This window comes from Geobacillus sp. DSP4a (assembly GCF_013096875.1).
Classification (GTDB): Bacteria; Bacillota; Bacilli; order Bacillales; family Anoxybacillaceae; genus Geobacillus; species Geobacillus thermophilus.
The window spans coordinates 1-54,999 of the sequence record NZ_SDLD01000011.1; the positions used below are offsets into that span (position 1 = coordinate 1).

52 protein-coding genes, 21 tRNA genes, 2 rRNA genes, 3 pseudogenes and 2 riboswitches (1 of these 80 only partly in view) are annotated in these 54,999 nt (G+C 51.9%); of the genes and pseudogenes, 63 read left to right on the top strand and 15 right to left on the bottom strand.

The features are described from left to right. The 23 genes from ETC02_RS05570 to ETC02_RS05680 all read left to right on the top strand — a co-directional run. Positions 1–133 (top strand): 23S ribosomal RNA (locus ETC02_RS05570); the annotation flags it as partial. A 232-nt stretch (positions 134–365) separates the two neighbouring features. After that, a 5S ribosomal RNA gene (gene rrf, locus ETC02_RS05575) occupies positions 366–482 on the top strand. A gap of 9 nt (positions 483–491) precedes the next feature. Continuing rightward, a tRNA-Val gene (locus tag ETC02_RS05580) sits at positions 492–567 on the top strand. 172 nt (positions 568–739) lie between these two features. Beyond that, positions 740–816, top strand: a tRNA-Met gene (locus ETC02_RS05585). A 5-nt stretch (positions 817–821) separates the two neighbouring features. After that, positions 822–897, top strand: a tRNA-Asp gene (locus ETC02_RS05590). A gap of 174 nt (positions 898–1,071) precedes the next feature. Further along, positions 1,072–1,147 (top strand) — tRNA-Phe (locus ETC02_RS05595). A 207-nt stretch (positions 1,148–1,354) separates the two neighbouring features. Continuing rightward, a tRNA-Thr gene (locus ETC02_RS05600) sits at positions 1,355–1,427 on the top strand. 302 nt (positions 1,428–1,729) lie between these two features. Beyond that, positions 1,730–1,802, top strand: a tRNA-Lys gene (locus tag ETC02_RS05605). 7 nt (positions 1,803–1,809) lie between these two features. Then, a tRNA-Gly gene (locus tag ETC02_RS05610) sits at positions 1,810–1,884 on the top strand. 5 nt (positions 1,885–1,889) lie between these two features. After that, a tRNA-Leu gene (locus ETC02_RS05615) sits at positions 1,890–1,975 on the top strand. Between the two features lie 3 nt (positions 1,976–1,978). Continuing rightward, positions 1,979–2,052, top strand: a tRNA-Arg gene (locus tag ETC02_RS05620). Between the two features lie 6 nt (positions 2,053–2,058). Next, positions 2,059–2,132: transfer RNA gene (locus ETC02_RS05625), tRNA-Pro, on the top strand. A gap of 8 nt (positions 2,133–2,140) precedes the next feature. After that, positions 2,141–2,213: transfer RNA gene (locus ETC02_RS05630), tRNA-Ala, on the top strand. Between the two features lie 17 nt (positions 2,214–2,230). After that, a tRNA-Met gene (locus tag ETC02_RS05635) sits at positions 2,231–2,307 on the top strand. A 5-nt stretch (positions 2,308–2,312) separates the two neighbouring features. Further along, positions 2,313–2,389 (top strand) — tRNA-Ile (locus ETC02_RS05640). Between the two features lie 19 nt (positions 2,390–2,408). Next, positions 2,409–2,499 (top strand) — tRNA-Ser (locus tag ETC02_RS05645). 16 nt (positions 2,500–2,515) lie between these two features. Next, positions 2,516–2,591: transfer RNA gene (locus ETC02_RS05650), tRNA-Thr, on the top strand. Positions 2,592–2,598: 7 nt separating this feature from the next. Next, a tRNA-His gene (locus tag ETC02_RS05655) sits at positions 2,599–2,671 on the top strand. Between the two features lie 469 nt (positions 2,672–3,140). Continuing rightward, positions 3,141–3,211, top strand: a tRNA-Gly gene (locus ETC02_RS05660). A 6-nt stretch (positions 3,212–3,217) separates the two neighbouring features. Beyond that, a tRNA-Ile gene (locus tag ETC02_RS05665) sits at positions 3,218–3,291 on the top strand. Between the two features lie 331 nt (positions 3,292–3,622). After that, positions 3,623–3,697: transfer RNA gene (locus tag ETC02_RS05670), tRNA-Asn, on the top strand. Between the two features lie 7 nt (positions 3,698–3,704). Continuing rightward, a tRNA-Ser gene (locus ETC02_RS05675) sits at positions 3,705–3,797 on the top strand. A 4-nt stretch (positions 3,798–3,801) separates the two neighbouring features. After that, positions 3,802–3,873, top strand: a tRNA-Glu gene (locus tag ETC02_RS05680). Positions 3,874–4,172: 299 nt separating this feature from the next. On the opposite strand, the gene ETC02_RS05685 is transcribed toward ETC02_RS05680, so the two are convergent. Further along, on the bottom strand, positions 4,173–4,838 hold the full coding sequence (locus ETC02_RS05685) for a B3/B4 domain-containing protein (protein ID WP_047817816.1): 666 nt from the start codon (positions 4,836–4,838) through the stop codon (positions 4,173–4,175). A 52-nt stretch (positions 4,839–4,890) separates the two neighbouring features. On the opposite strand from ETC02_RS05685, the gene queG reads away from it, so the two are divergent. The 5 genes from queG (at position 4,891) to yhbH (ending at position 11,056) form a co-directional block, all read left to right on the top strand. Next, positions 4,891–6,033 (top strand): tRNA epoxyqueuosine(34) reductase QueG, encoded by a 1,143-nt coding sequence (gene queG / locus ETC02_RS05690; RefSeq protein WP_050368241.1) that lies wholly within the window; start codon positions 4,891–4,893, stop codon positions 6,031–6,033. Positions 6,034–6,094: 61 nt separating this feature from the next. Then, positions 6,095–6,958, top strand: coding sequence for an amidase domain-containing protein (locus ETC02_RS05695; RefSeq protein ID WP_063210598.1), 864 nt, complete (start codon positions 6,095–6,097; stop codon positions 6,956–6,958). Positions 6,959–6,981: 23 nt separating this feature from the next. After that, the gene (gene trmL / locus ETC02_RS05700; RefSeq protein WP_044742560.1) at positions 6,982–7,455 is read left to right on the top strand and encodes a tRNA (uridine(34)/cytosine(34)/5-carboxymethylaminomethyluridine(34)-2'-O)-methyltransferase TrmL; all 474 of its coding nucleotides are present in this window, start codon (positions 6,982–6,984) and stop codon (positions 7,453–7,455) included. Between the two features lie 323 nt (positions 7,456–7,778). Continuing rightward, positions 7,779–9,674, top strand: coding sequence for a PrkA family serine protein kinase (locus tag ETC02_RS05705; protein ID WP_050368242.1), 1,896 nt, complete (start codon positions 7,779–7,781; stop codon positions 9,672–9,674). Between the two features lie 224 nt (positions 9,675–9,898). Next, positions 9,899–11,056, top strand: coding sequence for a sporulation protein YhbH (yhbH, locus tag ETC02_RS05710; RefSeq protein ID WP_050368243.1), 1,158 nt, complete (start codon positions 9,899–9,901; stop codon positions 11,054–11,056). A 70-nt stretch (positions 11,057–11,126) separates the two neighbouring features. On the opposite strand, the gene ETC02_RS05715 is transcribed toward yhbH, so the two are convergent. The 3 genes from ETC02_RS05715 to ETC02_RS05725 all read right to left on the bottom strand — a co-directional run bounded on the left by ETC02_RS05715 (position 11,127) and on the right by ETC02_RS05725 (position 14,445). After that, positions 11,127–11,819 (bottom strand): hypothetical protein, encoded by a 693-nt coding sequence (locus tag ETC02_RS05715; protein WP_050368244.1) that lies wholly within the window; start codon positions 11,817–11,819, stop codon positions 11,127–11,129. A gap of 284 nt (positions 11,820–12,103) precedes the next feature. Continuing rightward, positions 12,104–12,784, bottom strand: coding sequence for a response regulator (locus ETC02_RS05720; RefSeq protein WP_050368246.1), 681 nt, complete (start codon positions 12,782–12,784; stop codon positions 12,104–12,106). 83 nt (positions 12,785–12,867) lie between these two features. Then, positions 12,868–14,445, bottom strand: a complete 1,578-nt coding sequence (locus ETC02_RS05725; RefSeq protein WP_050368247.1) for an ATP-binding protein — start codon at positions 14,443–14,445, stop codon at positions 12,868–12,870. A 106-nt stretch (positions 14,446–14,551) separates the two neighbouring features. Between ETC02_RS05725 and ETC02_RS05730 the strand changes: the two genes are divergently transcribed. From ETC02_RS05730 to ETC02_RS05750, 5 genes are all read left to right on the top strand, one after another. Then, complete coding sequence (locus tag ETC02_RS05730; protein ID WP_171698118.1) at positions 14,552–15,598, top strand: TRAP transporter substrate-binding protein; 1,047 nt, start codon at positions 14,552–14,554, stop codon at positions 15,596–15,598. Between the two features lie 166 nt (positions 15,599–15,764). After that, positions 15,765–17,027 (top strand): dicarboxylate/amino acid:cation symporter, encoded by a 1,263-nt coding sequence (locus ETC02_RS05735; RefSeq protein ID WP_171698119.1) that lies wholly within the window; start codon positions 15,765–15,767, stop codon positions 17,025–17,027. A gap of 282 nt (positions 17,028–17,309) precedes the next feature. After that, entirely contained in the window at positions 17,310–18,137 is an 828-nt protein-coding gene (locus tag ETC02_RS05740) for an aldo/keto reductase (RefSeq protein WP_171698120.1), read from the top strand. Positions 18,138–18,294: 157 nt separating this feature from the next. Beyond that, complete coding sequence (locus tag ETC02_RS05745; RefSeq protein ID WP_011230067.1) at positions 18,295–18,987, top strand: zinc metallopeptidase; 693 nt, start codon at positions 18,295–18,297, stop codon at positions 18,985–18,987. Between the two features lie 111 nt (positions 18,988–19,098). Beyond that, a complete protein-coding gene (locus ETC02_RS05750; protein ID WP_171698121.1) occupies positions 19,099–20,445 on the top strand; it encodes a hemolysin family protein in 1,347 nt (448 codons plus the stop codon). Positions 20,446–20,515: 70 nt separating this feature from the next. Here ETC02_RS05750 and ETC02_RS05755 read toward each other — a convergent pair whose 3' ends face one another. Next, positions 20,516–21,427, bottom strand: a complete 912-nt coding sequence (locus ETC02_RS05755) for an RluA family pseudouridine synthase (RefSeq protein WP_171698122.1) — start codon at positions 21,425–21,427, stop codon at positions 20,516–20,518. Between the two features lie 137 nt (positions 21,428–21,564). Between ETC02_RS05755 and ETC02_RS05760 the strand changes: the two genes are divergently transcribed. Next, positions 21,565–21,963, top strand: coding sequence for a YhcU family protein (locus ETC02_RS05760; RefSeq protein ID WP_063210581.1), 399 nt, complete (start codon positions 21,565–21,567; stop codon positions 21,961–21,963). 35 nt (positions 21,964–21,998) lie between these two features. Here ETC02_RS05760 and ETC02_RS05765 read toward each other — a convergent pair. Next, positions 21,999–22,193 (bottom strand): annotated as a pseudogene (locus ETC02_RS05765) (YbbN family protein); the annotation flags it as partial. Beyond that, positions 22,193–22,363: pseudogene (locus tag ETC02_RS18350) on the bottom strand (disulfide oxidoreductase); the annotation flags it as partial. The pseudogenes ETC02_RS05765 and ETC02_RS18350, both read right to left, overlap by 1 nt. A 94-nt stretch (positions 22,364–22,457) precedes the next feature. Here ETC02_RS18350 and ETC02_RS05770 point away from each other — a divergent pair. Then, complete coding sequence (locus ETC02_RS05770) at positions 22,458–22,904, top strand: CBS domain-containing protein (protein ID WP_011230073.1); 447 nt, start codon at positions 22,458–22,460, stop codon at positions 22,902–22,904. Between the two features lie 112 nt (positions 22,905–23,016). Continuing rightward, positions 23,017–24,774: a phospho-sugar mutase gene (locus ETC02_RS05775; RefSeq protein WP_050368249.1), complete on the top strand. Its 1,758-nt coding sequence runs from the start codon at positions 23,017–23,019 to the stop codon at positions 24,772–24,774. Between the two features lie 41 nt (positions 24,775–24,815). Here ETC02_RS05775 and ETC02_RS05780 read toward each other — a convergent pair whose 3' ends face one another. Then, a complete protein-coding gene (locus ETC02_RS05780) occupies positions 24,816–25,073 on the bottom strand; it encodes a YhdB family protein (RefSeq protein ID WP_050368250.1) in 258 nt (85 codons plus the stop codon). Between the two features lie 180 nt (positions 25,074–25,253). Between ETC02_RS05780 and ETC02_RS05785 the strand changes: the two genes are divergently transcribed. Further along, positions 25,254–25,502, top strand: a complete 249-nt coding sequence (locus ETC02_RS05785; RefSeq protein WP_050368251.1) for a hypothetical protein — start codon at positions 25,254–25,256, stop codon at positions 25,500–25,502. A 29-nt stretch (positions 25,503–25,531) separates the two neighbouring features. On the opposite strand, the gene ETC02_RS05790 is transcribed toward ETC02_RS05785, so the two are convergent. Then, positions 25,532–26,137, bottom strand: coding sequence for a DedA family protein (locus ETC02_RS05790; RefSeq protein WP_050368765.1), 606 nt, complete (start codon positions 26,135–26,137; stop codon positions 25,532–25,534). A 159-nt stretch (positions 26,138–26,296) separates the two neighbouring features. Here ETC02_RS05790 and ETC02_RS05795 point away from each other — a divergent pair, with 159 nt between their 5' ends. The 8 genes from ETC02_RS05795 (at position 26,297) to ETC02_RS05825 (ending at position 32,794) form a co-directional block, all read left to right on the top strand. Continuing rightward, the gene (locus ETC02_RS05795) at positions 26,297–27,718 is read left to right on the top strand and encodes a SpoVR family protein (protein ID WP_050368252.1); all 1,422 of its coding nucleotides are present in this window, start codon (positions 26,297–26,299) and stop codon (positions 27,716–27,718) included. Between the two features lie 285 nt (positions 27,719–28,003). After that, positions 28,004–29,350, top strand: a complete 1,347-nt coding sequence (locus ETC02_RS05800; RefSeq protein ID WP_171698123.1) for a cytochrome ubiquinol oxidase subunit I — start codon at positions 28,004–28,006, stop codon at positions 29,348–29,350. Continuing rightward, the gene (locus ETC02_RS05805; RefSeq protein WP_050368254.1) at positions 29,347–30,375 is read left to right on the top strand and encodes a cytochrome d ubiquinol oxidase subunit II; all 1,029 of its coding nucleotides are present in this window, start codon (positions 29,347–29,349) and stop codon (positions 30,373–30,375) included. Before ETC02_RS05800 ends, ETC02_RS05805 begins: the two co-directional genes overlap by 4 nt. Then, positions 30,375–30,476, top strand: a complete 102-nt coding sequence (gene cydS, locus ETC02_RS18355) for a cytochrome bd oxidase small subunit CydS family protein (protein WP_371810108.1) — start codon at positions 30,375–30,377, stop codon at positions 30,474–30,476. The genes ETC02_RS05805 and cydS overlap by 1 nt, the downstream gene beginning before the upstream one ends. Positions 30,477–30,559: 83 nt before the next feature. Further along, positions 30,560–30,850, top strand: coding sequence for a hypothetical protein (locus tag ETC02_RS05810; RefSeq protein WP_050368255.1), 291 nt, complete (start codon positions 30,560–30,562; stop codon positions 30,848–30,850). 107 nt (positions 30,851–30,957) lie between these two features. Beyond that, positions 30,958–31,060, top strand: a riboswitch (guanidine-I (ykkC/yxkD leader). Positions 31,061–31,116: 56 nt separating this feature from the next. Then, positions 31,117–31,437 carry a DMT family transporter gene (locus tag ETC02_RS05815; protein ID WP_050368256.1) on the top strand — a complete coding sequence of 107 codons (321 nt, stop codon included), beginning with the start codon at positions 31,117–31,119 and terminating at the stop codon, positions 31,435–31,437. A 377-nt stretch (positions 31,438–31,814) separates the two neighbouring features. Continuing rightward, positions 31,815–32,087: a YkvA family protein gene (locus ETC02_RS05820; protein ID WP_050368257.1), complete on the top strand. Its 273-nt coding sequence runs from the start codon at positions 31,815–31,817 to the stop codon at positions 32,085–32,087. A gap of 14 nt (positions 32,088–32,101) precedes the next feature. After that, entirely contained in the window at positions 32,102–32,794 is a 693-nt protein-coding gene (locus ETC02_RS05825; protein WP_050368258.1) for a TerC family protein, read from the top strand. Positions 32,795–32,833: 39 nt separating this feature from the next. On the opposite strand, the gene ETC02_RS05830 is transcribed toward ETC02_RS05825, so the two are convergent. Continuing rightward, positions 32,834–33,283: a hypothetical protein gene (locus ETC02_RS05830; RefSeq protein ID WP_014194961.1), complete on the bottom strand. Its 450-nt coding sequence runs from the start codon at positions 33,281–33,283 to the stop codon at positions 32,834–32,836. 306 nt (positions 33,284–33,589) lie between these two features. On the opposite strand from ETC02_RS05830, the gene ETC02_RS05835 reads away from it, so the two are divergent. The 6 genes and pseudogenes from ETC02_RS05835 (at position 33,590) to ETC02_RS05860 (ending at position 40,720) form a co-directional block, all read left to right on the top strand. Next, a complete protein-coding gene (locus ETC02_RS05835; RefSeq protein ID WP_050368259.1) occupies positions 33,590–35,665 on the top strand; it encodes a carbon starvation CstA family protein in 2,076 nt (691 codons plus the stop codon). Continuing rightward, positions 35,658–35,861, top strand: a complete 204-nt coding sequence (locus ETC02_RS05840; RefSeq protein WP_015374005.1) for a YbdD/YjiX family protein — start codon at positions 35,658–35,660, stop codon at positions 35,859–35,861. Before ETC02_RS05835 ends, ETC02_RS05840 begins: the two co-directional genes overlap by 8 nt. 518 nt (positions 35,862–36,379) lie before the next feature. Then, a pseudogene (locus tag ETC02_RS05845) lies at positions 36,380–36,811 on the top strand (2-dehydropantoate 2-reductase N-terminal domain-containing protein); the annotation flags it as partial. 236 nt (positions 36,812–37,047) lie between these two features. Further along, positions 37,048–38,715: a glycoside hydrolase family 13 protein gene (locus ETC02_RS05850; protein ID WP_050368260.1), complete on the top strand. Its 1,668-nt coding sequence runs from the start codon at positions 37,048–37,050 to the stop codon at positions 38,713–38,715. Between the two features lie 51 nt (positions 38,716–38,766). Further along, entirely contained in the window at positions 38,767–39,303 is a 537-nt protein-coding gene (locus ETC02_RS05855; RefSeq protein WP_050368261.1) for a YfiT family bacillithiol transferase, read from the top strand. A 211-nt stretch (positions 39,304–39,514) separates the two neighbouring features. Beyond that, positions 39,515–40,720 (top strand): MFS transporter, encoded by a 1,206-nt coding sequence (locus tag ETC02_RS05860; protein ID WP_050368262.1) that lies wholly within the window; start codon positions 39,515–39,517, stop codon positions 40,718–40,720. A 23-nt stretch (positions 40,721–40,743) separates the two neighbouring features. Here the strand turns inward: ETC02_RS05860 and ETC02_RS05865 are convergent, their stop codons facing one another. Continuing rightward, a complete protein-coding gene (locus ETC02_RS05865; RefSeq protein WP_050368263.1) occupies positions 40,744–41,928 on the bottom strand; it encodes a class I SAM-dependent rRNA methyltransferase in 1,185 nt (394 codons plus the stop codon). Between the two features lie 143 nt (positions 41,929–42,071). Further along, positions 42,072–42,179: riboswitch (TPP riboswitch) on the top strand. A gap of 102 nt (positions 42,180–42,281) precedes the next feature. Here ETC02_RS05865 and tenA point away from each other — a divergent pair. The 10 genes from tenA to ETC02_RS05915 all read left to right on the top strand — a co-directional run bounded on the left by tenA (position 42,282) and on the right by ETC02_RS05915 (position 51,325). Further along, positions 42,282–42,965 carry a thiaminase II gene (gene tenA, locus ETC02_RS05870; protein WP_033011043.1) on the top strand — a complete coding sequence of 228 codons (684 nt, stop codon included), beginning with the start codon at positions 42,282–42,284 and terminating at the stop codon, positions 42,963–42,965. A gap of 30 nt (positions 42,966–42,995) precedes the next feature. Beyond that, complete coding sequence (locus ETC02_RS05875) at positions 42,996–43,586, top strand: ECF transporter S component (RefSeq protein ID WP_050368264.1); 591 nt, start codon at positions 42,996–42,998, stop codon at positions 43,584–43,586. Between the two features lie 12 nt (positions 43,587–43,598). Beyond that, the gene (locus ETC02_RS05880) at positions 43,599–45,053 is read left to right on the top strand and encodes an ABC transporter ATP-binding protein (RefSeq protein ID WP_033011046.1); all 1,455 of its coding nucleotides are present in this window, start codon (positions 43,599–43,601) and stop codon (positions 45,051–45,053) included. Beyond that, on the top strand, positions 45,050–45,832 hold the full coding sequence (locus ETC02_RS05885) for an energy-coupling factor transporter transmembrane component T family protein (RefSeq protein WP_044745054.1): 783 nt from the start codon (positions 45,050–45,052) through the stop codon (positions 45,830–45,832). The genes ETC02_RS05880 and ETC02_RS05885 overlap by 4 nt, the downstream gene beginning before the upstream one ends. A 20-nt stretch (positions 45,833–45,852) precedes the next feature. Then, positions 45,853–46,476 (top strand): thiazole tautomerase TenI, encoded by a 624-nt coding sequence (gene tenI / locus ETC02_RS05890; protein WP_050368265.1) that lies wholly within the window; start codon positions 45,853–45,855, stop codon positions 46,474–46,476. Then, positions 46,460–47,596, top strand: a complete 1,137-nt coding sequence (thiO, locus tag ETC02_RS05895) for a glycine oxidase ThiO (protein WP_171698124.1) — start codon at positions 46,460–46,462, stop codon at positions 47,594–47,596. The genes tenI and thiO overlap by 17 nt, the downstream gene beginning before the upstream one ends. Then, a complete protein-coding gene (gene thiS, locus ETC02_RS05900) occupies positions 47,593–47,796 on the top strand; it encodes a sulfur carrier protein ThiS (protein WP_050368266.1) in 204 nt (67 codons plus the stop codon). Before thiO ends, thiS begins: the two co-directional genes overlap by 4 nt. A gap of 1 nt (position 47,797) precedes the next feature. After that, the gene (locus ETC02_RS05905) at positions 47,798–48,565 is read left to right on the top strand and encodes a thiazole synthase (RefSeq protein WP_050368267.1); all 768 of its coding nucleotides are present in this window, start codon (positions 47,798–47,800) and stop codon (positions 48,563–48,565) included. Continuing rightward, positions 48,562–49,587, top strand: a complete 1,026-nt coding sequence (locus ETC02_RS05910; protein ID WP_050368268.1) for a thiazole biosynthesis adenylyltransferase ThiF — start codon at positions 48,562–48,564, stop codon at positions 49,585–49,587. The genes ETC02_RS05905 and ETC02_RS05910 overlap by 4 nt, the downstream gene beginning before the upstream one ends. A gap of 463 nt (positions 49,588–50,050) precedes the next feature. Next, on the top strand, positions 50,051–51,325 hold the full coding sequence (locus ETC02_RS05915) for a hemolysin family protein (protein WP_050368269.1): 1,275 nt from the start codon (positions 50,051–50,053) through the stop codon (positions 51,323–51,325). 87 nt (positions 51,326–51,412) lie between these two features. Here the strand turns inward: ETC02_RS05915 and ETC02_RS05920 are convergent, their stop codons facing one another. Then, positions 51,413–51,625, bottom strand: a complete 213-nt coding sequence (locus ETC02_RS05920) for an alpha/beta-type small acid-soluble spore protein (RefSeq protein ID WP_011230133.1) — start codon at positions 51,623–51,625, stop codon at positions 51,413–51,415. A 288-nt stretch (positions 51,626–51,913) separates the two neighbouring features. Here ETC02_RS05920 and ETC02_RS05925 point away from each other — a divergent pair, with 288 nt between their 5' ends. Next, complete coding sequence (locus ETC02_RS05925) at positions 51,914–52,156, top strand: hypothetical protein (protein WP_033013856.1); 243 nt, start codon at positions 51,914–51,916, stop codon at positions 52,154–52,156. Positions 52,157–52,210: 54 nt separating this feature from the next. Here the strand turns inward: ETC02_RS05925 and ETC02_RS05930 are convergent, their stop codons facing one another. The 3 genes from ETC02_RS05930 to ETC02_RS05940 form a co-directional block, all read right to left on the bottom strand. Continuing rightward, a complete protein-coding gene (locus ETC02_RS05930; protein WP_050368270.1) occupies positions 52,211–53,323 on the bottom strand; it encodes an ABC transporter ATP-binding protein in 1,113 nt (370 codons plus the stop codon). A 132-nt stretch (positions 53,324–53,455) separates the two neighbouring features. Beyond that, positions 53,456–54,346 (bottom strand): PucR family transcriptional regulator, encoded by an 891-nt coding sequence (locus ETC02_RS05935; protein WP_033011061.1) that lies wholly within the window; start codon positions 54,344–54,346, stop codon positions 53,456–53,458. Between the two features lie 82 nt (positions 54,347–54,428). Beyond that, positions 54,429–54,617 (bottom strand): hypothetical protein, encoded by a 189-nt coding sequence (locus ETC02_RS05940; RefSeq protein WP_033011064.1) that lies wholly within the window; start codon positions 54,615–54,617, stop codon positions 54,429–54,431. A 108-nt stretch (positions 54,618–54,725) separates the two neighbouring features. On the opposite strand from ETC02_RS05940, the gene ETC02_RS05945 reads away from it, so the two are divergent. After that, positions 54,726–54,999: the 5' portion of a hypothetical protein gene (locus ETC02_RS05945; protein WP_033013854.1), read on the top strand. It continues 128 nt past the right edge of the window; 274 of the gene's 402 nt are visible here — the first part of the coding sequence; its start codon is at positions 54,726–54,728; its stop codon lies beyond the right edge, outside the window.

Here is a 54,999-nt window from a genome sequence, read left to right on the forward strand (position 1 = left end):
CCCCCTCAAGATGAGATTTCCCACCGCGTCAGGCGGGTAAGATCCCTCGAAGATGACGAGGTCGATAGGTCCGAGGTGGAAGCGTGGCGACACGTGGAGCTGACGGATACTAATCGATCGAGGGCTTAACCTAGAAAAGCGGAGGCGAGCGGTTCGCCGCGACGGGCAAATGTTCTTCACCCGCAGGGGTGCTAGCACCCCGAGGGGGAAGGTTATTTGACCCCGAGCGGCGGCGAGCCGGAGCTAGACAATGAAAAGTGAAAGCGCCCCGGCTTCTTCCCAAAACGGTTATCTAGTTTTGAAGGAATGAAAAGAAGTCCTTGACAATAAGCTCAATTCCCTTATAATAATACTTGTCGCCATTGCCTAGTGGTGATAGCGGAGGGGAAACACCCGTTCCCATCCCGAACACGGAAGTTAAGCCCTCCAGCGCCGATGGTAGTTGGGGCCAGCGCCCCTGCAAGAGTAGGTCGCTGCTAGGCAAAACATGTGGAGGATTAGCTCAGCTGGGAGAGCACTTGCCTTACAAGCAAGGGGTCGGCGGTTCGATCCCGTCATCCTCCACCACTTACACCAATTGTGTATTCTTATCGCCGCGGGGTGGAGCAACAAGCCTTTGCTTCCTCGAAACCGCTTCGAGTTGCCCCGACGCATCTGGCTTCCTCGAATCAGTTAGTAGAGGAAGGGGCAACGAAAAATTTACTTAGAGCATGATCGAAACTGAATCATTTCCTATCGCCGCGGGGTGGAGCAGTCCGGTAGCTCGTCGGGCTCATAACCCGAAGGTCGCAGGTTCAAATCCTGCCCCCGCAACCAAAATTGGTCCCGTAGTGTAGTGGTTAACATGCCTGCCTGTCACGCAGGAGATCGCGGGTTCGAGTCCCGTCGGGACCGCCATTCTTTCAAAATTGTGAAAGATGAAAAATACGGCTCAGCAGCTCATTCGGTAGAGACGAGCATCTGCTTCATCGAATTCGCTTCGAGTTGCCTCAATGCATCGAGCGTCTTTGAATCAGCTGGTAGAGGAAGAGGCACAGAGCAATTCAACGAGCGAGTTAAAAAATAATATATGGCTCGGTAGCTCAGTCGGTAGAGCAAAGGACTGAAAATCCTTGTGTCGGCGGTTCGATTCCGTCCCGAGCCACCATCAAACTATAATTATGCCGACTTAGCTCAATTGGTAGAGACGAGCATTCGCATCGTTGAATCTTCTGCGAGTTGTCCCGACGCATCCCACTTCTTTGAATAAGCTTGCAGAGGAAGGGACACCGAGCATTTGACTTCCTCGAATCAGCTTGTAGAGGAAGAGGCACAACCGAGCAGATCATATGAGCCAGTAACTCATGTTAAATGTGCCGGCTTAGCTCAATTGGTAGAGCAACTGACTTGTAATCAGTAGGTTGCGGGTTCAAGTCCTGCAGCCGGCATCTTCCATTTTGAAAAAATTCAACTAGCGAAACATGAGCTCAGAAACGAGCGATACATCTTCGAATAGGCTTCGAGTTGCCTCGATACACTTCGCTTTCTCGAATAAGCTGGGAGAGGAAGAGGTATGTAGAGCTAGGTAGTACCTAGAGTGTTATCCTAACCATGAGCCATTAGCTCAGTAACGAGCGTTGCATCTTCGAGTTCGCTGCGAGTTGCCCCGACGCACTTGACTTCTTCGAATAAGCTTGTAGAGGAAGGGGCAGGTAGAGTGAAATGAAGCTTAGAGTGTTATCCTAACCATGAGCCATTAGCTCAGTAGGTAGAGCATCTGACTTTTAATCAGAGGGTCGGAGGTTCGAGTCCTCCATGGCTCATCGTCTTGCGGAAGTAGTTCAGCGGTAGAACACCACCTTGCCAAGGTGGGGGTCGCGGGTTCGAGCCCCGTCTTCCGCTCCACTTCCGCCGGGGTGGCGGAATTGGCAGACGCACAGGACTTAAAATCCTGGGGTAGGTAACTACCGTGCCGGTTCGAGTCCGGCCCTCGGCACGTGCGCTCGTAGCTCAATTGGATAGAGCATCTGACTACGGATCAGAAGGTTAGGGGTTCGAATCCTCTCGAGCGCGTTTTGTCGGGAAGTAGCTCAGCTTGGTAGAGCACACGGTTCGGGTCCGTGAGGTCGCAGGTTCAAATCCTGTCTTCCCGATTTATCATGGGGCCTTAGCTCAGCTGGGAGAGCGCCTGCTTTGCAAGCAGGAGGTCATCGGTTCGATCCCGATAGGCTCCACCTTTTGACTTAAATTTGGCGGTGTAGCTCAGCTGGCTAGAGCGTACGGTTCATACCCGTGAGGTCGGGGGTTCGATCCCCTCCACCGCCACCATTATCGGACCTTTAGCTCAGCTGGTTAGAGCAGACGGCTCATAACCGTCCGGTCGTAGGTTCGAGTCCTACAAGGTCCACCATTATTATTGTTGCTTTTTTGGAGGAGTACCCAAGTGGTTGAAGGGGTCGGTCTTGAAAACCGAGAGGCGCCGCAAGGCGCGCGGGGGTTCGAATCCCTCCTCCTCCGCCATGCACTTTAAAATCGTGCCGGCTTAGCTCAATTGGTAGAGCAACTGACTTGTAATCAGTAGGTTGCGGGTTCAAGTCCTGCAGCCGGCACCAGAACGAGGCGACTATGGCGAAGTGGTTAACGCACCAGATTGTGGCTCTGGCATGCGTGGGTTCGATTCCCACTAGTCGCCCTTTTCATTATATTCTATATTTGCGGGTGTAGTTTAGTGGTAAAACCTCAGCCACGAGCATCTGCATCATCGAATTGGCTTCGAGTTGCCCCGACGCATCTGGCTTCTATGAATCAGCTGGTAGAGGAAGGGGCATGGAAATAGCGTGGCGGATGTTAAGCCAAATATTATGCGGGTGTAGTTTAGTGGTAAAACCTCAGCCACGAGCATCTGCATCATCGAATTGGCTTCGAGTTGCCCCGACGCATCTGGCTTCTATGAATCAGCTGGTAGAGGAAGGGGCATGGAAATAGCGTGGCGGATGTTAAGCCAAATATTATGCGGGTGTAGTTTAGTGGTAAAACCTCAGCCACGAGCATCTGCATCATCGAATTGGCTTCGAGTTGCCCCGACGCATCTGGCTTCTATGAATCAGCTGGTAGAGGAAGGGGCATGGAAATAGCGTGGCGGATGTTAAGCCAAATATTATGCGGGTGTAGTTTAGTGGTAAAACCTCAGCCTTCCAAGCTGATGTCGTGGGTTCGATTCCCATCACCCGCTTTTGATGGGCCTATAGCTCAGCTGGTCAGAGCGCACGCCTGATAAGCGTGAGGTCGGTGGTTCAAGTCCACTTAGGCCCATTATTTTCCGTTGAATATTTTTGGGTCATTCGCTATAATAATGGGCGAACAATGCCCCATCGTTCCACAGCAAAATCGGAGCGATGAGCTTCACATCTTCGAATTCGCTGCGAGTTGCCTCGACGCATCTCGCTTCCTTGAATTAGCTGGCAGAGGAAGGGACAGGGCAAGTATTGGGCTAGGTTTCTTACTCATCATTCCGCAATAGCTCAGCGACGAGCAGGTGCATCGTCGAATATGCTTCGAGTTGTCCCGACGCATCTCGCTTCCTTGAATTAGCTGGCAGAGGAAGGGACAGGGCAAGTATTGGGCTAGGTTTCTTACTCATCATTCCGCAATAGCTCAGCGGTAGAGCAACCGGCTGTTAACCGGTAGGTCGTAGGTTCGAATCCTACTTGCGGAGCCATTTCTTTGGAGAAGTACCCAAGTGGCTGAAGGGGACGGTTTGCTAAACCGTTAGGTCGCAGTTTTGCGGCGCGCGGGTTCAAATCCCGCCTTCTCCGCCATAATGGCCCGTTGGTCAAGTGGTTAAGACACCGCCCTTTCACGGCGGTAACACGGGTTCGAATCCCGTACGGGTCACTGGTTGCTGGCACCAGAGATTCTGGTGCCCTTTTGTACAATTTCTTTTGTCGATTTTTGCGTTTTTTTCTTGCGATGCGTGTGGAAGTCTGTTATAATATCTCTCGTTAGCTTTAAAATTACGTTATGATTGTTGGGGACAACGCAGTGTTTCGTTTCGTTAAAGAACGAGGCATTGCGTTTTTTTATTTACCACCCTAAACCGAGAAGACCCTCATTTCCACGCGTGAGCGTAGGGAGAGAGTTCAGGTAGGGAGGGAGTCCCCCGTTTCCAACGGCAGGAAAGTGGGGGGAGAAGATCAAACGAACAATTGGGCGTCGGCTTCGCCGCCATGAATTTGCACAAACATCGTTTGGATGGCTTGAAGCTGGCGCTTGGCGGTTTCTTCTGGCGTTGATGGGAGAAAGTAAACGATTTGCAAAGCGTTTTTCGTTTCTCTCGTCACGGCGGTCCGCTCCGAATCGACGATCGGACTGCCAAACGGCCCTCGTTCATCTTTGCTGACGAGTTTGTTGGCAAAGTTGACTGTGCGGCCGTTTAACGCGATGTATTCATCTTTTTCCGTGCCGATCGTGAGCGTCACTGTCCCGTTGATGCGGTCTAGATCATAGATGCCGAGCGGAATTTTATAATAGAGTGAAAAAAAGTTGTTTATGTCCGCCGCTGAATGGATAGGCGGAATGAAGCTTTTTTTCTGGATGCGTCGGTACAGGCTTTCACTTGACGGTCGATAGCGGCTTGGGTCCGTTCCGATTTGTTTGAAAGTACGGCGCCATTCGACCATTTCAGGAATGTCGGCAATCGACTTTTCCTGCAGCTCGATGTAAAGAGATTCTTGAAACAGCTCAAGCCGCCCCCTTAACATTTGCGGTGAATCGCTGACCTCGATATGATAATAGCGGATGACGCCGAATTTACCAGAAGGAAGGCGTTGCTTTAGTTGTTCTGATATCACGCATTTCATCTTGATCACCTCGGATTTCATTTTACCATATATGACGAAAGGAGGGAAAACGATGGATGTTATGGCATTAAAGCAGGAAGTCATTGAGTACAGTCGGTCAATCGGCATTGATAAAATCGGATTTGCGAGCGCTGATCCGTTTGTGGAATTAAAGGAACGGCTGCGCCGCCAGCAGGAGCTCGGCTATCAGTCCGGTTTTGAGGAACCAGATATTGAGAAACGGACGAATCCTTCATTGCTTCTTCCGGAAGCAAAATCGATTATTGCCATTGCTCTTGCCTATCCGTCTAAAATGAAAAATGCGCCGCGGGGGACAAAGACGGAACGGCGCGGCGTTTTTTGCCGCGCTTCATGGGGAAAGGACTACCACGATGTGTTGCGGGAACGTTTGCAGCAGCTCGAGGAGTTTTTGCTGGCCAAAGTGCCCCATGCCCGCGTTCGCTCGATGGTGGATACCGGAGAGCTCGCCGATCGGGCGGTGGCGGAACGGGCAGGGATCGGTTGGAGTGGCAAAAACTGCTCTATTATTACACCAGAGTTTGGATCGTATGTGTATTTGGGAGAAATGATTACGAATATTCCATTTCCCCCTGATGAACCGGTTGAAAACCGATGCGGCACGTGCACGAAATGCATTGATGCCTGCCCGACCGGGGCGCTTGTGCAAGGGGGACAACTGAACGCACAGCGGTGCCTTTCCTTTTTAACGCAAACGAAAGGATTTTTGGCCGACGAGTTTCGAGAGAAAATCGGGAATCGGCTGTATGGCTGCGATACATGCCAGCAAGTCTGCCCGGAAAATAAGGGAAAAGACTTTCATTTGCATCCGGAATTCGAGCCGGATCCGGAGGCGGCCAAACCGAAGCTGGTTCCGCTTCTTGACATGACGAACCGTGAGTTTCAAGAGAAGTTTGGTGCGATGGCCGGTTCATGGCGCGGGAAAAAACCGATTCAGCGCAATGCGATTATTGCCCTCGCTCACTACAAAGACCGGACGGCAGTGCCGCATTTACTCCGGTTGTTAAAAGAAGACAGTCGCCCGGTCATCCGCGGGACGGCGGCGTGGGCGCTCGGGAAAATCGGGGATCCAAGCGCTAAGCCTTATTTGGAGGCCGCGCGGCAAACGGAGGCGGATGCCGATGTGATCGCTGAGATTGAAAAAGGACTAAAACTGTTGGCTGAGGCAAAGGAATAGGGAAAAAAACGCAGCTTCCCCACATAAGGTAGTAACAAAAACGAAAGTGGTGGAAAGCAGCATGAAAAAACAGTTGCGCGCGTGGTTGGATGAGCGAGCCCGCTCGTTTGTGTCGGAAAGCAATATCCGAAGCGAAGAGGCGGCAAGAAAGCAACAGCTTTGCCAAAAGCGCGGTGCGGAGATCGTCCGTTGCACGATCCGGGGGCAAATTGTCGGCAGGCAGACCATCGAGCGGGAAGCGAAAGTGATGTATATTGCCCACCATCAATTTTTAATTAAGCAAAGGGGTTCACTATATATAGAAGAACAGGTTGAGGAGCGATGCGCCTGTTTTGTTGGCGGTGAGCTTGTTGCTGATGAACCGATCAACCGATTGGGGGGGGATATGGAGGCGCCGCGCGTCGAACGAGAGCAATGGACGGGAGATCGTCTTTCTTACCAGTATGACCGCGCCCGGGCGGTGCGGTATGCAGAAATGTGGTGGAACCGCCATAACCCGGCGTTTCCTTCCTTTGCCGTTGATTGCACGAATTTTGTTTCCCAATGTTTGTATGCGGGCGGAGCGCCGATGACGGGCTATCCGAACCGGGCGAGGGGATGGTGGTGTCAAAACGGAAGTTGGAGTTACAGCTGGGCGGTCGCCCATTCGCTGCGCTGGTATTTAAGCGGAGCGCGCATTGGCTTGCAGGCGGTCGAAGTAGCCGAGCCGGAACAATTGATGGCAGGGGATGTCATTTGTTATGATTTTCAAGGGGACGGACGCTTCGACCACTCAACGATTGTGGTGGCGAAAGATCAGAACGGGATGCCGCTTGTGAACGCCCATACGACAAACAGCCGAATGCGCTATTGGTCGTATGAAGATTCAAGCGCCTATACGCCAAACATTCGGTATAAATTTTTTCACATCATTGACCGCAAATAAACGATGTTGCTGAGGTGAACGAAATGCCGCTCCATGTAGTACTGTACCAACCAGAAATTCCGGCTAATACCGGGAATATCGCCCGCACATGCGCGGCTACGGATACGGCGCTTCACTTGATTCGTCCGCTTGGGTTTTCAACGGATGATAAAATGTTAAAGCGCGCCGGCCTTGACTATTGGCCGTACGTCAACATTTCGTATTACGATTCGCTCGATGAACTGTTTGCCCGGTTTCCGCACGGCGAATTTTACTTTATTACGAAATTCGGCCGCCAATACTACGATTCGTTTGATTTCAGCGATACGGAAAAAGACATTTTCTTTGTGTTTGGACGCGAAACGACCGGGCTGCCGAAAGAACTGCTTGAAGCCAATATGGACCGTTGCCTGCGCATTCCGATGAACGACAAAGTCCGTTCGCTGAACTTATCCAATACGGCGGCGATTTTAGTGTACGAGGCGCTGCGCCAGCAACGGTTTCATGGGCTTTCGTAAACAAAAAAACGACCTTCGTTGCGGAGGTCGTTTTTTTGTGCCTTATTGTTTAACGCCCGGTTTGTCCTCGTAGCCGGCGGTGAAAATGGCCGTCAAAAACGCAATGATAACCCCTAACATAAGCAATGTGCGCATCGCTTTTCCTCCCTTGCAATGAAAGTGGTATGCGTTTCCCCTTTATTATAGCGAATATGGCCAAGCATGTGAATGAGAACAGGTTAGGACGGAGAGACAAAATTTTTTTTGCGGCGAATGATACGGGACATCCTCGCATAAATTGTAATAATCTTGCTGTTAGACATCCAAGGGTGAGGAGGTCCTTTATGGATATTTTACAAAAGATCGCACGGTACCGGGAAGAAGAAGAAAAGCTGAAATGGGAAGGGACGTTCGCGGAGTATTTAAAGATTTTAAAAGAAAAGCCGTGGGTGGCCCAGTCGGCTCATTCGCGTGTTTATAATATGATCAAAGATGCTGGGGTCGAAGAGGTGAATGGGCGGAAACGATATAAGTTTTTTAGCCAGCACCTGTTCGGGCTTGAGGAGGCGCTTGAGCGGCTCGTTGAGGAATATTTCCACCCGGCGGCGAAGCGGCTTGATGTGCGGAAACGGATTTTGCTGCTGATGGGGCCGGTCGGCGGCGGGAAATCGACGTTGGTAACGCTCCTGAAGCGCGGGCTTGAGGAGTACTCCAAAACGGAGCGCGGAGCCGTTTATGCGATTAAAGGGTGCCCGATGCATGAAGACCCGCTTCACCTCATTCCTCACCATTTGCGCGACGATTTTTACCGCGAATACGGCATTCGCATCGAAGGCGAGCTGTCGCCGCTCAATATGATGCGGCTTGAGAAAGAGTACGGCGGACGCATTGAAGACGTGCTAGTGGAGCGCATTTTCTTCTCGGAAAACCGCCGCGTCGGCATCGGGACGTTCAGTCCGTCTGATCCAAAATCGCAAGACATCGCCGATTTAACGGGAAGCATCGATTTTTCAACGATCGCGGAATACGGCTCCGAGTCCGACCCGCGCGCGTACCGGTTTGACGGCGAGCTGAACAAAGCCAACCGCGGGATTATGGAATTTCAAGAGATGTTAAAGTGCGATGAAAAATTTCTTTGGCATTTGCTGTCGCTGACGCAAGAAGGCAATTTCAAGGCTGGGCGGTTTGCTTTAATCAGCGCCGACGAATTGATTATCGCTCATACGAACGAAACGGAATATCGGTCGTTCATCGCCAACAAAAAGAACGAGGCGCTCCATTCGCGCATCATCGTCATGCCGATTCCATACAACTTGCGCGTCTCGGAAGAAGAGCGCATTTACGAAAAAATGATCCGCGAAAGCGATGTCGCCGACGTGCATATCGCCCCGCATACGTTGCGGATTGCGGCCATGTTTACGATTTTGACTCGGCTGAAAGAGTCAAAGCGGCCGGATGTGGATTTATTGAAAAAAATGCGTCTATACGATGGGGAAATGATCGAAGGGTTCAACGAAGTGGACGTTGAAGAGTTGAAAAAAGAACATCCCGACGAAGGAATGAGCGGCATTGACCCTCGCTATGTCATCAACCGCATTTCGGCTTGCATCATTCGGAAAGAAGTGCCGTCGATCAATGCGCTTGATGTGCTTCGTTCGTTGAAAGAAGGGTTGGATCAGCATCCGTCGATCACGAAGGAAGACCGCGAGCGGTACTTGAACTTCATTTCGCTCGTGCGCAAAGAGTATGACGAAATCGCCAAGCAAGAAGTGCAAAAGGCGTTCGTGTACTCATATGAAGAGTCGGCGAAAACGTTGATGGATAACTATTTGGACAACGTCGAGGCGTATTGCAACAAAACGAAACTGCGCGATCCGCTTACGGGTGAGGAAATGAATCCGGATGAAAAGCTGATGCGCTCGATCGAGGAACAAATCGGCATTTCCGAAAATGCGAAAAAAGCGTTTCGCGAAGAAATTTTAATTCGCATTTCGGCATATGCACGAAAAGGACAGCGGTTTGATTATAATTCACATGAACGGTTGCGGGAAGCGATCCAGAAGAAATTGTTTGCGGATTTAAAGGACATTGTCAAAATTACAACGTCGACGAAAACACCGGATGAGCAGCAGTTGAAAAAAATTAACGAAGTCGTCGCCCGCCTCATTGATGAATACGGGTACAACTCCACGTCAGCCAATGAATTGCTCCGTTATGTCGGCAGCTTGTTGAACCGCTAGGCATGCCTCGAGCGCCGGGGCATGCTTTTTTGCATCGATAATCGGGCTTGTCCGTCCGTTGTTCGCTTTTCTATTTTCGGCATTCATCTGTCAATTATTTTGAATTTTTGCATAGGATAAAATAAACAACTTGGCATAGTGATGGTCCGTTTTGATGACGCCAACATAAGTATATGCGGGAAAGTGAAAAGTGTGAGAACCATTTTAACAAAGGAGGGGAAAATATGAAAGGGAATTTCGTTGTATCGAAAGAAGACTGGTCCCTCCACCGCAAAGGATATGACGATCAAAAGCGGCATCAAGAAAAGGTAAAGGAAGCGATCAAAAACAATTTGCCGGATTTGATTACGGAAGAAAGCATCATTATGTCCAACGGACGCGATGTAATTAAGATTCCGATTCGCTCGCTGGATGAATATAAAATTCGCTACAACTATGAGAAAAACAAACATGTCGGCCAAGGAAACGGAGACAGCCAAGTCGGCGATGTCGTGGCCAGAGACGGAAGCGGGGAGGGGCAAGGGCCAGGAAAAGGCCAAGGAGCCGGCGACTTGCCAGGTCAAGATTATTACGAGGCTGAAGTGTCGTTGATGGAAATCGAAGAAGCACTCTTCAGCCAACTGGAGCTGCCGAACTTGCAGCGGAAAGAACTGGATCAAAATGTCGTTCAACATATCGAATTTAACGACATTCGCCGCACCGGGTTGATGGGGAACATCGATAAAAAGCGGACGATGCTCGCTGCCTTCAAGCGCAACGCCATGAGCGGCAAACCAGGCTTTTACCCGATTTACCGCGAAGATTTAAAGTTTAAAACGTGGAATGAAGTCGTCAAGCCGGAATCGAAGGCCGTTGTCTTGGCCATGATGGACACAAGCGGCTCGATGGGCATGTGGGAAAAATACATGGCGCGCAGTTTCTTCTTTTGGATGACGCGTTTTTTGCGCACGAAGTACGAAACAGTCGACATCGCCTTTATCGCCCATCATACGGAAGCGAAAGTTGTCAGCGAGGATGAATTTTTCACGAAAGGGGAAAGCGGCGGGACGATTTGCTCATCCGCCTACCGCAAGGCGCTGGAACTGATCGAAACGAAGTATTCTCCGTCGCGCTACAACATTTATCCGTTCCACTTCTCCGACGGCGACAACTTGACATCGGACAATGCCCGCTGTGTGAAGCTTGTTCAAGAGCTGATGAAAGTGTCGAACATGTTTGGGTATGGGGAAGTCAACCAGTACAACCGCCATTCCACACTCATGTCGGCGTATCGCAATATTAAGGATGAAAAGTTCCGCTATTATATTTTGAAGCAAAAATCAGATGTGTTCCACGCGATGAAAACATTTTTCCGCAAAGAAGAGAGCAAGCAGCTCGTTTGACCCTCTGGCAGCTGAAAAAAGGGGGTTTTTCTTTTTGGAAAGGGAGGGCAATCGCCCTCCCTAAAATAAGTTATTGCTTTTGCAGCGTCGCCGCCATGGCGAGCACGGCGCCAAGCACGTCTTCGTTGCGTGGAGCGTGCACGGTCAATAGCATTGGCGCTGGTTGGGCGCTGGCGATGACATGAACGGTGGCGCCGTCCGCTTGTGCAGTGTACCAAACCGCATCAGCGAACGGCTTAGGCAATCCGTTCGTTTGTTGGTGGGCGGCGTTGGCGTCAACCGCTTGGGCATGTTCTTGCGCTAGTTGCTCGTAGTTTGTTTCCCCCTCCGAAAGCAAGCGAATGCGGGCGAATGCTTCGCCATGAAGCAAGACATCGGCGCCCGGTTCTTCGGCGTCAAGGGTCCATCCTTCCAAAACATAGAGGGAAAAATGCTGATTGTTGCTTGTTTGCAGCGTTGCGGTTTTCGTGACGGTTTGGTTTCCATCTTGGTAGGACAATGAAATGGTCGGTTGTGAAGCAGCGGGTTGTCCTCCTCCTGCCGCTCGTTGCTCTTCTTCGTTCTTTTTCGTTGATGTTTGCTCTTTTGCTTCCTTCGAAGGAGAAGGGTTCTTGGATGACGGCGCATCAGACGATGGTTTTTGATCGGCGGCTGTCTGCTCTTCCTTTGCCGCCTGTGTCGTCTCGTGCTCTTTCGTTCCACAGCCAACCAGCAAGACGAAGGCGACAGCGAGAGAGAACAACAGTTTCCAGTATCGAATCATGTTCATTCCTCCCTACGTTCCATATCCCCCCCATTATACCAATTGAAACGGTGGAAACAAACAGACTCGTTTCCCTATTTTTTCTGTTTGTTCGTTTTGGCTTGTTGTTTGGTGTGCAAGGCGACATGCGCCCCGCCCCAAACAGCGGCGACGAGTGGCGCTCCCCCATTTTACGCTTGGGGAAAGAGCGTTTCACCTTCTTTACCATTGGCTGGAGACAGGAAATGTTCCGCGAAAACAAGAAGAGTTGCCCACCCGGTTAATCGTGTGGGCTACCGGGTAGGCTATAGTCGTTTCAACTGATAGCGGTTGACGGGGCGTCCGACGCCGCCGTATTGCACATCGAGTATCACTTGTCCCGTTTTCTCAAGGTATTCCAAGTAGCGGCGGGCCGTCACACGGGCGATGCCGACGCCCTCGGCCACTTCCTCGGCGGAAACAGGGAAGCGGTGCTGGCGCAAGTAGGCGACGACTTTTTCCAACGTCACTTCGTTTAATCCTTTCGGAAGTTCAGGGAGCGAGGCGGCAGGTTGTTCAGCCGTTTGCCGTAGTGCATCGAGTTCTGCCTGGGTGAGCGATTCCTTTTCTGCAAGCGACTGGCGGAACGACCAGTAATTTCCCAGCGCCTGTTTGAGCCGTTCAAATTTAAACGGTTTCAAAATGTAATCGAAGGCGCCGTTTTGCAGGACGCGGCGCACTGTTTCAATGTCGCTTGCCGCTGTGATGGCGATGATATCAACTTCATGGCCGCGAGCGCGGATTTGCTTTACTGTTTCAAGGCCGTCTAGCTGCGGCATGTAAATATCAATCATCGCTAAATCGGGACGCAGCTCGTCGATGAGGCGGAGCCCTTCTTCACCGTTTCCGGCAAGGCCGACGACGGTGAAGCCGTCCACTTGTTCGATCATTTGCCGGTTCACTTCCTGGACCATCGGATCGTCTTCAATGAGCAGTACACGGTACATGCTTTTCCTCCTTTGCACGGATGGAGCCTGTTTACATGATGGAGAAAGACACCAGCGCTGTTTCGCTAGGCTTCCTTGCTATGTTACATGTCAAATGTGATCGTAAAGATGGTGCCTTTTCCTTCTTCTGATTGAACCTCGATTTGTCCGTTTCCTTTGTCCACGATTTGTTTGACTAAATATAAGCCGATGCCGCGGCCATCGCTCCCTTTTGTGGAGAAGCCTTCTTCAAAAATGCGGTCGAGATGTTCGCGGGCGATGCCTTGGCCGTTGTCTTCGACAGAGAGGGAGCAGACATCCTCATTTTGTTCGATGCTGACGTATACTTCCTTCTCGCGGCCGGCGACGTTGCGGAACGAATCAAATGCATTTTCGATTAAATTGCCGAGGATCACGACGAAATCATGGTGATCAAGGCGCGGTGGAAAACGGTGCAGACGGCTGTGCCGGTCGATCGTCACGCGAATGCCGAGCTCTTTGCCGCGGCGGATTTTGCTTAACAATAGCCCGGAGATGCTTTCGTCTTTGATGTTGCGGCTTAAAAACTGCGTCAGTTCTGCCTGTTCCTCTGTAACTTGGAACACGTACTCGAGCGCTTTTTCGATATGGCCGAGCTGGATGAGGCCGGCGATCGTGTGGAGCTTGTTCATGTATTCATGGTTTTGCACGCGCAGGGCATGGACAAACGCTTTCACTCCTGTCAGTTCTTCGGCCAGCCGCTTGACTTCCGTGCGGTCTTGGAAAATGGCAATGGCGCCGACTGTTTTCCCGTTGACCTTGATCGGGATGCGGTTGCTCCAGATCGTCAAGTTGCCGATTTGCAGCTCACGATTATAAATCGGTTTGTTTACCTCAAGAATTTCCGGAAGATGTGTATCCGGGATGACAGAGCGGATCGGCTGCCCGATGACATCTCCTTCGACGCCAAGCATTTGTTTCGCCCGATCGTTGAAAATCGTGATGCGTTCATCGCTGTCAATGGCGATGACGCCTTCATGCATGGCGTTGAACGCTTCCGTCCGCTCGATGAGCAGTTTGGCGATTTCATGCGGCTCGAGCTGGAACATTTGCCGCTTAATGTGGGAGGCAAGCAGCCAAGCTCCGCTTCCGCCGGCGAGCAGCGACAAAACGATCGCTATCGCAATTTCCTCTTTTACTGTGCTCATCGCTTCCCAAAATGTCGGCAGCCGGTAGGCGGCGATGACGACGCCGATTTGTTCGTGATCGCTGTTCATAATGGGGACGAAGGCGCGGATCACGGTTCCGATTTCCCCACGCGCTTTCGAGGTGTACGTATGCTCGGCAAATGCCGGCCCTTCATCGGCGCCGTGGGAAATGGTGCCGATCATTGCTGGGAGCGGGTGGGAGAGGCGAACTTTGTTCATATCGAGTACGACAATATAGTCAGCGCTGTGGATGACGCGCACCCGTTCGACGATCATGTTGACGAGCGCCCGGCTTTGCTTGTCGCCGACAATGTGGTGTTTGACTTCCGGCAGTTCAGACACTGTGCGCGCTGTCAACAAGGCGCGCTGGCTCAGTTCTTCTTCTTTTGTATGAAAAAAATCGCTGATGATAAACAAGCCGCTCAGCAGCATCGAAAAACTGACGATGACAAAAATTAAAATCGTGATTTTCCAACGGATCGGCAGCCGATTCATGGCGAGACTCCTCTTTTTTCGAAACAGTCATTATCATTTATTTTAGCATGATTCCTCTGATATGATAAAAGAGATGAAAAAATCAAGGACGAAAATGGTGTGGATGATGAGAAACAGTTGGAAATGGTGGCTGCTCCTTCTGTTCGCCAGCATCGGGTTGGCTGGATGGGCGGTGAGCCAGCAAGTCGGCCGGGAGCCGCTTGTTTATGATGATGAACAAAAGGGGCTGCAAAACCAAATTATTATTTACTTTAGCCATGTTGTTGCGGAAAACACGCCAAAAGGGTTGGCGGCGCAAAAGTTTGCCGAGCTTGTCGAACAAAAGACCGATGGCCGCGTCAAAGTTGAGGTGTTTCCGAACGGTTCGCTCTATTCGGACGGCGAGGAGCTTGATGCGCTGTTGCGCGGCGATGTGCAAATGATCGCGCCATCATTTTCAAAGGTGACAGAGCTTGTCCCCGAATGGCAAGTGCTCGATTTGCCGTTTTTGTTCCGCGATGAGGACGACGTGTGCCGCGTCTTTACTGGAGAAATCGGGGCTGAGCTACTCGGAATGCTTGAGGCGAAGAAAATCAAAGGGTTGGCGCTTTGGAGCAACGGATTTAAGCAAATGATGAGCACCACCCGCCCGCTTATCGCACCTGATGACTTCCGCGGCTTGCGCTTTCGCATTATGCCGAGCGAAGTGATCGAAAAACAGTTTCGCCTGCTTGGCGGAGAACCGGTTGCTGTCTCATTTGACCATGTGTATCGGGCGCTTGAGCAGCATGAGTTTGACGGTCAGGAAAATACGATTTCCAACATTTACTCAAAAAGTTTCTACAAGTTTCAGCCTTACATCACCATCAGCAACCACGGGTACCTTGGTTATGCCGTGATGATGAACCAAGCATTTTGGGACCATTTGCCAAAAGACATCCAGCAAAAAATAACTGAAGCGATGGCTGAAGCAACACAATGGAATTTGCAGGAGTCAAAGGCGCAAAACGAACGGGAATTGCAGCAGCTGAAGCGGCGTGAGGATGTCCATCTTTATTTGCTGTCGGAAACAGAAAAACGGAGATGGGAACGGAAATTGGCCCCGCTGTATCAGGAATTTACGAGGCAGTTCGGTTCTAGACTTTTGAATGAAATCAAGAAATCCGATGAATAAGCTTCCGGTGACGGAAGCTTCTTTTATGGCGATAGATGCAGTTTTTGTAAACGTTTGAGACCAAAAAGACCAAAACGACCATTATCACCATAATATTTTTATTTCAACGATTTTTCTTTATGATAATGTTGAAAGCGTTACCAATATATCGCAAGGAGTGGGAGAAATGCGGAGAAAACTGAAAAACTTGACGGTGCAAGTCATCATCGGCATTATTTTAGGGATCATTGTCGGATTTCTATTTCCAGAATTCGGAGCGAAGTTAAAAGTATTGGCAGACGGATTTATTAAGCTGATTAAAATGGTGATTGCGCCGATCATTTTCTTCACGGTCGTCATCGGGATCGGCAATATGGGCGACTTGAAAAAAGTCGGCCGCATCGGCGGCAAGGCGCTCATTTATTTTGAAATTGTCACGACGTTTGCGTTGGCGATCGGGATTGTCGTCGTCAACCTTGTCAAACCAGGGGTCGGGTTTAACACCGATGCCGTAAAAGGCGGCGACATTTCGCAATATACGAAGCAGGCGGAAGAGACGAGCCACGGGTTTGTCGATTTCGTGCTCAGTATTATCCCGGATAACGTCGTCGCAGCGATGGCCAGCGGAGAATTGCTTCCGGTACTCTTCTTCGCCGTCCTGTTTGGCTTGGCGGCAGCAGGGTTAGGGGAGAAAGCCAAACCGGTGCTTTCGTTGTTTGAGCGAATCGCTGAAATTTTCTTTGGCGTCGTCAATATGGTCATGAAAGTTTCGCCGATCGCCGCGTTCGGCGCGATGGCGTATACGATCGGCACGTTCGGCCTTGGTTCGCTCGTGTCGCTCGGTAAACTGATGGGTTCTGTTTACATTACGATGGCGCTTTTCATTTTCGTCGTGCTTGGCGGGATTGCCAAGTTTTATGGGTTTAACATCTTTAAGTTTCTCGCTTATATCAAAGAGGAACTGTTGCTTGTTTTGGGCACGTCTTCGTCTGAATCAGCGCTGCCGCGGCTGATGGAACGTTTGGAAAAATACGGGTGCTCGAAATCGGTTGTTGGTCTTGTCGTTCCGACCGGGTATTCGTTTAACCTAGACGGCACATCGATTTACTTGTCGATGGCAGCCATTTTCATCGCCCAAGCGTACGGCATTGATTTAACCATTTGGCAAGAGCTGACGTTGCTTGGCGTCTTAATGCTCACCTCGAAAGGGGCAGCAGGGGTTACCGGTTCCGGCTTTATTACGCTGGCTGCAACGTTGGCAGCATTTCCGATGATTCCGGTCGAAGGCATCGCCTTGTTGCTCGGGGTCGACCGCTTTATGTCCGAGGCGCGGGCGATTACGAACATCATCGGCAACGCTGTAGCGACAGTGGTTGTTTCGAAAATGGAAAACGAGTTTCATCCGAACGAAGCTGAAGTGGAGCGCGCCTCGATGAGCGTGGCCAAATAAGAGTCAGGAGCCGATCTGCAAGTCCAATTGACAGCTTTTCCGTTCGCATGTTTCTGACTGCGTCGGGAAAGGAGCCGCACGCTGCAAATCGCCGAATGAATGAAAGAAGGAATGCAATAACAGCGCGAGGGGAATGTTTCCCCTCGTTTTTGCGTTGATTTTCCCCTAAAGAAAGAACAAGAGGGACGCGGGGAAGTGAGAAAGGAGAGCAAGCATATATTTTGATTTTCTTTCCCTCTTTTCCCATAATGAAACTATAATGACGCTCGAGGAGGAGAGGATATGAACGGCCTGCAAGATTGCGCCACTTTGCATAACGGGGTGAAAATGCCTTGGGTTGGCCTTGGCGTCTACAAAGTAAAGGAGGGCGAGGAAGTAAAAAGCGCGGTGCGCACCGCGTTGGAAATTGGCTATCGCCATATTGACACGGCCGCTTTTTACGAAAACGAAGAAGGGGTCGGGCAAGCGATCCGTGAATCCGGCATTCCGCGCGAGCAAGTATTTGTGACGACGAAAGTATGGAACACCGACCAAGGGTATGAGACGACGCTGAAGGCGTTTGATGCAAGCTTGAAAAAGCTTGGGTTTGATTATGTTGACCTGTACTTAGTCCACTGGCCGGTGAAAGGGAAGTATAAAGAGACGTACAAAGCGCTGGAAAAGCTGTATAAAGACGGCTATGTGCGCGCGATTGGCGTCAGCAACTTCCAAATTCACCATTTGCAAGATGTGCTGGCTGACTGCGAAATTAAGCCGATGGTCAACCAAGTCGAGTATCACCCGCGCCTGACGCAAAAAGAGTTGCTTACGTTTTGCCGGGAAAACGGCATCCAGCTTGAGGCATGGTCGCCGCTCATGCGCGGGGAAATTTTAACCGAACCGACAATCGTTGAAATTGGCAAAAAATACGGGAAAACGCCAGCGCAAGTCGTGTTGCGTTGGGATTTGCAGCACGGCGTCGTGACGATCCCGAAGTCGGTGACGCCGGCGCGGATCAAGGAAAACGCTGATATTTTTGATTTCTCGCTGACCGACGAAGAAATGAAACAGATCGACGCGTTGAACTTGAACAAACGGGTCGGTCCTGACCCAGACAATTTCAATTTTTGATGTCCCCATCAGCCAAATAGCGCCTCGATGCAGGTGCTGTTTTTTTTTTTTTTTTTTTGAAACCGGAGCGAGCCGTTTGACGTATGAAAAGGTGAGCAAGTACAATAAATAATAGTATACACATTTGATGAACATTGAAAAAACGGAGGGTGCTGTGATGCTATTCCATCCGATGGATATTTTCATTTTTATCGCCTTCCTGATATCGCTTTGGGCGCAATGGAAGGTATCAAGCAATTTCAATGCCTGGTCTGAAGTTCCAGCCTCATCGGGGTTGACGGGGGCGGAAGTGGCGCGCATGATTTTAGACCGCCACGGGTTGCACCATGTGCCGGTGGAGGTCGTGCCAGGGAGATTGTCCGACCATTATGATCCGATTTCCCGCACGGTCCGTTTGTCGGAGCCGGTCTTTTATGGGCGTTCAATCGCTTCCATTTCCGTTGCCGCCCACGAGGTTGGCCATGCCGTTCAACACCAGCAAGGCTACGCGGCGCTCGTCCTTCGCCACCGGATGTTTCCGATTGTGAACTTCGCTTCGGGCGTTGCGCCGTTGTTGTTGCTCGTTGGATTTGTGCTCCATCAATTTTCGCTGATTGGACTCGGCATTTTGTTTTTCTCGCTGGCGGTGGCCTTCCAAATCATTACCTTGCCGGTGGAGTTTAACGCGAGCGCACGGGCGAAGCGGTTTATGCTGGCTGAAGGGTTGATCGCCCCAAATGAAGCGCGAGGCGTAAACAAAGTGCTTGGCGCGGCGGCGCTGACATACGTCGCGGCAACGTTGATCGCCGTGTTTGAACTGCTGAAATATGTGCTCATTTTCACCCAAGGGAACAATAATGAGGAATCGTAACATATTGGGCCGCCTAAGGCGGCCCAGCGGCATCATCGTCTATCAGCTGCAATGGAAACCTTTGTGTGCAGGAGGTGTAATCTGGGCGCTTCATCCGCGCTCGGAGACGAATTGGATATAGCCAGTTTGCTGTTGGTGGCGTTTCTCATCGCTTGCACCGCCTTTTTTGTCGCTTCTGAATTTGCGATCGTCAAGGTGCGCAGCTCGCGCATCGATCAGCTTGTCAATGAAGGGAACCGACGGGCGGTCGCGGCGAAAAAAGTGATTTCGAATTTGGACGGCTATTTATCGGCGAACCAGCTCGGCATTACGCTCACCTCGCTTGGCCTTGGCTGGCTCGGGGAGCCGACGGTGGCGCGGATGTTGCTGCCGCTGTTTGAACGCCTCCATTTATCGGAATCCGTCTCCCACTTTTTAGCGTTTATCATTTCGTTTTCGCTCATCACCTTTTTGCATGTTGTCGTCGGTGAATTAGCGCCGAAGACGCTTGCCATTCATAAGGCGGAAGCGATTACGCTGTTTACGGCCCAGCCGCTCATCTGGTTTTACAAAATCATGTATCCGTTCATTTGGACGCTCAACAACTCTGCGCGGCTCGTGACGCGCCTGTTTGGCCTCAGGCCAGTGGCGGAGCATGAAATCGCCCACTCTGAGGAGGAGTTGCGCCTCATTTTATCAGAAAGCTACAAAAGCGGGGAGATCAATCAGTCAGAGTACCGCTATGTCAATAACATTTTTCGTTTTGACGACCGCATAGCGAAAGAAATTATGGTGCCGCGCAAAGAAATTGTCGCGCTCGATATTAACAAAAGCGTCAAGGAAAACTTGGACATCATTCGCGAAGAAAAGTATACGCGCTATCCGGTCATTGACGGCGATAAAGACCATGTGCTTGGACTCATCAACGTGAAAGAGGTGTTTACGGACTTTATTGCCAATCCGTCCAACGAAAAGCAGATGAAAGACTATATCCGCCCGATCATTCAAGTGATTGAATCGATCGCCATTCACGATTTGTTGGTCAAAATGCAAAAAGAACGCATCCATATGGCGATTTTAGTCGACGAGTACGGCGGCACATCCGGATTGGTAACAGTTGAGGATATTTTGGAAGAAATTGTCGGTGAAATCCAGGATGAGTTCGATATCGATGAAACGCCGCTTATCCAAAACATTGGCGATCGGTTCATTTTGGATGGCAAGGTGCTCATTAGCGAAGTGAACGATTTGTTAGGGCTTGAAATCGATGATGACGATGTCGATACAATCGGCGGTTGGGTGTTGACGAAGCATTATGACATCAAAACAGGCGATACTGTGGAAATCGACAACTATCTCTTTACGGTCAAAGAGATGGATGGTCATCACGTCAAGACGCTCGAGGTGGTGAAAAAAGAACCGGATCGAGAGGAAGAAAGCGAAACGGCGGACGTTGAAGAAGAGCAGCTGCGTTTGTAAGGCAGACGGGGAAACGTCTGCCTTTTTTGCGTCTGCCTTGGGGGCGCCTGCTTTGGCGTGCCGCGAAACGTTAGCAGTGTTCTTGGCTGTAAACGGATGGAAGGGGAACGGGAAAGTCGTCCGTCGGTGCGAGGCAGACGACTTCCTCATTTGTAAACGGATGGCGGAACGTTAGCTTAGCGGCATGAAGCGCATGGCGATGAAACACTGGTTTGCCGCCATAAAGCACATCGCCGACGAGCGGATGGCCGAGATGGGCCAAATGGACGCGGATTTGGTGCGTCCGTCCAGTCTCGAGAGAAAGCTCGACAAGCGATGTTGACGGGAATGTTTTGATGACGCGATAGTGTGTCACCGCTTTTGTCCCCGTCTTCGAGACGCGCCGGCGCGTTGGATGGTGGCGGTCGCGGCCGATTGGCGCGGAAATGGTTCCTGATTCCGGGGACAAACGACCGTGAACAAGGGCGACGTACGTCCGCTTGATGGCACGGTGGGCGAGCATCCGATCGAGCGTCGCACCGGCAAGCGGGTGTTTGGCAAATAAAATCGCTCCCGACGTGTCGCGGTCGAGCCGATGAATGTGGCGCACTTTTGTTAAAATTGCCTGCGACTGCAAATAAAACGCGACCGCATTGGCGAGCGTGCCGGTTTGCCCCGGTTCGGACGGATGAATGTCGATACCGGCTTCTTTGTTTACGACGAGCAGATGGTCGTCCTCCCATAAAATCGAAAGCTCCCGATATTCTGGAACGATGAACGACGGCTCCGGCTCATATGCGTAAAGCTGAAGCCGGTCGCGTTCGTTGAGCACCGTCTTCCAGGGAACAGCCTGGCCGTTCAGTTTGACGCCGTGTTCCATCCGCCAACGGTGGGCGAGCTTTTTCGAGGCGGCCCATACGTCTTTCAGGAGCTGTTCAATCGTCAAACCGCTCCACCAGCTAGGGATGATGCATTCCAGCCAATCGCCTTTTCTTGTCCACAAAGGTTGTCACCCTCCCAGTTCCCTGTAGTCGTGGAAACACTTTCTACCCCTATCCTTGCGCGAGATATGGTACACTCATAGTATCGTCTTAGTGATGGAGAACGCAAGCATTGCGGCGAGAAAAGGTGGTATGGACGTTGAAAATGATGTATGCAGCGACTCCGGAACAAGAGCATTACATGCAGTATTTGCTCAACTACTTTTATACCGATGTGTTCCCGTATTACTTCGATGATGAACAAATCCGTCAATTTGAGGAATGGGGCATTCTTTCGCTGGACCACGAACATGTGGCATATAATGGAACAATGAAGGAGGCTTTCCAAATCATTTCGGCGCTGCAGTCGCTCATTACCGTCATTGAATATATCGGGGAACATGGAGAGTGCGACCAATATGAATGGCTGTTTGCCCGCAACCAAAACATTTTGGCTCGTCATGGCATCACCTTTCCATTTCGGGCCAAGCAGTTTATCCATAAGCGGGCGATGCCGTGCAGCATGTATGTTCCCGCTGTGAATCAGTGGGTGATGTAGGGCAAGGGGCTGCGTCTTGTAAAAGGTGCAGCTCCTTATTTTTTTGGCATTGGCAGTGAGGCAAACCATCGGCGAAACGTTTCCTCATCATGGTATCCTTCGATGCGTTTTGCCTCTTTGCCGTTTTCATAATGGACAATGGTCGGGGTTGCTTCAATATGGTATATGTCCCAACCGTCTTCAAATTCGAGCAAGTTGAACAATTTTAAGTCGATGCCCAGCTGTTTCAAAAATAAAGGCTTCCGAGGGTGGCGATGAGCGCAGTCGCCCATGCCGCCAAAAGCAAGTGTTCCGCGCGTTTTTCTTGTTCCATCCTTCTCCCCTTCTTCCGTTGCAGACACCGTTGCCCGATCTTACACTGTTCAGCTCCATTATAAGGGATGGAAAACGGCACGTCCATTCATAACCGGCAAAGGGCAGGAAAGAAAACAACATTTTCTATCTATATCGCTCGACAAACGAGCCATACTAATCGGTGAAAGGAGAGGATCACATTGACGAACAACAGCGGAAACAAAGTGCAGGACATTATGACGAAAAACGTCGCAACGATTTCGCCGAACCAAACGGTGCAAGAAGCAGCGCAAATCATGAGCCAAAAAAATATTGGGGCGCTTCCTGTTGTGGAAAACGGGCAAGTCAAAGGGATGATTACGGACCGCGATATTACGTTGCGTGTTTCGTCCCAAGGAAAAGACCCGTCGACCGTCAAAGTAGCGGAGGTCATGACGAACCAAGTCGTCACCGGTACGCCGAATATGAGCGTACAGGAAGCCGCGAATGTCATGGCCCAACATCAAGTTCGCCGTTTGCCGATCGTGGAAAACAACCAGCTACAAGGCATTGTTGCGCTAGGCGATATTGCGACGAACAGCGCATCAAACGAAGCGGCTGAACAGGCGTTGACGAACATTTCGGAACCGTCGCAGCCGCAAGGGTAATGGGGAAAAGGATGCCCACATTTTTTCCAGGGCATCCTTTTTCTTTTGGCAGGTATATTGTATGATAGCAGCGAATACATAAAAAGGGGAAATCAAGATAGGGGGGCAACCGATGGACTGGAGACAAAAATACGAACAATGGCTTCATGCTCCGCAGCTCGATCCGGAGTTGAAGCAGCTGCTGAACCAACACAGCGATGATGAACGGTGGCTCGAAGATTGCTTTTACAAAAATCTCGAGTTTGGCACCGGTGGGATGCGCGGCGAGATTGGACCGGGAACGAACCGGATGAACATTTACACGGTTCGAAAAGCGTCGGAAGGATTGGCGCGATACATACAATCGTTTGGCGATGAGGCGAAGCAACGCGGGGTCGTCATTGCCTATGACTCCCGGCATAAGTCGCCGGAATTTGCGATGGAGGCGGCGAAAACGTTGGCTACGAACGGCATTCAAACATACGTGTTTGATGAATTGCGTCCAACGCCGGAACTGTCGTTTGCTGTTCGCTATTTGCGGGCGTTTGCCGGCATTGTCATCACCGCTAGCCATAATCCGCCCGAATATAACGGCTATAAAGTATATGGAGAGGACGGGGGCCAGCTGCCGCCTGCTGTCGCCGACCAAGTGATCCGCTATGTCAATGAAGTCGAAAATGAGCTCGCCATTCATGTGGAAGATGAGAAAACGTTAAGAGAAAAAGGCCTTATTCGCATCATCGGAAGCGAAGTCGATGATGCTTATATCCATGCGGTCAAAACGATTTCCATCCATCCAGAGCTCGCTCGGGAAACGGCGATCAATATCGTGTTTACGCCGCTTCACGGCACGTCAAACAAACCGGTGCGCCGCGCGCTCGCTGAGCTCGGCTACCAAAACGTCTTTGTCGTCAAAGAGCAGGAGTTGCCGGATCCGAATTTCTCGACGGTCGCCTCGCCCAATCCGGAAGAACACGCGGCCTTCGCCATGGCGATGGAGTTGGGCAAGCAAGTAAACGCCGATCTGTTGATCGCCACCGACCCGGATGCCGACCGGCTGGGCGTGGCGGTTAAAAATGACAAGGGAAACTATGTCGTGCTGACCGGCAATCAAACCGGCGGCTTGTTGCTCCACTATTTGCTGTCGCAACGAAAAGCTCAAGGCACTCTGCCGGAAAATGGTGTTGTCTTAAAAACGATCGTGACGTCTGAATTTGGTCGGGCGATCGCCCAATCGTTTGGTCTTGAGACGGTCGATACGTTGACCGGTTTCAAATTCATCGGCGAAAAAATGAAGGAATACGAACAAACAGGGCAATATGCGTTCCAGTTCGGATATGAGGAAAGCTATGGGTATCTGATCGGCGGTTTTGTCCGCGACAAAGATGCCGTGCAGGCGGCTGTCCTCGCGGCGGAAGTGTGCGCGTTTTATAAAAAGCAAGGGCTATCGTTGTATGAGGCGCTCTTGCAATTGTTTGACCAGTACGGCTATTATCGCGAGGGGCAACGATCGCTCACGCTGAAAGGCAAAGAAGGAGCAGAGGCGATTGCCGCGATTTTAGCGTCGTTCCGCCAACAGCCGCCGGTGGAGGCCGCGGGGAAAAAGGTGACGGTGATTGAGGATTACAAAACGAAAGAGCGGACGAACACGTTGACCGGCGAAAAAACGGCCATTGATTTGCCGACATCCAATGTGCTCAAGTATATCTTGGAGGATGGCTCGTGGTTTTGTCTGCGTCCATCAGGGACGGAGCCGAAAATGAAGGCGTACTTCGGCGTGAAGGGGATTTCGCTGCAAGACAGCGAGGAAAAATTGGCGCGTCTTTCCGACGCGGTCATGCAACGGGTGCACGATGTGCTGCGAGCCGTTTCGCCTTCGTACATTCAATGAGAGAACAGCGGGGAGTGGGTTGAACCCATTCCCCGTTGTTTTTACGAATAGAAATACGCGTACTGCTCGACTCCCGTTTTTTGTTCGCTTACCTCAAGCGCATGGTCGATGTAGCGAAGCAAAGCCGTGAGCCGCTCTTGAATGACGGAGTAGTCATGTTCGAAATTATAGGCGTGGAGAAACTTCTCAATTTTTTTTGACAATATGTCATCAGGCGTGCGCACCATCAAAATCAGCAAATTGTCCCATTCGGAGCGATGCGTATAGTAAAGCGCCTTATCATAGTCGACGGTGTTCAAGCGGCATGCCTCCTTTGTCAAGAAGGAGTCATTGTTAGTGTATGACGGGAAGGCGTTTTGTTGCCCTGTAAATGTTGCGACAGAAGGCAAAATATAAATTATAACCGAAATGAAAACGAAAAAGGAAAAATAAATGTTGCAATTTTGTGACAAGGATAGTATCCTCAAAGTAAGGGGATGATGAGAATGAACAAACGGCACGAAGGGCACGAAATTACAAACATGTGCAAATGGATGGCCTCGGTCGGGCTGGTCGTCGGAACAGCGCTCTTTTTGCTCAGTTTTATCGCAAGCGCTTACAACAAAGACTATTTCTTGACGATCATCAGTCTCGGCATTATCGGGGCCTCGATGTTTATGTTCGGATTCGGTTTGTTTATGGGGCTGTTGACAGAAACGTACCATCGCGGCCCGCGCGAGAACGTATAGCGTGCATCGAGAAATGGAAAACACCGGGATTACCCCGGTGTTTTCCGCTTTTGTTGCATGTACCAATAAAGGATGGCGAAACCAAGAGCGACCAAAAAGACTGGAAATAAGAATGGACGGTAGGCATGGATGTACTGCTTGACGGCCATCCAGCGGCTTTCAAAATAGGCGCCGATCGTCAAAAAGACAGCGACCCACACCATCGCCCCGCTGTAGGCAAACAAGGCAAACTTTCTCCAACGGTAGGCGTTCATGCCGGCCCAAAAGGCGGCGAGATGCCGAACGCCGGGGATGAAATAACAAATGAACAATACCGCTGGGCCGAGCTTCGAAAAAAGCGCTTTCGTTTGCTCGAGCCGTTTTTCTGTAAGATGGAGCTTGGGACCGAATTTATGCAAAAACGGCAGCCCGAGCGTAATCCCTAGCATATAGCTGAGCGAGATGCCAATGATGGCTCCAAGCCAGCAGGAAAGAAAAGCGAGCGGATACGAAAACGCCCCCGTTGAAACGCGGTAACCGGCATATGTCAACAGCAGCTCGTCGGGGATCGGCAGCCCAACAATGCCGAGCATCAGCGCAACCATAATGCCGATGTAGCCGAAGTGTTCGATAAGATAATGCAAATAGTGCTGCAAATGACCACCACGCTTTGCCGCGATTTCTTGTATATGACCATTATAAGCCAACGGTCCACAAATGAAAATGGGGCGCTGCGCGTTCATGCCAAACGATGGAACGTATCAAAACGCCGTTTCCCTCATACATTGTGATAAGAGGAAAAAGGGGGGAGATGGATGCGGCAGGACGAGCTGAAAGAGCTGGAACGAGCGATTGCGGAGATTACAGAAATCGCAGAAGGATTTGGGTTGGACTTTTACCCGATGCGCTATGAGATTTGCCCGGCTGACATTATTTATACATTTGGCGCTTATGGGATGCCGACGCGATTTTCCCACTGGAGCTTTGGGAAACAGTTTTACAAAATGAAGCTTCACTATGATTTAGGGTTAAGCAAAATTTACGAGCTCATCATCAATTCGGACCCTTGCTACGCGTTTTTGCTCGATACGAATACGCTCATCCAAAATAAGCTGATCGTCGCCCATGTGTTGGCCCACAGCGACTTTTTCAAAAACAACGTCCGCTTCAGCAACACGAAGCGGGAGATGGTGGAAAGCATGGCGGCGACAGCAGAGCGGATCAAACATTATGAGCACCAATACGGAAAATGGGAAGTGGAAAAATTTTTGGATGCCGTCTTGGCCATTCAGGAGCATATCGATCCGTCGCTGTTGCGGCCAAAGTTGTCATGGACGTGGGAGGATACAGAGGTGTATGAGGAAGAAGCCCCGCCTAAGACATCCACGCCATATGACGATTTATGGACGCTCGATGAGCGAAACAAACCGAAAGAGCCGCCGCGGAAAAAGCGCCGCAAGTTTCCGCCGCAGCCGGAAAAAGACGTTTTGCTGTTTATCGAAGAATACAGCCGTGAACTCGAGGACTGGCAGCGCGACATTTTGACGATGATGCGCGAGGAAATGCTCTATTTTTGGCCGCAGCTGGAGACGAAAATCATGAACGAAGGCTGGGCGACGTATTGGCATCAGCGCATTTTGCGCGAGATGGATTTGACGAGCGATGAGGCGATTGAATTTGCGAAACTGAACGCCAACGTCGTGCAACCGTCGCGCACTGGCATCAATCCGTATTATTTAGGACTGAAAATTTTTGAAGACATTGAAGAGCGGTGGAACAACCCGACTGAGGAGATGAAAAAATACGGCGTCAAGCCGGGGGCGGGGAGGGCGAAAATTTTTGAAGTGCGCGAACTCGAATCCGACATTTCGTTTTTGCGCAACTATTTAACGAAAGAGCTCGTTATGCGCGAAGATATGTATTTGTTCCAAAAACAGGGGAAAGAATATAAAATCGTCGACAAAAACTGGGATCATATCCGCGACCAACTCGTCAGCATGCGGGTGAACGGCGGATTCCCGTATATCACGGTCAATGACGGCGATTATATGCGCAACGGAGAGTTGTATTTGAAGCATTGGTATGAAGGAATCGAACTCGATCTGAAGTATTTAGAAAAAGTGCTCCCATACATTTATCAGTTGTGGGGCCGTCCGGTCCATATGGAGACGGTCGTCGAGGAAAAGCCGATGTTGTTTACGTATGACGGGAAAACGGTGCATCGGAAATATTTATAACATGAGGGCAGGGATCTCCTGCTTTTTTTGTTTGTCACGATGAATATGTGAAAAATGACACAAATTATTCGAAATCATGCCGGATAGCGTCCCCGATTTTATGAAATAATATGAAGTGGATAATTTGTGATGGTTGTCACAAATTCTTCACCACTGTTTGTTCGCTCGGGGGGATGGATATGTGGAAGCGGCATGAAAAAACGCTTGTGTTCGTTAGCTTTGCTGTTGCGGCTGTTGTCTTGCTTTCCTTGATTGGTCGCTTGTTTTCATAAGGGGGGATGAATCGTGAACGGTTACGATCCGGTGCTGCTTAGCCGTATTTTGACGGGATTGACGCTGACGGTCCACATCATTTATGCCACGATCGGCGTCGGGATTCCACTGATGATCGCCATTGCCCAGTGGGTTGGGATTCGCAAAAATGATATGCATTACATCTTACTCGCTCGCCGCTGGACGCGCGGTTTTGTCATCACCGTAGCGGTCGGCGTGGTGACAGGAACAGCGATCGGCTTGCAGCTGTCGCTTTTATGGCCGAACTTTATGCAGCTGGCTGGCCAAGTGATCAGCTTGCCGCTGTTCATGGAGACGTTCGCCTTCTTTTTTGAAGCCATTTTCCTCGGCATTTATTTGTATACATGGGATCGGTTCGAAAATCAGAAAAAACATTTGCTTTTGCTTATCCCGGTGGCAATTGGGTCTTCAGCATCAGCCATGTTTATTACGATGGTGAACGCGTTTATGAATACGCCGCAAGGGTTTGAATTTAAAAACGGCGAGCTTGTCAACATCGATCCAATCGCGGCTATGTTCAACCCAGCGATGCCGACGAAAGTCGCCCATGTGCTAGCGACTTCGTATATGACGTCAGCATTCGTGCTTGCTTCGATCGCCGCTTGGCATTTATGGAAAGGCAATCGTCACATTTATCATCGCAAGGCACTTCATTTAATGATGAAAACAGCTTTTATTTTTTCGGTAGCCAGTGCATTGATTGGCGACTTATCGGGCAAATTTTTAGCCGAATACCAGCCAGAAAAGCTGGCGGCCGCTGAATGGCATTTTGAAACGAGCTCCCACGCGCCCCTCGTGTTGTTTGGCATGCTGACAGAGGATGGCGAGGTGAAGTATGCCATTAAAATCCCATATGCGTTAAGCATTTTGGCGCACAACCACCCGGGGGCGGTTGTGACCGGGCTGAACGAATTTCCGGAAGATGAACGCCCACCACTGTACATTCATTACTTATTCGATGTGATGGTCACGATCGGGGTGTTTTTAATGGTTGTCGCAGCCGCGTATTGGCTCGGATCGATTTTCCGCTGGAAGTGGACGGCGAAAAAGTGGTTTTTTGGACTGTTGGTGGCGGGAGGGCCGCTGGCGATGGCTGCGATTGAGGCGGGATGGTACTTAGCGGAAGTCGGGCGGCAGCCGTGGATTTTGCGTGGCTATATGAAAACGGCGGAAGGAGCGACATCGTCGGCGCATGTGGATACGATGCTTGTGTTGTTTTGCCTTTTGTATATGGTGTTAGTAATTGCGAGCGCAATAGTGCTCATCCGTATGTTCCGCCGCAACCCGGTTGAACGGGAGCTGGCAGAGCGGGCCAATAATGGGGAGGTGGCGCCATGACGCTCGAAGTCATTGGCATTTCGGTGTTATGGCTGTTTTTGTTCGGGTACATTATCGTTGCCTCGATTGATTTCGGGGCTGGGTTTTTCAGCGCCTATAGCCATTGGGCAAACAAACAGCATATTTTGCACCGCATCATTCAGCGCTATCTGTCGCCGGTATGGGAAGTGACAAACGTCTTTCTCGTCTTTTTCTTTGTCGGGATCGTCGGATTCTTTCCGAAGACGGCGTATTATTATGGCTCAGTGCTGCTTGTTCCGGCCAGCATTTCGATTGTTTTGCTCGCCATTCGCGGCTCGTACTATGCGTTTCACACCTACGGGGGAACGGAGCGGAACTGGTATTTGCTCGTTTACGGGCTGACAGGCTTGTTGATTCCCGCCTCGCTGTCGATCGTCTTGACGATTTCGGAAGGCGGATTTGTCGAGAGGCGCGGAGAGGCCGTTGCGCTGGATTACGGGAAACTGTTTGCAAGCCCTTTGTCATGGAGCATCGTGTTGTTAAGCGTCACAAGCGTCTTGTACATTTCCGCCGTGTTTTTGACGTATTATGCGAATGAGGCCGGGGATGAGCGGGCGCGGGAGCTGTTGCGCCGCTACGCTCTTCTTTGGAGCGGGCCGACGATGTTGTCAGCGCTGCTCATTATTTACCAGCTCCGCTACCATAATCCCGAGCATTACGCCAACCTATGGAATGTGGCGTGGATGCTGGTCATTTCCTTTTTGTTTTTTGTCATTACCGTTTGGCTGCTTTGGCGGCAGCGGCGGTTCGGCTGGGCGTTTATTGCGCTGTTGTTTCAATACGCGTTCGCGTTTTATGCGTACGGCATTTCGCATTACCCGTATTTGCTTTACCCGCATTTAACGATTTATGACGGGTTCACCAATGAAACGATGGCGATGGCGTTAATTGTTGCGTTTATCGCCGGGTTCTTGCTTCTCATCCCGTCTTTGTATTTGTTGATGCGCCTCTTTTTGTTTAACAAGGCGTATGTCAAAGGAAAATGGGAAGGAGGAAAAGGATGATGCAAACGTTTTTGATTATGTATGCGCCGCTGCTGATTGTTGCACTTTCCGTCGTTGCCGCCTTTTGGGCCGGATTGAAAGATGCGCGGGTCAATGACTGAACGAGGTGGAGACAAGGATGCATAGTTTGCGGCGAATCGCCCACACTAGCGGATGACAACGAATAGAGAAAGGATGGGCGATCATGAAAGAAATATTGGAGCGTGTGAAAGAGCAGCTGGAACAATCGTTTGACGAACCGCGCTCGACGAGTCTTGATGGGGCGATTCATGAGCTTGAACAATTGAAGGCGAGTTCCGGAGAGAAGAGGCAAATGATTGAAGACGTCATTCGCGCTGTCACCCATGCGCGCAATGCACGGGTCGAACTTGCCGCCGCCGGTGACGAATCGGCGACAAACGCTTTCGCTGAGGCCTATCGGGCGCTCGATCAAGCGATTGAATCGTACAGCGATGTTGATAACGATCCGGTATAAGGCAGGTGGGGATGCCCCATCTGCTTTCTTCTATGACGGTAATGCGGCAGGTCAAATCAGTAGCCGATCGGCAACAAACATGGTACAATAACAGCGGATAAAGGAAGAAAAAGGTTTTCTAGGGTTCCGCAGCTGCCTGGCGGCTGGACTGCGACCGAGAGAAAACGCGCGTCATTCTCGCGTACACGGAGGGATAAAAGCCCGGGAGGAGTATCATTTTTGATATTTCTCACGGCTTTTTTATTTTTCGAAAGGAGGAATGAAACATGGCGTGGGTATACTTAGTTGTCGCCGGGATATTCGAAATCGTCTGGGCCATTTCCCTGAAATATACGGCTGGGTTCACCCGTCTGTGGCCGTCTGTCGTCACTGTTGCGGGGATGGCGGCCAGTTTTTACTTTTTATCGATGGCAACGAAAACATTGCCAATCGGCACCGCCTATGCGGTTTGGACGGGAATCGGGGCGCTCGGGGCGGTCATCATCGGCATGCTGTTTTTAAATGAGCCGATAAACGCGCCGCGGATTGTCTTTTTATTGTTCATTCTTGTCGGGATCATCGGTTTAAAGTTCACAGCCGGGCAATGAAAAGGCGGAGGGAATTGTTGCGCTGTTTGGAAAGGGAGTGGAGGCGGTTTTTTGCAACAGATGAAAAAATGGTATTGACAGGATGCACAAACATTGAATATCATGAAATTGCAAAGTGAATATGCATTTGTTAAAGGGGAGTAGCTTTAACAGCAAAGTCGTCAGTTCAGGGCGTGCGCCCTCGGCTTTGTTGGCAACGGCAACGTTGTTAGCGAGACCTTTACCTGCGGCGGTAAAGGTCTTTGTTTGTGAAAAGACCTTTACCAAGAATGGTAAAGGTCTTTTTTCATTGCTCGAAACGAAAGGGGGAAGATAATCGTAAAAGAAAATGGACGAGGCTTTGGAAGAAAATCGTCAGAAGGATGGAGGGGAATGGTATGCGCAAGTGGTGGAGGCGACTTCGCCTGGTCGTTCACGTCCGACGTTTTCTTCCGTTTTTGGTTGAATTTTTTGCTTCGCGCGAGGTGCCGATGCGAAAAAAAGCGTTCTCTGTCGGGCTGTTTCTGCTATATATGGTGCTGCCGCTTGACCTCATTCCAGATTGGCTCGCGTTGTTTGGTTTGATCGATGATTTCGCCGTTCTTATGTTTATTTTGCAACAAGTCATCAAGATGGCGCCGATTTCGCTAAAGGAAAAATATAACTTGTGAAGGGGGATTGTTCCATGGATGTATTGTCAGCGGAGTTTTGGACGGCGTTGCTGTCGATCGTTATTATCGATCTTTTGCTGGCAGGGGATAACGCCATTGTGATTGGATTGGCGGCCCGCAACTTGCCCAAATACCAGCAAAAAAAGGCCGTTGTCTGGGGGACGGTAGGCGCTGTCGTCATCCGGGCGTTGGCGACGATCTTCGTCGTCTGGCTGCTGAAAATCCCAGGGCTTTTGCTTGTCGGCGGCGTGCTGCTTGTCTGGATCGCCTATAAGCTGCTTGTTGAGGGGAAGGGCCACGACGATGTTGAAGCCGGGGGAAATTTATGGGAGGCAATTCGCACGATCATTATTGCCGATGCGTTGATGGGGCTTGACAACGTATTGGCGGTCGCCGGCGCCGCGCACGGAAACTTTCTCCTCGTCATTCTTGGGTTGCTCATTTCCGTTCCGATCATGGTGTGGGGCAGCACGTTTATTTTAAAATGGATCGAGCGCTTCCCAATCATTATTACGATCGGCGCCGGTGTCCTCGCTTGGACGGCGGCGAAAATGATCGTCGATGAGCCGTTTTTAAAGGCGTATTTTGCCAATCCTGCCGTGAAGTATGGATTTGAGTTGCTTGTTGTTGCCGCTGTCATTGTGGCGGGAACGATGAAAAAACGAAAAAGCGCCAAAGAGCCGCAACCGAAAGCCGCCAATGAATAATTGGCGGCTTTTGTGGCTGGGCAATCACCAAGCGGATGGCTATTTCCATTTCAGCAGCAGAAATTGCAGCAGCCATCCAATGGAGAGCCCAGGGATGACAGATAAGATCGGCAGCCAAATCGGTCCAAAAAACACGCCGCCGATCGTCACGTGCGACGAGTACATCAAGCCGACCGTCACAAAGTAGGCGGAGACGACAAACGGCAAAAACGAGTACGGCGTTTGCCCGCCGCCAGCGTCTTTAAACGCATCCCACATGGCAAAAAAGTATAAACATGGATAAAACATCAGCCATCCGATATCGACAATGCGGGCGGCCTCATCCGTACGTCCCAAAAAGCTGAGGCGGATGGCTTCATTGAAATGGGATTGGGTGTTAATCACAAATTCCAACGCAATAAACAAAATTCCTTTTATATACTTTTTGTTCAACAGTTGCCCGAATCCAGGCAAAGCAATGCTCCATAACAATGCTTCGATTGCTTTCACCTTCTCGCATCCTTTACTGAGATAATAATATTAGTTGATCGTTGCTTTGTCCGTTGCACCGTCAGATGGAGCTGGAGACAATCGATGGGTGCTTCATGGTCAGTTGCTGGTTAAGCCGATGGGTGCAATTACATTTTTTGCGCCAAAGACTTGTTTTATACTTTTTTGCAATAGGAAGGCAGGAAAACTTTCCTATAGAACCAAACGATATGTTAGCTGAAGATAAAAAATACTTTAAATTTTTTAGAATAATGAATATAATAGTTACGTAAAGGATTTTGACAAATAAATAAAGGGGGAAGCCGTGTGAAGGGACTAAAATCGATCTTGTTATGGGGGCTCATTTCCGTCCTCGGGGCTGCCGCGTTTGCCATTTTGGCTTTAAGCCGCGGTGAGTCGGTCAACGCCATGTGGCTGATCGTCGCCGCCGTCTGTACGTATGCGGTCGCCTATCGTTTTTACAGCCGGTTTATCGCCCGCAAAGTGTTTGGTCTTGATGATAACCGGAAAACGCCAGCGGAAGTGTTCAATGACGGGAAGGACTATGTTCCGACGAACAAATGGGTGCTATTTGGCCATCACTTTGCCGCTATTGCGGGTGCGGGACCGCTTGTCGGACCGATTTTGGCCGCGCAGATGGGCTATCTGCCTGGGACGCTTTGGATTGTGATCGGCGTTGTGCTCGGCGGAGCGGTGCAAGACTTTGTCATTTTGTTTGCGTCGATGCGCCGCAACGGGAAGTCGCTCGGCGAAATGATTAAGGAAGAAATGGGTCCGGTGACGGGCTTGATCGCAGCGCTTGGCATTTTGGGCATTATGATTATTTTATTGGCCGTATTGGCGCTCGTTGTCGTGAAAGCGCTTGTCGGAAGCCCGTGGGGGATGTTTACGATCGCCGCGACGATTCCGATTGCGATTTTGATGGGCATTTACATGCGCTTCATCCGTCCAGGTCGTGTTGCCGAGGCGTCGCTTGGGGGATTTGTGCTGTTGATTTTGTCGATTGTGTCCGGTCAGTACGTCGCAGAGCATCCGACGCTTTCGGCGATGTTTACGCTCAAAGGGGAAACGATCGCGATCTTAATGATCATTTACGGATTTGTCGCTTCGGCGCTGCCGGTATGGCTGCTGCTTGCGCCGCGTGACTATTTGAGCACATTCTTGAAAATCGGCACCATCGTCGGATTGGCGCTTGGCATTTTCGTTGTGATGCCGGATTTGCAAATGCCGGCAGTGACGAAATTTATCGACGGTACAGGACCGGTCTTCGCCGGCAATTTGTTCCCGTTCTTGTTCATCACGATTGCCTGCGGCGCAGTGTCCGGGTTCCACGCGCTCGTTTCATCCGGCACGACGCCGAAGATGATTGAGCTTGAAAGCCATGCGCGGCCGATCGGCTACGGTGCGATGTTGATGGAGTCGTTCGTGGCGGTTATGGCGATGGTGGCGGCTTGCGTCCTGACGCCAGGGGCGTATTTTGCCATCAACAGCCCGGCGGCAATGATCGGCACGGATGTCGTTCAGGCGGCCAAAGTCGTGTCGTCGTGGGGATTTACGATCACCCCTGACATGCTGACGGAGCTGGCGAAGGACGTCGGCGAGCAAACGGTGTTGTCGCGCACGGGCGGGGCGCCGACGTTGGCGATCGGGATGGCGCACATTTTATCGAGCGCCATCGGCGGCAAGGCGCTCATGGCGTTCTGGTATCACTTTGCCATCCTGTTCGAAGCGCTGTTCATCTTGACGACGATTGACGCTGGCACGCGCGTCGGCCGCTTTATGATCCAAGATATTATGGGGACGTTCTACAAGCCGCTTGGCAAAACGGATTCGCTTGCCTCGAACTTGATCGCCACGACCCTTTGTGTGTTGGCGTGGGGTTACTTCCTGTACCAAGGCGTCGTCGATCCGCTTGGGGGCATCAACACCCTATGGCCGCTGTTTGGTATCGCCAACCAAATGTTGGCAGGCATCGCCTTGTTGTTTGCGACGACCATTCTATTTAAAATGGGCAAAAAGGCTTATGTTTGGGTGACGCTCGTGCCGACGACATGGCTTTTGGTCGTCACGCTGACGGCGGGGTATCAAAAGCTGTTCCATGAAAACGTTAAAATTGGTTTCTTGTCGCATGCGAAAATGTTCCAAGACAGCTTGAGCCAAGGCAAAATTTTGGCGCCGGCCACGAATGAGGCGCAAATGCGGCAAATTATTATGAACGACTACATTGATGCGACATTGTGTGCGATTTTCATGCTCGTTGTGATTGCGATGTTGATCTCGGCGTTGAACATCTGGATCAAAGTGCTGCAAAACAAACATGTGCCGCTCAAAGAAGCGCCGTACGTGCCGCGCGATGGAGAAGGAGCGAAGCATTATGCCTAAATGGCTGCAAACTGTGTTGGCCTATCGCCGGCAGTTTCTTGACTTGCTTGTCGGCGTGCCGAGTTATGAAAAATATGTCGAGCATATGAAAACCCATCATCCGGGTGAGCCGATCAAGTCGAGGAAAGAGTTTTTCTGCGAGGCGCAAGAGGCGCGCTACAATGCTAAGGGCGGCAAAGTGTCGCGTTGCTGCTAGCGGCTGGAAAGGAAGGAGGGGGGTCCCCTTCTTCCTTTTTTCAACGTCTGCATCGAAACGCTGTCCATTCCAGCCTAGGCTTGGCTGTCAACTACCCCCACTTAGCTAACGCTTGAAGTGGGGGCTTGCAACTCCCCAGAAGTACAAGCGGACTTCGTCCTCCTTCCTTGACTTGGGGTTGCATCAGGGCAGGTTGACAACTACCCAACGACGCAGGTCATGCCTGCATCGTTACCGATTCTCTCGGTGTGTCTGTTGGCAGTACTTGGCTTCCACACACAACAGACGGATCTACGCTCGATGTTTTACGGTTACAACGTTTCCTGTAACCAACTCCATACATCGAGTAGCAGTTATTGGAGTGCCTTTATTAAACGGTTTTCTCCACGCCTTTATTATATCATACACAAAAGAAAAGGGGAACGCGCATTCCTCTCCCACTTACTCCCTTTGGTCGTTGAAGTGGGAGTCTCCTGCGCGAAATAGGATGAACATGTGGGAAAAGGGGGATACATAACATGCGCGTTCTTGTCGTGGGAGCGGGGGCGGTTGGCGGCTATTTCGGCGGACGCCTGCTCGAAAAAGGCGTCGATGTGACATTTCTCGTCCGTGAGCGGAGAAAGCGGGAGCTTGAGGAACGCGGGCTTGTCATCCGCAGCGTCCACGGCGATGCAGTGCTCGCGCCGAAACTGATCGCGGCCGGTGAACGGACGGAGCCGTTCGATCTTGTTGTGTTTTCAAACAAGGCGTATCATTTGGCGGGCGCCATCGCTGATGCTAAACCGTACGTCGGTGAGACAACGATGATTTTGCCACTCTTAAACGGCATGGCCCATATGGATGTGTTGCGGGAGTCATTTGGCGATGACAAGGTGTTGGGGGGGCTTTGTTTCATCGAAACGACGTTAAACGAAAAAGGGGAAATCGTTCAAACGGCTGTTGTTTTACGGGCGGCAATTGAAAACAACAGCCTAAAAATATTCATCAATCATTTTTTCGCTATATAGGTTGTAATAAAGAATTTGCGATCTCCATTCTTTACCTCCTGACAAGGTGACAGGAAGAGTAAACAATGCCATGTAAAACAAAATTGCAACGTATATAGTCTTGAAAAAGAGAGTTGTATATTTCCGTCATGTAGTGTACAGTGGATAGTGAAAACGTGTGCACAAAGGGGGAGGAAGCCTTGAAAAAAACATGGTGGAAAGAGGGCGTCGCCTATCAAATTTATCCGCGCAGCTTTATGGATGCCAACGGCGACGGCATCGGCGATCTTCGCGGCATCATCGAAAAGCTGGATTATTTGGTGGAGCTTGGAGTCGACATCGTTTGGATTTGTCCAATTTACCGGTCGCCGAACGCCGATAACGGATATGACATCAGCGATTATTATGCCATTATGGATGAGTTTGGAACGATGGATGACTTCGATGAATTGCTTGCCCAAGCCCATCGGCGCGGGTTGAAAGTCATTTTGGATTTGGTCATCAACCATACGAGTGATGAGCATCCGTGGTTTATCGAATCGCGGTCATCGCGCGACAATCCGAAGCGCGACTGGTACATTTGGCGCGACGGCAAAGACGGGCGCGAACCGAACAACTGGGAAAGCATTTTCGGCGGCTCGGCGTGGCAGTATGACGAGCGGACGGGTCAATATTATCTGCATATTTTTGATGTCAAACAGCCCGACTTGAACTGGGAAAACAGTGAGGTGCGCCAGGCGCTTTATGAGATGGTCAACTGGTGGCTGGATAAAGGTATCGACGGCTTTCGCATCGACGCGATCTCCCACATTAAGAAAAAGCCGGGTCTTCCCGATTTGCCAAACCCGAAGGGGCTGAAGTATGTACCGTCGTTTGCCGGGCATATGAACCAGCCTGGCATTATGGAATATTTAAGAGAGTTGAAAGAGCAAACGTTTGCGCGATATGACATTATGACGGTCGGCGAGGCGAACGGAGTAACGGTTGATGAGGCCGAACAATGGGTCGGGGAAGAAAACGGCGTGTTCAATATGATTTTTCAGTTTGAGCATCTAGGGCTATGGGAAAGGAGTGCGGATGGTTCCATCGATGTCCGCCGCCTAAAGCGGACGTTGACGAAATGGCAAAAAGGGCTTGAAAACCGCGGGTGGAATGCGTTGTTTTTGGAAAACCACGATTTGCCACGCTCCGTTTCGACGTGGGGCAATGACCGCGACTATTGGGCGGAAAGCGCCAAGGCGCTCGGCGCGCTCTACTTTTTCATGCAAGGGACGCCGTTCATTTATCAGGGGCAAGAGATCGGGATGACGAACGTGCGGTTCGATGACATCCGTGATTATCGTGATGTGTCCGCTCTTCGCCTGTATGAACTCGAACGGGCGAAGGGGCGGACCCATGAGGAAGTGATGAAGATCATTTGGCAAACCGGGCGCGACAACTCGCGCACCCCGATGCAATGGTCTGGTGCTCCAAACGCTGGATTCACGACAGGTACGCCATGGATCAAGGTGAACGAAAACTATCGTACGATCAATGTCGAGGCCGAGCGGCGCGACCCGAACTCGGTATGGTCGTTTTATCGACAAATGATTCAGCTTCGGAAAGCGAACGAGCTGTTTGTTTACGGAACGTACGATCTGCTTTTGGAAAACCACCCATCCATTTACGCGTACACAAGAACGCTCGGACGTGATCGCGCGCTTGTAGTCGTCAACTTGTCGGACCGCCCGTCACTTTACCGCTATGACGGCTTCCGCCTTCAGTCAAGCGATTTGGCGCTCTCGAACTACCCGGTCCGTCCGCATAAAAATGCGACGCGTTTTAAGCTGAAACCGTACGAGGCGCGCGTATACATCTGGAAAGAATAAGAAGGAATTTGCCTTTCTGTGTGGAATGAATACGGAAGGGAGATGATCAACATGGGGACGGTCGATCCGATTCGCTACCCGATCGGAACGTTTCAAGCGCCGCAGCAGTTTGAGGATGGGAAGGTGCAAGAGTGGATTGCTGCCATCCGCGGGCTGCCGAACGACTTAAGGGCCGCTGTTTCCGGCTTGAATGATGAGCAGCTCAACACGCCGTACCGCGACGGCGGCTGGACGGTGGCCCAAGTCGTCCACCATTTGGCCGATGCAAGCATGAACGCGTTTTTGCGCACGAAATGGGGAGTGACGGAAGACGACCCAACGGTGAAGCCGTTTGCGGAAAGCGAATGGGCGAAAACGGCCGATGCCCGCTCGCTGCCCATTGAACCGTCGCTTTTATTGCTTGACGGACTGCATGCACGGTGGACGACGCTGCTCGAGTCGATGACAGAAGCCGATTTTCATCGCCTCATCCAACCGGAAGGAGCGTTGCGGCCGATGCCGCTGTACGTATTGACCGCGCTGTATGCATGGCATGGCAGGCATCATACGGCGCAAATTGTGTCATTGCGGAAACGGAAAGGATGGTAAAAAGCCGCCGATTGGCGGCTTTTTTTTACTCGATCGGCCGCACCGCTTGGGGCGGCCGATATATAGGCTCGCTCCGGAGAAAAGCCGCCTTTGCGCGGCTTTTTTCAAAAAACGTGCTGGACAAACATTTTTGTTAAACGAAAGCATACAGTTATGCTATACTGACAAATATTAAGGGACACGAAATATATATCGTACAAGGGGGATCGGTATGAATGCGCAACAAAGGCAAATTGTTGCGGAACAGAAAGAAAAAATTTGGACGCGCAATTTTATTTTGATTTGCTTGGCCAACTTTTTCATTTTTCTTGGATTTCAAATGACGCTGCCGACACTGCCGCTGTTTGTCGAACACTTAGGCGGCAACGACCAGCTCATCGGCCTTGTCGTCGGGATTTTCACTTTTTCCGCACTTCTCGTCCGTCCGTTTGCCGGCCATGCGCTTGAGACGAAAGGGCGCCGGTTTGTGTTTTTATTGGGGCTTCTCATTTTTGTCATTTCGGTCGGTTCCTACAGCTTGATCTCAAGCATTTTCCTTCTCTTTTTGATGCGCGTCGTCCAAGGAATTGGCTGGGGGTTTTCGACAACCGCTTCCGGAACGGTGGCGACGGACATCATTCCGGCCAGCCGCCGCGGGGAGGGAATGGGTTATTACGGATTGTCAGGAAACATCGCCCTCGCTTTCGGTCCGTCGCTTGGGCTTGTGCTTGCCGCTATGATTCCGTTTAGCCATTTGTTTCTGATTTGCGCTCTGCTTGGCGTCGCTTCCGTATTGTTTGCGGCGGCCATCACCTATAAAAAAGTGGAGGGAAGGCCGCGCTATGAGACGAACAAGTGGGACCTTTACGAAAAAACGGCGCTCGTTCCGTCCGTGCTTCTCTTCTTTTTAACGGTGACGTTCGGCGGCATTGCTTCGTTTTTGCCGCTGTATACGGCGCAAAAAGGGATCGGCGGTTTGCAGCTGTATTTTTTGCTTTATGCGCTCGCCCTGATGGTGACGCGCACGTTCGCCGGCCAGCTGTATGACCGGAAAGGGCATCGGGCTGTCTTTCTCCCAGGTGCGGGGCTCATTTTGCTTGCGATGCTGCTGCTCGCCTGGCTGCCGGGGGAATGGGCGCTGCTTTTGGCGGCAGTATTGTATGGCTTCGGTTTTGGCATGGTGCAGCCAGGGCTGCAGGCGTGGTCGGTTGAGCGGGCCCCTGTTCATCGGAAAGGAATGGCGAATGCAACGTTTTTCTCCTTTTTTGATTTAGGCGTTGGCATCGGGGCGATGGTGTTTGGCCAAATCAGCCACTGGTTCGGCTATCCGAGCATTTATGTAGCCGCCGCCGGTTCGGTGCTTGTTTCCATGCTCGTTTACTTGAGCGTGCTGCGCAAAGAACAACCTCTTCATCCGCGGCAAGAAAGAAACGCTTAAGGTTTGTCCTTAAGCGTTTTTCTTTAGCGCCGCGAGTGCACTTCGTAGATGGCAAATTTTAAATAGTCGCCTTCATCGGCGGCAAGCAGTTTCGGGTGGTCATAGCCGGCGCCGTTCCAGTACACTTGGCGGAGCACTTTTTTGGCGTCAAACGCCGCATCGGCGATCATCTCTTGGAACATGTGCGGGCGAACATGGTACGAACAGCTCGACGTGACGAAAAAGCCGCCGTCTTTGACGAGTTTCAACCCGTTCAAATTGATGTCTTTATAGCCGCGCAGCGCTTTTGGCACCGCGTGGGCCGATTTGGCGAACGCCGGCGGGTCGATGATGACGACATCCCACTGTTTGCCGGCTCGCACTGCTTCGCGCAAGTAATCGAATGCGTTGGCGACGACAAATTCTACATTTGTGAATCCGTTTAAGGCCGCATTTCGTTTTGCCGTCTCAATTGCATGCTCGGAAATGTCGACGGCGGTGGCGTGCTTCGCTCCGTACAGGCAGGCGTTCAGCATAAATGAGCCGGTATGGGTGAAACAATCAAGCACCGTCGTCTCCGGGCCGATGAGCGGGCGGAGGGCGGCGCGGTTTTGCCGCTGGTCGAAGAAAAAGCCGGTTTTTTGCCCGTTTTCAATGTCGACAATGTATTTCACGCTGTTCTCCTCGATTTCCATCTCCGTCTCCGCTTCCCCGTACCAAAACCCTTTTTCCTGTTTGAGACCCTCAAGCTCCCGCACGGACACATCGTTGCGCAAATAAATGGCCCTTGGAGCGAACACGTCAAGCAAGCCGCGCAAAATCCACTCTTTGTGCACTTCCATCCCGAGCGCCAAAATTTGCACCACAAGCACGTCCTCATATTTATCGACGATGAGCCCCGGCAGAAAATCGGCCTCGCCGTAGACGGCGCGGCATGAACGGACGCCCGGGAGCATCCGTTCGCGATACGCCCAGGCGCGGCGGATGCGCTCAATGAAAAACCGCTCATCGAGCTCGTCATCCGGGTTTTGCGTCAACACCCGGACGATGATTTGCGAGGTTGGATTGATGTAGCCTTTCGCCAACCAGTACCCTTGATGGTTATAGACATCGACAAAATCTCCCGGTGTGATGTCACCCTCGATACGGTCGACTTCGCTCTGAAAAATCCATGGATGGCCTTGTTCGAGCCGTTTTTTTCGCTGCCGCTTCAAGATCACTTTCGCCATCAGTTCCAACTCCCATCCGGTAATCAATCGTTGCGCTTTTATCATAGCGAATTGCGGAGCGCGGCGCAATGACAGCCGGAAAAAAGGTTGACAACCGATGCGGCCGTGATATGATAAATGTAAAGAAAATTTCATCACGATCAGACATCCACTAGGGGGGCCTGTAAACAGGCTGAGATCAAAGTGTGACTTTGAGACCCTTAGCACCTGATCTGGGTAATGCCAGCGTAGGGAAGTGGAGGAGCTGCAGGCCGGCTTTGGCCGCATTGGAAAATCTGTATGCTCGCGCCGCTTTCTTTACGCGAATCGGTAAAGAAGGCGGCGCTTTTATTTTGGAAAAAGGGGGAATACGAATGTCGTTTGCAAGGCGCGTGCGCCAGGCGGCTGATCCGATCTGGCAGGCGAGTTTCCGTCACCCGTTTGTCAAAGAGCTTGGCGAAGGAACGTTGGATCGCGCAAAATTCCGCTATTATGTCATGCAAGATGCGTACTATTTGCGCCATTTTGCCCGTGTGCAGGCGATCGGGGCGGCGAAATCGCCGGATTTGGCGACGACGGCCCGGCTGGCGCACCATGCCCAAAGCACATGCGAAGCGGAATTGTCGCTTCATGAAACGTTTGCCGGACTGCTTGGCATCACCGAAGAGGAACGGGCTGCGTTCATGCCGGCGCCGACGGCTTACGCGTATACATCGCATATGTACCGGGCGGCGTATGAAGGGCATTTGGGCGATGTCATTGCCGCGATTTTGCCGTGCTATTGGCTGTATTACGAAATCGGTGAGCGGCTGAAAACGTGCCGGCCGAACGATCCGATTTATGAAAAGTGGATCAGTACATACAGCTCCGATTGGTTTCGCTCGCTTGTTGAGGAGCAGATCGACCGGCTTGACGCCATTGCCGCTGCCGTGACTGAGGAAGATCGGCGCCGGATGGAACAGCATTTTTTGATCAGCAGCGACTATGAGTATCAGTTTTGGGAGATGGCGTACCGACTGGAGCGGTGGCCATCGGCCGAGCTCGTGAAGAGCCGGTGAAACGGCGACAACACGAAAGGAGGAGTTTTCATGGGAACAACATCGAAAGGGTTGAAACTGGCCGATATTTTAACGACGATTGTCATTGCCGTTGTGTTCGGCGTCATTTACAAAGTGTGGGGGCCGTTGTATGAAGTGGTGAAAGTATTCGGGTTTCATGCCGATCAACTGATTTATGGCATGTGGTTTATCGCCTCCTCGCTTGCGTATTTGCTCATTCGCAAACCGGGGGTGGCGCTGCTTGCCGAGATCGCGGCTTCATCGGGCGAGTTGGTGATGGGGTCGCAGTGGGGGCTTGAGGTGTTCATTTACGGGATCGTACAAGGGCTGTTTGCCGAGCTTGTCTTTGCGGCGTTCCGCTATCAGCGGTTTGACGTGTTTGTCGTGTCGCTCAGCGCCGTCGGCGCGACGGTCGGTTCGCTGATCATGGACTTTTACAAAGGATATATCGAGGCGCTCGCCCCGTGGAACATGGCGCTCTTTTTGCTGGCGCGTTTTGTCGGCGCCGTTCTTATCTCCGGCGTGTTCGCCGTTTCGTTGGCCAAGGCGCTTGAGAAAACCGGGGTGACGCAAATGTGGCGGCCGGCTTCCAAAGAGGACTATGATGCGCTGAACCGGTAAGGGGAATGACCGATGAAGCAAGCCATTGTCATCGAACAGCTGCGCCTGAAGTTTCCCGGGCATAGCGACTTATTGTTCCGCGATTTGTCGCTGTCCGTTGCTGCCGGGGAGAAAGTGCTTCTCCTCGGCCCGTCTGGATGCGGCAAGTCGACGCTTTTGCAAGTGATGGCCGGCATCATTCCCCACTCGATCGACGTGCCGATGAAAGCCGGGCGCCTTGAGCGGCCGGAACGATGGGGATATGTGTTTCAAGATCCGGATACGCAGTTTTGCATGCCGTATGCCGATGAGGAAATCGCGTTTGCCCTCGAAAATCGAAGTGTGCCGCGCCGCGAGATGCCCGCCCGCATCCGCTTGCTGTTGGACCAAGTCGGGTTGGCGATCGAACCGCACACCGACATTCATACGCTTTCCGGCGGGATGAAGCAGCGGTTGGCGCTCGCTTCTGTTCTTGCGCTTGAGCCGGATGTTTTGTTTTTGGATGAGCCGACGGCTTTGCTCGATGAGGAAGGGACGAAAGCCGTATGGCAGGCGGTGCGGGATGTGAGCCGGGACAAAACGGTCGTCATCGTCGAGCATAAAATCAACCATGTTCTTGACTTCGTCGACCGGATTGTGTTGCTTGGCAGCGACGGGTGCATCATCGCCGATGGAGGAGCGAGGGAAGTATTTTCCCGATATAAGGACGTCATGACGGCGGAAGGCATTTGGCACCCGGACGTTTGGGAGGAATGCGGACCGATCGTGCGCCGGGAGGAAAGGCAGGAAGGCGAGGAGCTGATCCGCCTTCACCGTTTCCGCGGCTTTCGCGGCCGGGAGGTGAAAATCAGCGTACCGGAGGCGGTTGTGCGGGCGGGAGAATGGATCGCCGTCACCGGCCGAAACGGCGCGGGCAAAAGCACGCTTTTGCATGGGTTGATGCAACTGATTCGCACCGAAGGCGAATATACATTGTTCGGGGAGGATATCGAGCTCCGGCAGCCGCTTTACCGCCATATCGCGTTCGTGTTTCAAAATCCCGAATTTCAATTTGTCACCCATACTGTGCGCGATGAACTGGCGTATTCGCTGCGGCTTGAGGGGCGGTCTGAAGAGGAAATCAATGAGACGGTCACCCGCCTGCTCAGCGCGTTTGGCCTTGACGGAAAGGAAGAAGTGCATCCGTACCAGCTGTCAGTCGGGCAAAAACGGCGGTTGAGCGTGGCTGCTTCGATCGTCGCCGGCCAACGCCTCTTTTTGCTTGATGAGCCGACATTTGGACAGGATGCGAAAAACACGTTTGCGTTGTTGGCGATGTTGGAGTCATACCGCAGGCAAGGGGCGGCGATCATCATGGTCACCCACGACGAACAAATTGTCCGTCGTTTTGCGACGAGACGATGGGTGGTGGAAGACGGAGCGCTTGTTCGCGATGAGCGCCTCGCTGCTGTGGAGCCTGTATTGGCTGAAGGAGGAACATGGCGATGAACTGGGACATTCAGCGCCGTGAGACATGGCTTTATGAAGCGAACCCGAGTTTGAAGCTCATTGTGCTCGTCATGCTCTTTTTTGCGGTGTTGTTCATTCATAACCCGAACGTGCTCATCAATTTGTCGCTCGCCCTGTTCGTTTTGTTTTGCTTCGGCACCGGGTATCCAGCAAAGCTGCTTGTTTGGCTGTTTTTGCCGTTTTTCCTGATCTTTGTTTCCACTGCTTCATCGATGATGATGTTTGGCGAAGGGACGACAACGTGGTTTCGCTGGGGGCTCATCCACGTAACAGCGGAAAGCTTTTGGCGCGGCATGCATCTCGGATTTCGCGCCTTGGCGCTCGGGCTGTTAGGCTTGATTTTTTCCTTGACGACTCGGCCGGTGCAGCTGTTTTATTCGCTCATGCAGCAATTGAAGCTGAAACCGAAGTATGCGTACAGTTTTTTGGCGGCGGTCCGCCTGCTGCCGATCATGATTGAGGAGTTTCAAACGGTCCGGTATGCGCTGAGAGTGCGCGGCGTGCCAAACCGCGGCGGCCTTGGCAAAGTGAAGCGTTATGCCATCCCACTTTTGGCACAAAGCATCCGCCGCGCCCAGCGCATCGCCGTGGCGATGGAGGCGAAACAGTTTTCCAACAGCGGCCAGCGTACGTTTTATTATGAAATCAAGTTTGGCAAATGCGATATTTGGTTTGTCGTCTTGATCGTTGCGTTGTTGGTTGCCGCTTATTATGCGGGCGTCCATTACCCGTATATTTCAGTCCATGATGTACGGTAGGCAGAAAGAAAGGGATTGTGATGGGGGCTCTTCACTTCATTTCCACCGGGCGGCAAACAGCCGACGAATTCGCGGCCATTTGTGCGCGTATCCATCCGTATGCGGATGCCATTCACATTCGCGAGAAAGAAAAAACGGCGCGCGAAGTGGCCGAGTTTGTCACCGCGCTGCTTTACACCGGGGTGCCGCCGCAAAAAATCATCGTCAATGACCGTGTTGACGTCGCGGCCGTCTACGGTGTCGGCGGGGTGCAGATCGCGTATCACAGCTTGCCGGTGCATGCCGTCCGCCGTTCGTTTCCGGACTTGACAGTCGGCTGTTCCGTGCACAGCCTGACGGAGGCGAAGCAGGCGGAAGAGGACGGCGCTCACTTTTGCCTGTACGGCCATATGTTTCCGACTGCCAGCAAGCCTGGATTGCCGCCGCGCAGCATCGATTCGTTGCGGGAGATGGCCGCGTCCGTCTGCATCCCGGTTATTGCGATCGGCGGCATTCATGCCGGCAACGCCTGCCGGGTGATGGAGGCCGGTGCCGCGGGAGTGGCGGTGTTATCGGCTGTCTTTTTAGCGCCTGATCCGGTTGTGGAAGCAAGACGTTTGGCGCAAATCGTGAGAGGGGAGAGGAAAAATGGGGGCACATTATGATGTCGTCGTTGTCGGCGGCGGGGTGATCGGGGCGGCGACAGCTTTTGAGCTCGCCAAACGGCGGCACCGCGTGGCGATTTTCGAAAAAGGAACAATGGCCGGCGAAGCGTCAAGCGCGGCGGCCGGTATGCTGGGGGCGCAATCGGAGTTCGCCGCGCCGAGTCCGCTCATCCCGCTCGCCCTGCAAAGCCGGGCGCTCGTGCCGGCGCTCGCTGCGGAATTGCGGGAGAGAACCGGTATTGACATCGGACTTGTCGAAAAAGGGATGCTCAAAGTTGCGACGAATGCGGAAGAAGCGGAGGAGTTGCACCGCCATTATACATTTTGGAAGGAAATGGGTGAGATAGTTCACTGGCTGGCGGCAGAAGAAGCGCTTAAGCTGGAGCCGTGTCTTGCGGGCGAGGCGCTGGCCGGCGCCATGTACATTCCCGGAGACGGGCAAGTGAGCGCCCCGGATTTGGCTGCCGCTCTTGTTTCAGCCGCCGTCTCCGCCGGTGCGCATTTGTATGAGCATACGGAAGTGTTTGACATTCGTTCGGATGCCGGCGGGCATACCGTGGAAACAGCGAGCGGAACGTTCGCCGCTGCCGCTGTCGTGATCGCCTCGGGCGCCTGGGCGGCGCGTCTGGGGGCCGCGCTCGGGCTGCCGCTTTTTGTATTCCCGGTCAAGGGGGAATGCATCATGGTGCGTACGCCAACCCCGCTCGTGCAAATGACGGTGTTTGCGAAAAATGGCTGTTACATCGTGCCGAAGCGCGGCAACCGGCTGCTGATCGGTGCGACGTCCACGCCGGGGACGTACGACCGGCGCGTGTCAATAGCGGGGGTGATGAGCCTGCTTCGCCGTGCCGCCCGTCTGCTTCCAGATGTCGAACAGGCAGAATGGGTGAAGGCATGGAGCGGCATCCGACCGCAAACGAAAGACGGTTTGCCCTATATCGGCGAGCATCCAAAGCGGCGCGGGATATTTGTCGCTGCCGGCCATTACCGGAACGGCATTTTGCTTAGCCCGCTCACCGGCCGGCTGCTTGCCGACCTAGTAGAGCGGAAAGAGCCGGCGTTTGACTTGTCACCGTTTTCATTAACGCGTCACGCGGAAGAAAAGGTGGGGGTTGAATGAATTTAGTCATTAATGGCGAGAACGTTGTAGTGCCGGACGAAGTGAAAACGGTCAGCGATTTGCTCGCCCATTTTCGACTTGATCAAAAGCTGGCCATTGTCGAAGTCAATGTTCGCATTATTCAAAAGCATGAATACGCGGTGACGGCGTTGGCGGACGGCGACCGCGTCGAAATTGTTCATTTTGTAGGAGGCGGTTGAAATGCTGAAAATTGGTCCGTATGAATTCTCTTCGCGGTTGTTGCTCGGGACGGGCAAATATCCGAGCCTTGAGGTGCAAAAAGAAGCGGTGGAAGCATCCGGCGCAGAAATTTTGACCTTTGCCGTCCGGCGAATGAACATTTTTGCTCCGGAGCAGCCGAATTTTTTAGAGCAGCTTGATTTAAGCCGATATAAGCTTCTGCCCAATACCGCCGGGGCGAAAACAGCTGAGGAAGCGGTCCGCATCGCCCGACTGGCCAAAGCATCGGGGCTATGTGATATGATTAAGGTAGAAGTGATCGGCTGCGACAAAACGCTTCTTCCCGACCCGATTGAGACGTTAAAAGCAGCGGAAATGCTGCTGGAAGAAGGATTTATCGTCTTGCCGTACACGTCTGATGACGTCGTGCTCGCCAAGCGCTTGCAAGAGCTTGGCTGCCATGCCGTCATGCCGGGGGCATCGCCGATCGGGTCCGGGCAAGGCATCCTTAACCCGCTCAATTTGAGCTTTATCATCGAGCAAGCGACCGTGCCGGTGATCGTCGATGCCGGCATCGGCGGGCCGGCCGATGCGGCGCTGGCGATGGAGCTTGGCGCGGATGGGGTGCTGTTGAATACGGCCGTGTCCGGCGCAGCTGATCCCGTAAAAATGGCAAAAGCGATGAAGCTGGCGGTGGAAGCGGGACGGCTCGGTTATGAAGCCGGGCGCATCCCGAAAAAACGATACGCGTCAGCAAGCAGCCCAACGGAAGGAATGAGTGTTGTTTGAATGAACGGTATTCCCGGCAACAACTATTTGCGCCGATTGGCGAGGAAGGGCAAAAGAAAATACGGGAAAAGCACGTCGTCTTAATCGGCGCCGGAGCGCTCGGCACAGGAAACGCCGAAGCGCTCGTGCGCGCCGGCATTGGCAAACTGACGATCATTGACCGCGATTATGTTGAATGGAGCAACTTGCAGCGCCAACAGCTTTACAGCGAAGTGGATGCGAAAGAGCGGCTGCCGAAGGCGATCGCGGCCAAGCGGCGGCTCGAGCGAATCAACAGCGAGGTCAAGATCGACGCGATAGTCGGTGAGGCTGACGCCGAACAGTTGGAATCATTGGCTGTCGAACAGCGGCCCGACCTATTGATCGATGCGACGGACAACTTCGATGCGCGCATGATCATCAATGATGTTGCCTACAAATATGGCATTCCGTGGATTTACGGCGCCTGCGTCGGCAGCTATGGATTAAGTTACGCGTTTATTCCCGGACGTACCCCATGTTTATATTGCTTGCTTGAAACGGTGCCGCAAGGGGGATTGACATGCGACACGGCCGGCATTATCAGTCCGGCAGTGCAGATGGTCGTCAGTTACCAGGTGGCTGAGGCGTTGAAAGTTTTAGTCGAGGACTGGTCGGCGCTGCGCGGCAAGCTCGTTTCGTTTGATCTTTGGACGAATGAATACGCAGCGATTCGCATTGACGCGGTCAAAAGAGACGACTGTCCGACGTGCGGACATCGTCCATCTTATCCGTTTCTTTCTTATGAACATCAGACGAAGACCGCTGTGCTGTGCGGGCGCGACTCGGTGCAAATTCGCCCGTCTTCCCGGCGCCAGTACGATGTAAACGAATTGGCATCTCTTTTTCGCCGCCAAGGGCTCCGGGCCGAAGCGAATCCGTATCTCGTCTCCGTATCGCTCGGCGCCAAGCGGCTTGTCGTATTCGCCGACGGGCGCGCGCTTGTGCACGGCACAAAGGATGTGAACGAGGCGAAAACGATTTATTACCGTTATTTAGGATGAAAACGGGGACCTCTTTTTTTGAGTCCCTGTTTTTTTCAGTCACAAAACTGTCAAAAAGCCGTCTTGTTTTCCCTGCTTTTCCCGCTATCCATATAGTACGATGAAGGTAAGAAGGCAAAGGGAGGGAAGATGGATGGCTGAGTGGTCTGTCACGTTGAACATCGCCTCGTTGGTAGTGCTTGTCTACTTTGTTGGCTCCTGCTGGATCGAATCGTAAAACGCGCCGGCGCACCTCGGCGCGTTTTTTGAGGTGGATTTATGGTAGTATATGGAAAGTAATTCCTCCCGCTATAGTCAGCTGGCGAAAAATTTGTTATATTTAAGGTAAGGAACGGAAACGGCTGCCGATAGCCGCGCAGCCTCATTCCGCCCGATGCCGAAAGTTTTGCTTCAGCAGGCATGTTTTGGGAAAGGAATGGATATGAATAACATAGTCATGTTCCGATAGGAGTGTGAAGATTCGTTGGAAGAGTGGCCGTTAAGGTTGTTCGGTTGGTTTTTCCTTTTCTTGCTCGCGAACGCATTGTTTGCATCGGCTGAGGCGGCGTTTTCATCCGCCAGCAAAACCCGGTTAAAACACTACGCGGAAGAGCATTCAAACAACAAGCGGCTTCAAGCAGTGGTCGGGCATCTTGACCGTGCATTGTTAGCGCTTGCTATGGCCAGCCGTCTAACAGGCATCATCGCGGTGGCGCTATTTATCGAGATCGCTGCTTCTCTGCTTGGGGAGCAGACCGGTTTATTTGTCGCCATTGCGGTCATGACCGTTTTGTCTGTCGTCTTCGGTGAAATTTTGCCAAAATCGATGGCGAAAGAGTACGCGGAGCCGCTCGCCATCCGGTATGCCGGCCTGGCCTATGGGCTGATGAAGCTCATGGCGCCGATTACGGCATTGTTTCAAGCCCTGAAAGAGCGTATGACCCGGCGATTCGCCAACGGGGCTGCCGTGCCGGCCGTCACGGAGGAAGATATTAAGGTGATGGTCGAGCTGAGCGAAGAAGAAGGGGTTATCGACAACAAGGAAAAAGAGCTGATTCAACGTTCGCTCGATTTTGATGAAATTTTAGTCGGAGAAATTTTTACGCCGCGCGCCGATATGGTGGCGGTCGAGGTCAACCAGCCGATTGAAGAGATTCGCGATGTATTTTTGGAGGAAAAATATTCCCGAATCCCGGTCTATGAAGGGGATATTGACAACGTAATCGGCATTTTGTCGGAAAGCGACTTTTTCAGCGAACTTGTCCAAAAGCGTGACGTGTGCGTCCGCGAGCTGTTGCGCCAGCCGCTGTTTGTCGTCGAATCGATGAAAGTGTCCGATTTGCTGCCGGAGCTGCAAAAAAGCAAAGTGCATATGGCGATCGTTGTTGACGAGTTCGGCGGCACGGCCGGCTTGATTACGCTTGAGGATATTCTTGAGCAAATCGTCGGCGAAATATGGGATGAGCATGATGAAGCGGTAAAAACCGTGCGTCAAATCGATGAACATAGTTTTGAATTCAGCGCTGAACTGCCGCTTGACGAATTTTGCGAAGTGATGAACATCGACGTGCCGGAAAGTGAATCGCATACGTTGGGCGGCTGGATTTTTGAAATGTTGGAGCGCATTCCGGCGGTCGGCGAAACGTTGCAATACGGCCCGCTGACGTTGACCGTCCGCCAAGTCGACAACCGTCGCATCCGCAAAGTGCTTGTTTCCTTGAGCCAGCAACCGCTCGCCGAGCAGGCGGGGGGCGTCTAGGCGCTTTCGGACCGCATGAATATAGAAGAGCCCCAGGCTGACTGCCTGGGGCTTTTGCCATCTATTATGAAGTTGTCTGTCAACCGGTTATTGAATGTTGCCGAATTGGCCGCCGAGTTGTTGTTGAGCCATCGCTACAAGGCGTTTGGTAATTTCCCCGCCGACCGAACCGTTTGCGCGCGAAGTCGTGTCAGCGCCAAGGTTCACACCAAATTCTTGGGCGATTTCGTACTTCATTTGGTCGATCGCTTGTTGGGCACCAGCGACGAGCAGTTGGTTATTGTTGTTGTTGCGTGCCATAGTTGATCATCTCCCCTTAGAAATTTTGATGGCTGGGTTGGCTGGATTTGCACCAGCGCTGCACGCGAAGAAGCGTGCTGCCAAGCTTGGCTGAACCCAACGGCCCACCTGCTTTTGCGTTCGCCAGCGAAAGTGTTTTGGCAGGCGGCCTGTTTCGCTGGCGGTACTCATAGTTTGGAACGTTTTTTGCCCGTTATTCACTGCGATAATATGGTAATTTTTTACGTTTTATCGACGCCATCATTAGGAAATAGTAAAAGTAAGAGGCATCTTAGAGGAGGAAGCAGCATGAATGTGTGCCCGCTTTGCAACGGGCTGCGCCGGGTGACAGTGTATTGCAGCTATTGCCGGCAGCCGATGGAAGACCAAGGGAAAGTGACGGATTATTTCGATGACTACAGTCCGTACATGGATGCGGATGTGATGAAGCTTGCTGACGGTTACCCGCACACATATCGAAACCATGAATGCGTCCATCTGTTCTATTGCCCGCACTGCCGGGAGGAGGAGGTGCGGTTCATTAAAGAATAGGCTCTAGCGATGCGCTAGAGCCGAATGAGTCTATATACAAACAATGGGGGGAGCTTACTTCTCATCCGCCGCCCGGATGCGCCGCTCCGTCTCGACGTCGAAGAAATGCGCTTTGTTCATGTCAAGCGCAAGGTCGATGCGGTGGCCCGGCTTGATTTCCGTGCGGGCGTCAATGCGGGCGACAAACTCCTGGCCGCCGATGTTTGAATAAATCATCGATTCGGCGCCAAGCAGCTCAGCGACTTCAACATGCGCGGTAATTTTTGTCGTTGGCGATGCCTCCAAGAAGAGGGGCTCATCATGAATGTCTTCCGGACGGATGCCCAAAATGACTTCCTTGCCGACGTACCCTTGGCTGCGCAGCACTTTCATTTTCCCTTCTGGCACGCCGAATGTCGTCTGGCCGACGACAAACTTGCCGTCTTGCAGCGTTCCTCTAATAAAGTTCATCGCTGGCGAGCCGATAAAGCCGCCGACGAAGATGTTTTCCGGTTTCTCATACACTTCGCGCGGCGTTCCGACTTGCTGGATGACGCCGTCTTTCATGACGACGAGGCGGGTGGCCATCGTCATCGCTTCCGTTTGGTCATGGGTGACGTAAATCGTTGTCGTTTCAAGACGCTGATGGAGTTTGGCGATTTCCGAGCGCATTTGCACGCGTAATTTGGCGTCCAAGTTTGAAAGCGGTTCGTCCATTAAAAACACTTTCGCATCGCGGACGATGGCGCGTCCCAATGCTACGCGCTGCCGCTGCCCGCCGGAGAGCGCTTTCGGTTTGCGGTCCAAATATTGCTCGAGCCCAAGAATGCGCGCCGCCTCGCGGACGCGTTTGTCAATTTCCGCTTTCGGGAATTTGCGCAGTTTTAAACCGAACGCCATGTTGTCATAGACGCTCATATGCGGATAAAGGGCGTAGTTTTGGAATACCATGGCAATATCGCGGTCTTTGGGCGGTACATCGTTCACTCGTTTTCCATCGATGTAGAGATCGCCTTTAGAAATTTCCTCCAGGCCTGCAATCATCCGCAATGTTGTCGACTTGCCGCAGCCGGACGGACCGACAAAGACGATGAATTCCTTATCTTGAATATGTAAGTTAAAATCTTTTACAGCCGTGACGTTGTTATCGTAAATCTTATACACATGATCCAACACGAGTTCCGCCATCACGAATCCCCCTGTATTGAAATCGTTTTCTCACACTCATATTATATAGATGAATGTAAATATTCGTAAATGGACAAGGTGCACAAAAAAAAGCCGCCCGTTTTCGGCAACATGACGGGGAAGCGTCCGCTGCTACGCACGGCGTTGGTGCAAAATAGCCAAATAGGCAGCCGCGGCGCCTTTAAACCGCTTGATGTCAATGCCGGTTTGCTCGGCCCATTTGTCGATCCGATATTGCAAGCTATTGCGGTGCATATATAGTTTTTTCGCCGCCATGGAGACGTTTAAATTGCACTCTAAAAATGTTTCCATGGCGCGCACTTCCTCTTCGCCCAGCCCATCGAGAAACGATAAAATTTGCCCTGTCTTGCCGTCGTCTGCTGCGCTTTCAAGGAGTGGAAGCGGAATGACGTCCTCCCATTCGTACACCGTCTGTTTCGGCCAAAAGCGCCGGGCGGCGGCAAAACATTGCTGCTCGAGAAGGAACGACTCGTACAGCTCCCCGTTCACCGGGCGAACGGGGCCGATCAGCAAATGCATCGTCGCATAAAAATCGGCGGCGAGCGCATCCGCCATTTCGGCCAGCAAGAGCGGCTCGGCCGTCCGTTTTTGTTTGGCCTCAATCAGTAGCCCGCGCTTGTCTTCATTCCAAACGATCAGCACCCGCGAGGCAAATAGGTTGTGGATCGTTTCGGCAAATTCCTGTTTGTTGGCGATCGGGCGATTGACGAGAAAATGAATGAACCGGCAGTATGGGGCAGAGAGCATCGCAGGAGCGTCGGGGCGGCCGGTGGCCATCCATTGTTTCCACGCCCGTTCTTCTTCGCTTTCCGGCTCCCGCCGGCGGTTGGCTGGGGTCAATAACAGCGCCAACAGCTGCCGCTCTCGTTCCGTCAACCGCTCTTTGGCGATGCCCACCTCATCGCCCCCGGCGGTGTAAAACCATTCGTACGCCTCGGGATCGGCCGGTTGACCGTTGATGATAATGTCCCCTTTATAAAGTGATTCGAGCTCTTTTAACATCACGGCGCCCCCTTTTCTACCTTTTTTCATTCATTATAACAGAAAGGCCGATTTTCCTGGTGGACAGGAAAATCGGCTCCGTTTACTCGCCGGCGTCGTATGGCGGTTCTTCTTTGACCAGGTCGCGCGCTTCTTCGATGTTGACCTCATCGCCGCGGCCGTGCACGACGCCGCCAGCCATCCCTTCATTAATCATGCGGTCAATATCCATGTAATATTCATCGCGCCCCTCATATAAGGCGTCTTGGCGCCCCGCTTCGTTCCGCTCCATGGTTTCGCTCCTTCCTCATCGTTTTTTCCTAGTTTGTCCGAAACAGGCATAGACTATCCGCTTCGCTCATATGGATGAAAGAGGACTGGCAAGAAGGAGGGAAATAGGGTGGTTGCTGTGATCAAACAATTGCTGGAAACGACCGCTGCGGCTGAAGAAAAAGCTCGTCAGTTGGCGGCGCTTGAAGAAGACGGGCAAACATGGGAAACGTATTTCGCCGAGGTTCAGCGACAACGTCAACTTTGGCAGTATGTTCACCATTTGATGACCGGTGCAGGCTGGGGTGAGAGAAAGAAACAGCAAGAAGCGGCCAGCACTGGCCGCTTCGAGTTGCTGCAAGCGCTGACCGCCGATGAGTGGAAAAAAGCGAAGCTGTGCCGAC

What these genes read in the sequence shown, in the direction of transcription:
- ETC02_RS05685 (WP_047817816.1), bottom strand. Translation starts at nt 4,838, where the DNA reads ATGAAATGCGTGATATCAGAACAACTAAAGCAACGCCTTCCTTCTGGT.
- queG (WP_050368241.1), top strand. Translation starts at nt 4,891, where the DNA reads ATGGATGTTATGGCATTAAAGCAGGAAGTCATTGAGTACAGTCGGTCA.
- ETC02_RS05695 (WP_063210598.1), top strand. Translation starts at nt 6,095, where the DNA reads ATGAAAAAACAGTTGCGCGCGTGGTTGGATGAGCGAGCCCGCTCGTTT.
- trmL (WP_044742560.1), top strand. Translation starts at nt 6,982, where the DNA reads ATGCCGCTCCATGTAGTACTGTACCAACCAGAAATTCCGGCTAATACC.
- ETC02_RS05705 (WP_050368242.1), top strand. Translation starts at nt 7,779, where the DNA reads ATGGATATTTTACAAAAGATCGCACGGTACCGGGAAGAAGAAGAAAAG.
- yhbH (WP_050368243.1), top strand. Translation starts at nt 9,899, where the DNA reads ATGAAAGGGAATTTCGTTGTATCGAAAGAAGACTGGTCCCTCCACCGC.
- ETC02_RS05715 (WP_050368244.1), bottom strand. Translation starts at nt 11,819, where the DNA reads ATGATTCGATACTGGAAACTGTTGTTCTCTCTCGCTGTCGCCTTCGTC.
- ETC02_RS05720 (WP_050368246.1), bottom strand. Translation starts at nt 12,784, where the DNA reads ATGTACCGTGTACTGCTCATTGAAGACGATCCGATGGTCCAGGAAGTG.
- ETC02_RS05725 (WP_050368247.1), bottom strand. Translation starts at nt 14,445, where the DNA reads ATGAATCGGCTGCCGATCCGTTGGAAAATCACGATTTTAATTTTTGTC.
- ETC02_RS05730 (WP_171698118.1), top strand. Translation starts at nt 14,552, where the DNA reads ATGAGAAACAGTTGGAAATGGTGGCTGCTCCTTCTGTTCGCCAGCATC.
- ETC02_RS05735 (WP_171698119.1), top strand. Translation starts at nt 15,765, where the DNA reads ATGCGGAGAAAACTGAAAAACTTGACGGTGCAAGTCATCATCGGCATT.
- ETC02_RS05740 (WP_171698120.1), top strand. Translation starts at nt 17,310, where the DNA reads ATGAACGGCCTGCAAGATTGCGCCACTTTGCATAACGGGGTGAAAATG.
- ETC02_RS05745 (WP_011230067.1), top strand. Translation starts at nt 18,295, where the DNA reads ATGCTATTCCATCCGATGGATATTTTCATTTTTATCGCCTTCCTGATA.
- ETC02_RS05775 (WP_050368249.1), top strand. Translation starts at nt 23,017, where the DNA reads ATGGACTGGAGACAAAAATACGAACAATGGCTTCATGCTCCGCAGCTC.
- ETC02_RS05785 (WP_050368251.1), top strand. Translation starts at nt 25,254, where the DNA reads ATGAGAATGAACAAACGGCACGAAGGGCACGAAATTACAAACATGTGC.
- ETC02_RS05795 (WP_050368252.1), top strand. Translation starts at nt 26,297, where the DNA reads ATGCGGCAGGACGAGCTGAAAGAGCTGGAACGAGCGATTGCGGAGATT.
- ETC02_RS05805 (WP_050368254.1), top strand. Translation starts at nt 29,347, where the DNA reads ATGACGCTCGAAGTCATTGGCATTTCGGTGTTATGGCTGTTTTTGTTC.
- cydS (WP_371810108.1), top strand. Translation starts at nt 30,375, where the DNA reads ATGCAAACGTTTTTGATTATGTATGCGCCGCTGCTGATTGTTGCACTT.
- ETC02_RS05810 (WP_050368255.1), top strand. Translation starts at nt 30,560, where the DNA reads ATGAAAGAAATATTGGAGCGTGTGAAAGAGCAGCTGGAACAATCGTTT.
- ETC02_RS05815 (WP_050368256.1), top strand. Translation starts at nt 31,117, where the DNA reads ATGGCGTGGGTATACTTAGTTGTCGCCGGGATATTCGAAATCGTCTGG.
- ETC02_RS05820 (WP_050368257.1), top strand. Translation starts at nt 31,815, where the DNA reads ATGCGCAAGTGGTGGAGGCGACTTCGCCTGGTCGTTCACGTCCGACGT.
- ETC02_RS05825 (WP_050368258.1), top strand. Translation starts at nt 32,102, where the DNA reads ATGGATGTATTGTCAGCGGAGTTTTGGACGGCGTTGCTGTCGATCGTT.
- ETC02_RS05840 (WP_015374005.1), top strand. Translation starts at nt 35,658, where the DNA reads ATGCCTAAATGGCTGCAAACTGTGTTGGCCTATCGCCGGCAGTTTCTT.
- ETC02_RS05855 (WP_050368261.1), top strand. Translation starts at nt 38,767, where the DNA reads ATGGGGACGGTCGATCCGATTCGCTACCCGATCGGAACGTTTCAAGCG.
- ETC02_RS05860 (WP_050368262.1), top strand. Translation starts at nt 39,515, where the DNA reads ATGAATGCGCAACAAAGGCAAATTGTTGCGGAACAGAAAGAAAAAATT.
- ETC02_RS05865 (WP_050368263.1), bottom strand. Translation starts at nt 41,928, where the DNA reads ATGGCGAAAGTGATCTTGAAGCGGCAGCGAAAAAAACGGCTCGAACAA.
- tenA (WP_033011043.1), top strand. Translation starts at nt 42,282, where the DNA reads ATGTCGTTTGCAAGGCGCGTGCGCCAGGCGGCTGATCCGATCTGGCAG.
- ETC02_RS05875 (WP_050368264.1), top strand. Translation starts at nt 42,996, where the DNA reads ATGGGAACAACATCGAAAGGGTTGAAACTGGCCGATATTTTAACGACG.
- ETC02_RS05880 (WP_033011046.1), top strand. Translation starts at nt 43,599, where the DNA reads ATGAAGCAAGCCATTGTCATCGAACAGCTGCGCCTGAAGTTTCCCGGG.
- ETC02_RS05885 (WP_044745054.1), top strand. Translation starts at nt 45,050, where the DNA reads ATGAACTGGGACATTCAGCGCCGTGAGACATGGCTTTATGAAGCGAAC.
- tenI (WP_050368265.1), top strand. Translation starts at nt 45,853, where the DNA reads ATGGGGGCTCTTCACTTCATTTCCACCGGGCGGCAAACAGCCGACGAA.
- thiO (WP_171698124.1), top strand. Translation starts at nt 46,460, where the DNA reads ATGGGGGCACATTATGATGTCGTCGTTGTCGGCGGCGGGGTGATCGGG.
- thiS (WP_050368266.1), top strand. Translation starts at nt 47,593, where the DNA reads ATGAATTTAGTCATTAATGGCGAGAACGTTGTAGTGCCGGACGAAGTG.
- ETC02_RS05905 (WP_050368267.1), top strand. Translation starts at nt 47,798, where the DNA reads ATGCTGAAAATTGGTCCGTATGAATTCTCTTCGCGGTTGTTGCTCGGG.
- ETC02_RS05920 (WP_011230133.1), bottom strand. Translation starts at nt 51,625, where the DNA reads ATGGCACGCAACAACAACAATAACCAACTGCTCGTCGCTGGTGCCCAA.
- ETC02_RS05925 (WP_033013856.1), top strand. Translation starts at nt 51,914, where the DNA reads ATGAATGTGTGCCCGCTTTGCAACGGGCTGCGCCGGGTGACAGTGTAT.
- ETC02_RS05930 (WP_050368270.1), bottom strand. Translation starts at nt 53,323, where the DNA reads ATGGCGGAACTCGTGTTGGATCATGTGTATAAGATTTACGATAACAAC.
- ETC02_RS05935 (WP_033011061.1), bottom strand. Translation starts at nt 54,346, where the DNA reads ATGTTAAAAGAGCTCGAATCACTTTATAAAGGGGACATTATCATCAAC.
- ETC02_RS05940 (WP_033011064.1), bottom strand. Translation starts at nt 54,617, where the DNA reads ATGGAGCGGAACGAAGCGGGGCGCCAAGACGCCTTATATGAGGGGCGC.